This is a genomic window from Nocardiopsis sp. NRRL B-16309 (genome assembly GCF_001279585.1).
In the GTDB taxonomy this organism is placed as follows: domain Bacteria; phylum Actinomycetota; class Actinomycetes; order Streptosporangiales; family Streptosporangiaceae; genus Nocardiopsis.
Genome location: NZ_LGEC01000069.1, coordinates 1 through 56,589 on the forward strand (window position 1 = coordinate 1; position 56,589 = coordinate 56,589).

General features: G+C 74.4%; 48 protein-coding genes and 3 pseudogenes (1 of these 51 only partly in view). 27 read left to right on the forward strand and 24 right to left on the reverse strand.

Going from position 1 to position 56,589, the window contains the following annotated elements; genetic code table 11:
- Nucleotides 1-182: 182 nt before the first annotated feature.
- A complete protein-coding gene (locus ADL05_RS12775; protein WP_053617155.1) occupies nt 183-947 on the reverse strand; it encodes an IclR family transcriptional regulator in 765 nt (254 codons plus the stop codon).
- A gap of 77 nt (nt 948-1,024) precedes the next feature.
- Between ADL05_RS12775 and ADL05_RS12780 the strand changes: the two genes are divergently transcribed.
- The gene (locus ADL05_RS12780) at nt 1,025-2,215 is read left to right on the forward strand and encodes a 4-hydroxybenzoate 3-monooxygenase (protein ID WP_053617156.1); all 1,191 of its coding nucleotides are present in this window, start codon (nt 1,025-1,027) and stop codon (nt 2,213-2,215) included.
- 33 nt (nt 2,216-2,248) lie between these two features.
- Here ADL05_RS12780 and ADL05_RS12785 read toward each other — a convergent pair whose 3' ends face one another.
- A complete protein-coding gene (locus ADL05_RS12785; RefSeq protein ID WP_053617157.1) occupies nt 2,249-2,899 on the reverse strand; it encodes a TetR/AcrR family transcriptional regulator in 651 nt (216 codons plus the stop codon).
- A gap of 482 nt (nt 2,900-3,381) precedes the next feature.
- Between ADL05_RS12785 and ADL05_RS29675 the strand changes: the two are divergent.
- A pseudogene (locus tag ADL05_RS29675) lies at nt 3,382-3,765 on the forward strand (AAA family ATPase); the annotation flags it as partial.
- 167 nt (nt 3,766-3,932) lie between these two features.
- Here the strand turns inward: ADL05_RS29675 and ADL05_RS12795 are convergent.
- The 8 genes from ADL05_RS12795 to ADL05_RS12830 form a co-directional block, all read right to left on the reverse strand.
- Nucleotides 3,933-4,460 carry a DoxX family protein gene (locus tag ADL05_RS12795; RefSeq protein ID WP_053617159.1) on the reverse strand — a complete coding sequence of 176 codons (528 nt, stop codon included), beginning with the start codon at nt 4,458-4,460 and terminating at the stop codon, nt 3,933-3,935.
- 271 nt (nt 4,461-4,731) lie between these two features.
- Nucleotides 4,732-7,995 carry a glycoside hydrolase family 38 C-terminal domain-containing protein gene (locus ADL05_RS12800; protein ID WP_053617160.1) on the reverse strand — a complete coding sequence of 1,088 codons (3,264 nt, stop codon included), beginning with the start codon at nt 7,993-7,995 and terminating at the stop codon, nt 4,732-4,734.
- An 81-nt stretch (nt 7,996-8,076) separates the two neighbouring features.
- Nucleotides 8,077-8,694: a TetR/AcrR family transcriptional regulator gene (locus tag ADL05_RS12805; protein WP_053617161.1), complete on the reverse strand. Its 618-nt coding sequence runs from the start codon at nt 8,692-8,694 to the stop codon at nt 8,077-8,079.
- Nucleotides 8,695-8,813: 119 nt separating this feature from the next.
- Nucleotides 8,814-9,887, reverse strand: a complete 1,074-nt coding sequence (locus ADL05_RS12810) for an alpha/beta fold hydrolase (RefSeq protein WP_082376353.1) — start codon at nt 9,885-9,887, stop codon at nt 8,814-8,816.
- Between the two features lie 257 nt (nt 9,888-10,144).
- Nucleotides 10,145-11,251, reverse strand: a complete 1,107-nt coding sequence (locus ADL05_RS12815; RefSeq protein ID WP_156365831.1) for a hypothetical protein — start codon at nt 11,249-11,251, stop codon at nt 10,145-10,147.
- A gap of 96 nt (nt 11,252-11,347) precedes the next feature.
- Entirely contained in the window at nt 11,348-13,522 is a 2,175-nt protein-coding gene (locus ADL05_RS12820; RefSeq protein ID WP_053617162.1) for a SpoIIE family protein phosphatase, read from the reverse strand.
- Between the two features lie 239 nt (nt 13,523-13,761).
- Nucleotides 13,762-14,937, reverse strand: coding sequence for a glycosyltransferase (locus ADL05_RS12825; protein ID WP_053617163.1), 1,176 nt, complete (start codon nt 14,935-14,937; stop codon nt 13,762-13,764).
- Nucleotides 14,938-15,291: 354 nt separating this feature from the next.
- Entirely contained in the window at nt 15,292-16,194 is a 903-nt protein-coding gene (locus ADL05_RS12830) for a bifunctional 2-polyprenyl-6-hydroxyphenol methylase/3-demethylubiquinol 3-O-methyltransferase UbiG (RefSeq protein WP_197285785.1), read from the reverse strand.
- 353 nt (nt 16,195-16,547) lie between these two features.
- Here ADL05_RS12830 and ADL05_RS32280 point away from each other — a divergent pair.
- Nucleotides 16,548-16,824 (forward strand): annotated as a pseudogene (locus ADL05_RS32280) (AMP-binding protein); the annotation flags it as partial.
- A gap of 6 nt (nt 16,825-16,830) precedes the next feature.
- On the opposite strand, the gene ADL05_RS12835 reads toward ADL05_RS32280, so the two are convergent.
- Both ADL05_RS12835 and ADL05_RS12840 read right to left on the reverse strand, forming a co-directional pair.
- Nucleotides 16,831-19,110, reverse strand: coding sequence for a serine/threonine-protein kinase (locus ADL05_RS12835; RefSeq protein ID WP_053617164.1), 2,280 nt, complete (start codon nt 19,108-19,110; stop codon nt 16,831-16,833).
- A gap of 218 nt (nt 19,111-19,328) precedes the next feature.
- A complete protein-coding gene (locus ADL05_RS12840; protein ID WP_053617165.1) occupies nt 19,329-20,600 on the reverse strand; it encodes an MFS transporter in 1,272 nt (423 codons plus the stop codon).
- Nucleotides 20,601-20,953: 353 nt separating this feature from the next.
- Between ADL05_RS12840 and ADL05_RS12845 the strand changes: the two are divergent.
- The 5 genes and pseudogenes from ADL05_RS12845 to ADL05_RS12865 all read left to right on the forward strand — a co-directional run.
- Nucleotides 20,954-21,229: pseudogene (locus ADL05_RS12845) on the forward strand (methyltransferase); the annotation flags it as partial.
- 29 nt (nt 21,230-21,258) lie between these two features.
- Complete coding sequence (locus ADL05_RS12850; protein ID WP_053617167.1) at nt 21,259-22,065, forward strand: Rossmann-like domain-containing protein; 807 nt, start codon at nt 21,259-21,261, stop codon at nt 22,063-22,065.
- Nucleotides 22,062-23,024, forward strand: coding sequence for a GHMP kinase (locus tag ADL05_RS12855; protein WP_053617168.1), 963 nt, complete (start codon nt 22,062-22,064; stop codon nt 23,022-23,024). The genes ADL05_RS12850 and ADL05_RS12855 overlap by 4 nt, the downstream gene beginning before the upstream one ends.
- Nucleotides 22,982-24,019, forward strand: a complete 1,038-nt coding sequence (locus ADL05_RS12860) for a pyridoxal-phosphate dependent enzyme (RefSeq protein WP_053617169.1) — start codon at nt 22,982-22,984, stop codon at nt 24,017-24,019. The genes ADL05_RS12855 and ADL05_RS12860 overlap by 43 nt, the downstream gene beginning before the upstream one ends.
- Nucleotides 24,020-24,311: 292 nt before the next feature.
- Nucleotides 24,312-25,214, forward strand: coding sequence for a GNAT family N-acetyltransferase (locus ADL05_RS12865; protein ID WP_053617170.1), 903 nt, complete (start codon nt 24,312-24,314; stop codon nt 25,212-25,214).
- Here ADL05_RS12865 and ADL05_RS12870 read toward each other — a convergent pair.
- Together ADL05_RS12870 and ADL05_RS12875 are read right to left on the reverse strand one after the other, a co-directional pair.
- Complete coding sequence (locus ADL05_RS12870; protein WP_053617171.1) at nt 25,207-26,004, reverse strand: siderophore-interacting protein; 798 nt, start codon at nt 26,002-26,004, stop codon at nt 25,207-25,209. The genes ADL05_RS12865 and ADL05_RS12870 overlap by 8 nt on opposite strands.
- 180 nt (nt 26,005-26,184) lie before the next feature.
- Nucleotides 26,185-26,577: a hypothetical protein gene (locus tag ADL05_RS12875; RefSeq protein WP_053617172.1), complete on the reverse strand. Its 393-nt coding sequence runs from the start codon at nt 26,575-26,577 to the stop codon at nt 26,185-26,187.
- A gap of 128 nt (nt 26,578-26,705) precedes the next feature.
- Between ADL05_RS12875 and ADL05_RS32285 the strand changes: the two genes are divergently transcribed.
- The 4 genes from ADL05_RS32285 to ADL05_RS12895 all read left to right on the forward strand — a co-directional run bounded on the left by ADL05_RS32285 (nt 26,706) and on the right by ADL05_RS12895 (nt 29,090).
- Complete coding sequence (locus ADL05_RS32285) at nt 26,706-27,458, forward strand: class I SAM-dependent methyltransferase (RefSeq protein WP_053617173.1); 753 nt, start codon at nt 26,706-26,708, stop codon at nt 27,456-27,458.
- Nucleotides 27,458-27,844 carry a Fur family transcriptional regulator gene (locus ADL05_RS12885; RefSeq protein WP_053617174.1) on the forward strand — a complete coding sequence of 129 codons (387 nt, stop codon included), beginning with the start codon at nt 27,458-27,460 and terminating at the stop codon, nt 27,842-27,844. The genes ADL05_RS32285 and ADL05_RS12885 overlap by 1 nt, the downstream gene beginning before the upstream one ends.
- Before the next feature lie 66 nt (nt 27,845-27,910).
- Nucleotides 27,911-28,297 carry a hypothetical protein gene (locus ADL05_RS12890; protein WP_053617175.1) on the forward strand — a complete coding sequence of 129 codons (387 nt, stop codon included), beginning with the start codon at nt 27,911-27,913 and terminating at the stop codon, nt 28,295-28,297.
- Nucleotides 28,298-28,394: 97 nt separating this feature from the next.
- Nucleotides 28,395-29,090 carry a DUF305 domain-containing protein gene (locus ADL05_RS12895; protein WP_053617176.1) on the forward strand — a complete coding sequence of 232 codons (696 nt, stop codon included), beginning with the start codon at nt 28,395-28,397 and terminating at the stop codon, nt 29,088-29,090.
- 180 nt (nt 29,091-29,270) lie between these two features.
- Here ADL05_RS12895 and ADL05_RS12900 read toward each other — a convergent pair whose 3' ends face one another.
- Nucleotides 29,271-31,004 (reverse strand): SpoIIE family protein phosphatase, encoded by a 1,734-nt coding sequence (locus tag ADL05_RS12900; protein WP_053617177.1) that lies wholly within the window; start codon nt 31,002-31,004, stop codon nt 29,271-29,273.
- A gap of 132 nt (nt 31,005-31,136) precedes the next feature.
- Nucleotides 31,137-31,787, reverse strand: coding sequence for a class I SAM-dependent methyltransferase (locus ADL05_RS12905; protein WP_231640724.1), 651 nt, complete (start codon nt 31,785-31,787; stop codon nt 31,137-31,139).
- A 243-nt stretch (nt 31,788-32,030) separates the two neighbouring features.
- On the opposite strand from ADL05_RS12905, the gene ADL05_RS12910 reads away from it, so the two are divergent.
- Nucleotides 32,031-33,482, forward strand: coding sequence for an FAD-binding protein (locus tag ADL05_RS12910; RefSeq protein ID WP_231640725.1), 1,452 nt, complete (start codon nt 32,031-32,033; stop codon nt 33,480-33,482).
- 199 nt (nt 33,483-33,681) lie between these two features.
- Here the strand turns inward: ADL05_RS12910 and ADL05_RS12915 are convergent, their stop codons facing one another.
- A complete protein-coding gene (locus ADL05_RS12915) occupies nt 33,682-34,599 on the reverse strand; it encodes a ketopantoate reductase family protein (protein ID WP_197285786.1) in 918 nt (305 codons plus the stop codon).
- A 168-nt stretch (nt 34,600-34,767) separates the two neighbouring features.
- Between ADL05_RS12915 and ADL05_RS12920 the strand changes: the two genes are divergently transcribed.
- The gene (locus tag ADL05_RS12920; protein WP_231640726.1) at nt 34,768-35,733 is read left to right on the forward strand and encodes an ATP-dependent DNA ligase; all 966 of its coding nucleotides are present in this window, start codon (nt 34,768-34,770) and stop codon (nt 35,731-35,733) included.
- On the opposite strand, the gene ADL05_RS12925 is transcribed toward ADL05_RS12920, so the two are convergent.
- Together ADL05_RS12925 and ADL05_RS12930 are read right to left on the reverse strand one after the other, a co-directional pair.
- Complete coding sequence (locus ADL05_RS12925) at nt 35,725-36,747, reverse strand: Ku protein (protein ID WP_053617226.1); 1,023 nt, start codon at nt 36,745-36,747, stop codon at nt 35,725-35,727. The genes ADL05_RS12920 and ADL05_RS12925 overlap by 9 nt on opposite strands.
- A gap of 428 nt (nt 36,748-37,175) precedes the next feature.
- Nucleotides 37,176-37,451: a hypothetical protein gene (locus ADL05_RS12930; protein WP_053617181.1), complete on the reverse strand. Its 276-nt coding sequence runs from the start codon at nt 37,449-37,451 to the stop codon at nt 37,176-37,178.
- A gap of 131 nt (nt 37,452-37,582) precedes the next feature.
- On the opposite strand from ADL05_RS12930, the gene ADL05_RS12935 reads away from it, so the two are divergent.
- Nucleotides 37,583-38,461, forward strand: coding sequence for an alpha/beta fold hydrolase (locus ADL05_RS12935; protein WP_053617182.1), 879 nt, complete (start codon nt 37,583-37,585; stop codon nt 38,459-38,461).
- Nucleotides 38,462-38,582: 121 nt separating this feature from the next.
- On the forward strand, nt 38,583-39,824 hold the full coding sequence (locus ADL05_RS12940; RefSeq protein WP_053617183.1) for a CdaR family transcriptional regulator: 1,242 nt from the start codon (nt 38,583-38,585) through the stop codon (nt 39,822-39,824).
- A gap of 124 nt (nt 39,825-39,948) precedes the next feature.
- Here ADL05_RS12940 and ADL05_RS12945 read toward each other — a convergent pair whose 3' ends face one another.
- Nucleotides 39,949-41,097: an undecaprenyl-diphosphate phosphatase gene (locus ADL05_RS12945; protein ID WP_053617184.1), complete on the reverse strand. Its 1,149-nt coding sequence runs from the start codon at nt 41,095-41,097 to the stop codon at nt 39,949-39,951.
- Nucleotides 41,098-41,345: 248 nt separating this feature from the next.
- Nucleotides 41,346-41,804: a DUF3237 domain-containing protein gene (locus tag ADL05_RS12950; protein WP_053617185.1), complete on the reverse strand. Its 459-nt coding sequence runs from the start codon at nt 41,802-41,804 to the stop codon at nt 41,346-41,348.
- A gap of 132 nt (nt 41,805-41,936) precedes the next feature.
- On the opposite strand from ADL05_RS12950, the gene ADL05_RS12955 reads away from it, so the two are divergent.
- From ADL05_RS12955 to ADL05_RS12990, 8 genes are all read left to right on the forward strand, one after another.
- On the forward strand, nt 41,937-42,536 hold the full coding sequence (locus ADL05_RS12955) for a TetR/AcrR family transcriptional regulator (RefSeq protein ID WP_053617186.1): 600 nt from the start codon (nt 41,937-41,939) through the stop codon (nt 42,534-42,536).
- Nucleotides 42,537-42,747: 211 nt separating this feature from the next.
- The gene (locus ADL05_RS12960; protein WP_053617187.1) at nt 42,748-44,205 is read left to right on the forward strand and encodes an amidase; all 1,458 of its coding nucleotides are present in this window, start codon (nt 42,748-42,750) and stop codon (nt 44,203-44,205) included.
- A gap of 534 nt (nt 44,206-44,739) precedes the next feature.
- Nucleotides 44,740-46,362 (forward strand): ABC transporter substrate-binding protein, encoded by a 1,623-nt coding sequence (locus tag ADL05_RS12965; protein WP_053617188.1) that lies wholly within the window; start codon nt 44,740-44,742, stop codon nt 46,360-46,362.
- A gap of 2 nt (nt 46,363-46,364) precedes the next feature.
- Nucleotides 46,365-47,324: an ABC transporter permease gene (locus tag ADL05_RS12970; protein ID WP_156365832.1), complete on the forward strand. Its 960-nt coding sequence runs from the start codon at nt 46,365-46,367 to the stop codon at nt 47,322-47,324.
- Nucleotides 47,321-48,190 (forward strand): ABC transporter permease, encoded by an 870-nt coding sequence (locus tag ADL05_RS12975; protein ID WP_082376354.1) that lies wholly within the window; start codon nt 47,321-47,323, stop codon nt 48,188-48,190. Before ADL05_RS12970 ends, ADL05_RS12975 begins: the two co-directional genes overlap by 4 nt.
- Nucleotides 48,187-49,179 (forward strand): ABC transporter ATP-binding protein, encoded by a 993-nt coding sequence (locus ADL05_RS12980; RefSeq protein WP_053617190.1) that lies wholly within the window; start codon nt 48,187-48,189, stop codon nt 49,177-49,179. The genes ADL05_RS12975 and ADL05_RS12980 overlap by 4 nt, the downstream gene beginning before the upstream one ends.
- The gene (locus ADL05_RS12985) at nt 49,176-49,982 is read left to right on the forward strand and encodes an ABC transporter ATP-binding protein (RefSeq protein WP_053617191.1); all 807 of its coding nucleotides are present in this window, start codon (nt 49,176-49,178) and stop codon (nt 49,980-49,982) included. The genes ADL05_RS12980 and ADL05_RS12985 overlap by 4 nt, the downstream gene beginning before the upstream one ends.
- Before the next feature lie 77 nt (nt 49,983-50,059).
- Nucleotides 50,060-51,727: a CocE/NonD family hydrolase gene (locus ADL05_RS12990; protein ID WP_053617192.1), complete on the forward strand. Its 1,668-nt coding sequence runs from the start codon at nt 50,060-50,062 to the stop codon at nt 51,725-51,727.
- Between the two features lie 61 nt (nt 51,728-51,788).
- On the opposite strand, the gene ADL05_RS12995 is transcribed toward ADL05_RS12990, so the two are convergent.
- Complete coding sequence (locus ADL05_RS12995) at nt 51,789-52,220, reverse strand: PPOX class F420-dependent oxidoreductase (RefSeq protein WP_053617193.1); 432 nt, start codon at nt 52,218-52,220, stop codon at nt 51,789-51,791.
- Nucleotides 52,221-52,483: 263 nt separating this feature from the next.
- Here ADL05_RS12995 and ADL05_RS13000 point away from each other — a divergent pair, with 263 nt between their 5' ends.
- Both ADL05_RS13000 and ADL05_RS13005 read left to right on the forward strand, forming a co-directional pair.
- Nucleotides 52,484-52,867, forward strand: a complete 384-nt coding sequence (locus tag ADL05_RS13000; RefSeq protein ID WP_053617194.1) for a MerR family transcriptional regulator — start codon at nt 52,484-52,486, stop codon at nt 52,865-52,867.
- Nucleotides 52,868-52,975: 108 nt separating this feature from the next.
- Nucleotides 52,976-54,166: a magnesium and cobalt transport protein CorA gene (locus ADL05_RS13005; RefSeq protein ID WP_053617195.1), complete on the forward strand. Its 1,191-nt coding sequence runs from the start codon at nt 52,976-52,978 to the stop codon at nt 54,164-54,166.
- Nucleotides 54,167-54,304: 138 nt separating this feature from the next.
- Here ADL05_RS13005 and ADL05_RS13010 read toward each other — a convergent pair whose 3' ends face one another.
- Together ADL05_RS13010 and ADL05_RS13015 are read right to left on the reverse strand one after the other, a co-directional pair.
- Nucleotides 54,305-54,892, reverse strand: coding sequence for a TetR/AcrR family transcriptional regulator (locus tag ADL05_RS13010; protein WP_053617196.1), 588 nt, complete (start codon nt 54,890-54,892; stop codon nt 54,305-54,307).
- A 157-nt stretch (nt 54,893-55,049) separates the two neighbouring features.
- Nucleotides 55,050-56,249 (reverse strand): damage-control phosphatase ARMT1 family protein, encoded by a 1,200-nt coding sequence (locus ADL05_RS13015; RefSeq protein ID WP_053617197.1) that lies wholly within the window; start codon nt 56,247-56,249, stop codon nt 55,050-55,052.
- A 313-nt stretch (nt 56,250-56,562) separates the two neighbouring features.
- Here ADL05_RS13015 and ADL05_RS13020 point away from each other — a divergent pair, with 313 nt between their 5' ends.
- Nucleotides 56,563-56,589 carry the 5' end (the start) of a DUF5518 domain-containing protein gene (locus ADL05_RS13020; RefSeq protein WP_053617198.1) on the forward strand. Its footprint extends 408 nt past the window's final position, so 27 of the gene's 435 nt are visible here — the first part of the coding sequence; it begins with the start codon at nt 56,563-56,565; its stop codon lies off the right edge, out of view.

Genomic DNA, 56,589 nt, shown 5'->3' on the forward strand with positions numbered 1-56,589 from the left:
CGGTCTTCCGGTCTTCCGGTCTTCCGGTCTTCCGGTCTTCCGGTCTTCCGGTCTTCCGGTCTTCCGGTCTTCCGGTCTTCCGGTCTTCCGGTCTTCCGGCCTTCCGGCCTTCCGGCCTTCCGGCCCATCGCGTCGAAGGCCCCGCCCGGTGCGACCCCGCCCTGCCGTGACGCCCGGACCGGTCAGTCCTCGGTGGCGGCCAGGCGTCGGCCCAGGCCCTCGGCCCCGGTGCGCAGCGCCGGGACCAGCCTGGACAGGTCGGCGCGGACCGTGCGGACCACGATGCCCAGTGCTGCCGCCGGCGGCCCGGACCCGGTCGACACCGGGACCGCCACCGAGCACGAGCCCAGGGACATCTCCTCGCTGGTCGAGGCGTAGCCGCGCTCGACGGCCGTGCGCAGCTCGCGCAGCAGCCGCCCCCGCTCGGTGATCGTGTGCCGGGTCTGCCGGGAGAGCGGGCCGTCGCAGTAGGCGCGCCGGAAGTCCTCGTCGGCCCAGGCGAGCAGCGCCTTGCCGACACCGGTGGCGTGCAGGGGCAGGTGGGCGCCCACCCGGGAGAGCACCGGGACCGAGCGGTGCCCGGACAGCTTCTCGACGTACAGGGCCCGGTCACCGTCCAGAACGGCGAGGTGGATGTTCTCCCGGGTCGCCTCGTACAGGTCCTGCATGAACGGCAGGGCCGTCTCGCGCAGCCGGTCGGACACCGGCGCCAGCAGACCCGTCCGCCACAGCCGCAGCCCGATCCGGTAGCGGCCGTCGTCGTCGCGGTCCAGCGCGCCCCACGCCACCAGGTCGCCCGCCAGCCGGTGCACGGTGGCGGGCGGCAGGCCGGAGCGCCGGGCGAGCTCGGTCAGGGTCGCCTGGGGATGCGCGGCGTCGAAGGCGCCGAGGAGGTCCAGGGCGCGGGCGGTCACCGAGCGACCCGCCGCGGTGCTGTTGCCTGCCATGGATCCATTCTCGCCGATCTTCCACTGGACGGAACGACACGCTGGTGTGTGACCTGACCCACCGATTCAGTGGGGGCATGAACGCACTCACTACCCGTACCCAGGTGGCCATCATCGGGGCGGGCCCCGCCGGTCTGACCCTGTCCCACCTGCTGGCCGCCCGCGGCATCGACTCGGTCGTCCTGGAGACCCGCGACCGCGAGGCGATCGAGAGCACCATCCGCGCCGGAGTCCTCGAACAGGGCACCGTGGACCTGCTGACGGGCACCGGGGTGGACACCCGCGTGCTGACCGAGGGAGCACGGCACGACGGCGTCGAGTTCCGCTTCGACGGCCGGGGCCACCGGATCGACTTCGCGGGGCTCGTGGGCCGCTCGGTGTGGCTCTACCCGCAGCACGAGGTCCTCAAGGACCTGATCGCCACCCGCCTGGCCGCCGGCGCCGACCTCCGCTTCGGCGTGAGCGACGTCGTGCCGACCGGCGTGGAGACCGACGGTCCGGCGGTCCACTTCACCGACGCCCAGGGGCGGCGCGTGGAACTGCGCTGCGACGTGGTGGCGGGCTGCGACGGGTCGGCCGGGGTGAGCCGCGCCGCCCTGCCCGATGACCGCCGCGTCGACCACTTCCGCACCTACCCCTTCGGCTGGTTCGGGATCCTGGCCGAGGCGCCGCCCTCCTCCCCGGAGCTGGTCTACGCCCACTCCGACCGCGGGTTCGCCCTGATCAGCACCCGCACCCCCGAGGTGCAGCGGATGTACTTCCAGTGCGCCCCGGACGAGGACCCCGCGGCCTGGAGCGACGCCCGGATCTGGGACGAGCTCCAGGCGCGGGTGGCAGGTGACGGCTTCGCCCTGAAGGAGGGGGCCATCTTCCAGCGCGGCGTGATCCCGATGCGCAGCTACGTGTGCGACCCGATGCGCTTCGGCCGGCTGATGCTGGCCGGGGACGCCGCGCACACGGTGCCGCCCACCGGGGCCAAGGGCCTGAACCTGGCGGTGGCCGACGTGGTCGTGCTGGCCCGGGTGCTGGAGGAGTTCCTGGCCTCGGGCCAGGAGCGGCACCTGGAGGCCTACGGGCCCACGGCGCTGCGCCGCGTCTGGCGGGCCCAGCACTTCTCGTGGTGGATGACCTCGATGCTGCACACCCCGCCGGATGCCACGCCCTTCGACATCCGGCGCCAGCTCGGCGAACTCGACATGGTGACGAGCAGCCGGGCGGGCGCGGCCTACCTCGCCGAGGCGTACACGGGCTGGCCGATCGACGACTGAGTCCGCCCCTCCGACGGTGCCCGCGCGCCTGGCTCAGCCCTGGTCGGACAGGCGGGCCACCAGGGCGTCGATCACCGTCTCGGTGACCGCGGCCATGTCCACGGCCTCCGGGTCCAGCAGCCACTGGACCTGTAGGCCGTCCATCACCGCGATGATCGCCGCGGCCGCCTCCCCGGCGGGCGTGCGCCCGTCCGGGCCGGGTGTGGCCGCCGCCGCGCGGGCCCCTGGCCCGAGGCGGTCGAGCACGGCGTCCCCGATCTCCTGGCGCAGCACCGTGAAGCGGTGCCGGAACCACTCCTGGGCGGGGTGGCGGTCGGTGGCGCTCTCCGCCGACAGCACCGCGTAGAGCTGCGTGGTGCCCGGGCGTTCGGCGTTGCGCTCGGCGGTGGTCACCAGGTGGTCGAGCATCCGGCCGCCCCCGGGGGCCGGATCGGTGTCGTCGCGCAGTTCCAGGACGGCCGTGAGCAGGGCGGTCTTGGACCCGAAGTGGTGCAGGACCCCGGCCGGGGTGATGTCGAGCATCGCGGCGATGTCGGCGAGCGAGGTGTTGTTGAAGCCCTGGGTGGCGAAGGCCTCGGCGGCGGTGCGCAGGATCTGCTCGCGCCGGTTCACCCGCCTGCGCGGCGCGGGGGCTCCGCCGTCCTCGGCGGGGCGGGTGTCCGCTGCGCGGGTGGTCTCGCTCATGACGGCAGTTCTCCAGTTCGTCGCACCCGGGGGTACTCGGGGCCCAGCGGCGCCCGCGGTCCCCACGGTACCGAGGCTCCCGGACGAACCCTCGCTTCAGGAACATTCAGTCGGTGATGGTCCGCCCTGGAAGGCCCGCGTCTCCCCGGTACGACAGCCTCGTCAACGACGTGGCCCTCACCTCGGACGGCGCCCGGTCCACCGACTCCGCTCGGGGGGAACTCCACCTCAACCGGATCCAGGCCACCGCCGACGGCCGGACGCGGGTCGTCGGTCACTTCGCCGACCAGCGCGTCCACACGATCGGCCCGGAGACCGGGGCCTCCACGGTCGTCGAGGGCGTCGAGGCGCCCAACACCGACGGCCTCGTGCTCCACGGCCCACGGCCGTGGGCGGTGCAGGGTTCGACGACAAGGTCTCCGCCGTCGTCGTGCCCGGGGGCGAGCACAGAAAAGGAAGGGGGCCTTCGGCCACTCCCTTCCACTCTCAACTACCGGACGCCCGCGGAGGTCATGGCCGAGGCCGAGCCGGTCATCCGGGCCGCGCTTCCGGACGCCAACGTGCCCACGTCCGTCCGCGCCAGCGGTGTCCCGGTCGTCCACGGGCCGGTGGCGGACCTCGGCGCCGTCCTGGCGGCCTGGCTGGCCGGGAACGCGGAGGGGACCGCCTGCGTCATCGGCGCCCCGGGGTTCCGATCGACGACGCGGGTACGGTCGCTGACACCGGAGCTGGCGAAGGGGCTGGAGTTCGACCTGGTCGTCCTGGTGGACCCGCAGGACTTCGGCGGGGGGATCGAGGGGGCGGTCGACCGCTACGTCGCGATGACGCGGGCGACGCGCGAGCTCGTGGTCCTCACGGGTTCCTGATCCGGCCGCAGGGGCCGAGAGGAGCCCTGACCTGCGCTGATGATGGTTCGTGTATCCGAACAGTGCCCTGGAGGTGCGTCACTTTCCCCTGGGTTCCCACTGGGGCCGGCGGAGCCGCCGGGCCGGGACCGGCCGTCCGGAGGGGGCCGGTCCCGGAGCCGTCCGGGTCAGGCGCGCAGGAGGAGCACCACGCCGGAGGTCCCGGCGCCCAGCACGACGGCGCCCAGGCCGTAGTACAGGTGGTGCCGGTTCAGCACGGGCCGGAGGCGGTCCACGGCGTAGCGTCCCGGGCCGGTCACGGCGATGGCGACGGCGGCGAGCGCGAGCACCAGCGGGTACTCCATCCCGCCGAAGAAGCCGTCGCCCCAGTGGAAGGCGGCGGCGTTGACCATCACGCCGATGGCGGCGGCGCCGGCCAGCGGGGTGAGCAGCCCCAGGGCCAGGCCGAGGCCGCCCAGGAACTCGCTGAGTCCGGCCACCACGGCCATGAGCTCTCCAGGGCGGTAGCCCGCGGCGGCGAAGAACTCGCCGGTGCCGCTGATGCCGTTGCCGCCGAACCAGCCGAACAGCTTCTGCGCGCCGTGGGCGGCCAGCACCAGGCCGCAGGTGGCGCGCAGGAGCAGCAGACCGAGGTCGAACGCGTGGTCGGTGGAGGCGGGTGAGTGGGGAGGGGAAGACGTGGCGACAGAGGTCATGGGGGGTCCTCGTCTCGTGAGCGGGGGGCGGTCGGGGCCGCGACGGTGCGGCCCACGGCGGGCGACCGCGCTCGGAGGAGAGGGGGAGCGGCCGCCCTCGTGAGACAGCTCTGGGAGCGCTCCCAGGGCTGGGCTGATTATCCGTGCCCCTGTCGCTTCTGTCAACGGTCCCTGGCCGTGCGTGACCATCGGGTTCCGGGCTCCCTGGCGCGCGACCCAGGGGCTTCACGTCGAAACCGCGGTCGGCCAGGGGCTCGACCGCGGGCACCGGTCACGAGGCCGCCGGCCGCAGACGCAGCGTGAGGATCTGGAACGGACGCAGCGTGACGGCGATCGCGCCGTCCTCGGAGCCCGCGCCGTCGGAGCCGACCGTGGTGTCCAGGGCGGGGGCGTCCTCGAACTCCTCCTCCAGGAGGTTCACCGCCCGTACACCGCGCACCGGGAAACCCGGCCGTACGACCACGCGGGCGCGCCCGCCGCGTGCCTCGTACAGCCGCACCACGACGTCGCCGGAGCGGTCGTCGGCGAGCTTGACCGACTCCACGACCACGCCCGGGTCGTCGACCCGCACCAGCGGCTCGACGGCGGCCGCCCCCGGCACCTCGCGCGGGGGCAGGTTGATCCGGTAGCCCTCGCGTACCGCGTCCAGGATCTCGGCCCCGGGAACCAGCGCGAAGTGGAACCGGTGCAGGCCCTGGTCGGTCTCCGGATCGGGGAAGCGCGGCGCGCGCAGCAGGGACAGCCGCACGGTCGTGGTGGTCCCGCCGTCCTCGCGCACGTCACGCGTCACGTCGTGGCCGTAGGTGCAGTCGTTGACCACGGCCACGCCGTAGCCGGGCTCGCCGACGTGCACCCAGCGGTGCGCGCAGACCTCGAACCGCGCCGCGTCCCAGGAGGTGTTGGTGTGCGTGGGACGCCGGACGTGGCCGAACTGGATCTCGCAGGCGGCCTCGTGCGCGCGCACGTCGACGGGGAAGGCCGCCTTGAGGAACTTCTCGCGCTCATGCCAGTCCACGACCGTCGACACGTCCAGACGCCGTTCCCCCGGACCGAGCGAGAGGTGCTGCTCGACCGTGGAGGCCCCGAAGGACCGGGTGACCCGTACCGTGGCCGTACCCGCGACCGCGCCCGCCGGTCCCGCTCCGGGGCCGAGCACGTCCAGGGTGTCCAGGGCGGTGAGGTCCTGCCCGGTGTTGCGGTAGAACGCGTCGACGTCCCACGCGTCCCACTGGTTGGGCACGTCCTGGTGCAGCTGGAGGAGGTTGCCCGGCCGCCCCGGCGCGAGGACCTCGCGGTCGGCCACCCGGTCCAGGACCGAGGTGACCAGGCCCCGCCCGTCCACGGTGACCGTCAGCAGCCCGTTGTCCAGGACCAGGCCGCCGTCCGGGCCGGGGCCGACCGTCGCGGCGGGCTCCGGAGAGGCCGGGGCCGGGGCGGGGCCGGCGCCCATGGCCGGGATCCCGGCGCGGTCGTGCGGCGCGGCGTTGAAGACCACCCGGCCGCCCCACGCCGTGTCGGCCACCTCCGTCCCGAAGGACGTTGCGTTCGCGCCCGCATCGGTCGCGCCGTCATCGGCCGTGCCCGCATCGGCGGAGCCCGTGCCGTCCGTGCGTGCCTCCGCTGAGCCCGCGTCCGTCGTGCCGGCGTCCGCCGCGCCCGTGCCCGCGTTCGGCGTGCTCGCACCGGGGCCCGCGGCCAGGGCCGCCTGGGCGGCTCCGATGATCTCGCCCAGTTCCGCCGCCGCCTCGGCGTAGGCGGCGGCCGCCTCGCGGTGGACCCACGCGATGGAGCTGCCCGGCAGGATGTCGTGGAACTGGTGGAGCAGCACCGTGCGCCAGGCCCGCTCCAGCCGCGCGTAGGGGTAGTCGGCGCCCGTGCGCACCGCGGCGGTGGCCGCCCACAGCTCGGCCTCGCGCAGCAGGTGCTCACAGCGCCGGTTGCCCCGCTTGGTGGCGGCCTGGCTGGTGTAGGTGCCGCGGTGCAGCTCCAGGTACAGCTCACCGAGCCAGACCGGGGCGTCCGGGTACTCCTCGTGCGCCCGTGCGAAGAACGACGCGGGGTGCTCGACCGCCACCCGCGGCGAGCCCTCCAGGTCGCCCAGGCGCGCCGCCCGGGCCAGCATCTCGCGGGTGGGGCCGCCGCCCCCGTCGCCGTGGCCGAACGGCACGAGCGAGCGCGTCGCCCCGCCCTTGTCGCGGAAGGTGCGGGAGGCGTGCGCCAGCTCGGCGCCGGTGAGCTCGGCGTTGTAGGTGTCCACCGGAGGGAAGTGCGTGAAGACCCGGGTGCCGTCCAGGCCCTCCCACCAGAAGGTGTGGTGGGGGAACGGGTTGACCTGGTTCCAGGAGATCTTCTGGGTGAGGAACCAGCGCGACCCCGACAGCCGGACCAGCTGTGGCAGGGCCGCCGAGTAGCCGAAGGAGTCCGGCAGCCACACCTCCTCGGTGTCGATGCCCAGCTCGTCGCGGAAGAACCGCTTGCCGTAGGCGAACTGCCGGGCCAGCGCCTCCGCCCCGGGCATGTTCGTGTCGGACTCCACCCACATCCCGCCGACGGGCACGAACCGCCCCTCCCGCGCCAGCTCCGCCGCCCGGTCGAAGAGCTCGGGCCGGTGCTCCTGGAGCCAGGCCCACTGCTGTGCCTGGGACATCGCGAACACGAACCCGGGGTGGTCCGCCATCAGACCGATCACGTTCGCGCTGGTCCGCACGACCTTGCGCACCGTCTCGCGCAGCGGCCACAGCCAGGCGGAGTCGATGTGGGCGTGCCCGACGGCGGAGACCCGGTGGGCGCCGGCCGCGGCGGGGGAGCGCAGGGCGGGGGCCAGTACCCCGCGCGCCCGCTCGGCGGTGCCGGGGACGTCCTGGGGGTCCAGCGCGTCCAGGGCGCGCTCCAGCCCGCGCAACAGCTCCCAGCGGCGCGGGTCCCCGGTGTCCAGGGCGCGCATCAGCCCGTCCAGGACGTCCAGGTCCATGGCCAGCTCCCACACTGCCGTCTCGAACACGGCCAGGTCGGCGCGCAGCAGCCGGTACAGCGGCCGGTCCGCCGGGCCGGGCCCCTCGCCCAGGTCCGTGGGGCGGAAGGGAGGGTGGCCGAGGATGACGGGGTTGGCGGCGGCCTCGACGTGGAACTCCACCTCCGTGCCCGGGGCCGCCCCGACCGGGACCCAGGCGTTGCGCGGGTTGAGGCCCTTGACGATCGTGCCGTCGGGGCGGTGGACCAGGCCCTCGCACTGGAAGCCGGGCATGCCCTGCTCGAAGCCGAGGTCGACCACCGCCTCCACCCGGCGATCCGCCCAGGTGTCGGGTACCCGGCCGCGTAGCCGGAACCACGTCGTGCCCCAGGCGGGGCCCCACGCGTCGCCCACCGAGGCGGGCTCGTAGGGCGCCGCGATCCCCCGCGCCGCGTCGACCGGCTCCCCAGGCACGTCCCAGCGGGCGACCTCCATCGGGACCGCCTCCGTGTACACCGCGGGCCACACCCGCTCGCGCAGCACCCGTTCGAGTCGTGCCTCGGTCAGCCGGCGGTCGTCGTGCACGGCGGTCTCCGTTCGTCGCGGTCCCGTTCCGGCCACGTTGGCAGCGGGCGTCCCCCGGGTCAACGACCGGGCGTCCGCGCCTCAGGGGGCGGTCGTGCGGTGCAGCATGTCCAGGACGGCGGCGGTCGCGGCGGTGAGGTCGTAGCCGGGGTCGGCCAGGGTCTGCGCCACGACCGCGTCGATCGCGCCGTTGAGGATCACGGCCAGCGTCGCGGCGTCCAGGTCCGCGCGGTACTCGCCGGCGGACACCGCCGCGGTGACCAGGTCGGCGAGCACCCGCCGGCGCTCGGGCGAGGCCGGGCCGTCGTCCACGCCCGTGTCGACGGCGGGCGCGAGCGCCTCGGTGAGCACGCGCACGTGCGTCGGGTTCTCGGCCATGTGCCCGATCATCGACTCCACGTAGGCGTCCACGGCCGCAGCCGGGCCCGGGGCGAGCCCGACCGCCGTCCCGACCCGCTCGGTGAGCGCTTCGATGACCGCGTCGTAGGCGGCGCGGATGACGGCGTTCTTCGACGCGAAGTGGTAGATCACCGCCCCCTTGGTGATACCGGCGGCGTCCGCGATGCGCTGGAGGGAGCAGGCCGCGTAGCCGTGCTCGGCGACCAGGCCGATGGTGACGGCGACGAGCTGTCGACGGCGCGCGCGCTCGGTCAGGGTGGGCTGGCGGGCGCTGTCGGCCCCGCGTGGTCCGGCGGGCACTCTGCTGCTACCTCCTGGCAGTTCCGGGGGCCGGTGGCGGCGGCCGGGGACGGTCCTTCTGTACCACGTGGGGCGTGCGGACCCGGTCCGGGACGGGTCGGCACGGGGCCCGGACCGGGTCAGTGCGCCGTGCCGACGAAGTCCGCGACGTCCGCGGCGATCTCCCGCGGGTACTCGCCGTTGACCGCGTGCGAGGCGTCGGGGTAGGTCACCACCGTGCTCCGTGGCAGCGTCCGCTCCGCCACCCGGGCGGCCTCGGCGGGGTCGTGCATCACGGACTCGCCCGCGAGGATCACCAGCACCGGCGGGCGCACGCCTTCGAGCTGGTCGCCGGTGAACCGGGTCGGCGCGGGGAGCGCGAGGGAGTAGTGCCGCATCCCTGCCTCGATCATGTCCGCCACCGGGACGTCCTCGACCGGCGCGCCACCGGCGGTCCACTGGTTGAACCCGTCGCGCCAGCTCTTCGGGAACCAGGGGACCGAGGCGGGGATGGAGCGCAGCACCACCTCCAGCGGCAGGTCGGCGAAGGTCACCGCCGGATCGAGCAGAATGAGGCCGGCCACGGTCTCCGGGTGCCGGATCGCGAGGTTCATGGCGGTCCACCCGCCGATCGACAACCCGAGCAGCTGCACCTTCGGCTCGGGCAGCTGGGAGAGCGCCTGGTGCAGCCACAGCGCCTGGTCCGCGTCGTCGCGCACAGGGCCGGACTGGATGCTCGCGCCGGGCTCGCCGAGCAGGTCGATCAGGTACACGGTCCGCACCTCGCGCAGGGACGCGAGGTTGTCGGCGAACACCGGCGCGGCCGCGGCCCGGCCGGGGAGCAGGACCAGCGGCTCCTTCGAGGGAGCGGCACCGTCGAACCGGTACATCCGGACCACGCCGTAGTCCGTGCGCAGGTCCAGGACGTCGTCCGGTGCGGGCAGCTCCGCCATCGCCCGCTCGTAGGCGGCGAAGAAGGCGTCGTGGCCCTCCGCGGAGGTGAAGTGGCCGACGGGTGCCCCGCCCCGGGTGACGGCCCAGCCGAGGAGGAGGGCGGCCGTCAGCACGATCGCGCCCGCGCGCAGCAGGCGCCGCCGACGCCGGGGCACCGCCGTCCGTGCGTCCGTGCTCGTGTCCGTGTTCGTCGCCGTGCCCGCGTCCGCGCCGGCGTCCCCGGTCGTGTCCGACTCGGCGGCCGGTCGGTCGTCCCGCATGGCGTCCCTCGTCCCCGCTTGCCTGACCCTACGGTCAATAGTCTGACCACATGGTCAGAAAAAGGCAAGCGGGTGCCCCCGAACGGTCGAACCGGTGCGTTGGGAGGGGCGCCGTCCCAGGAGTCCAGGGGCCGGTCGCGGGCGGACCGGGGTCGGGCGGCCGGCCCAGGGCCGCGAACCAGAAGGGGGCCGAGGGGCCGGAGTCGGGACACGCGGTGACCGACGGCCGGAGCAGGGGCCGACGAAGGAAGGCGCGGTCAGCCGGGGACCAGGACTCCGGCCAGCAGCAGGACCGACAGCAGCCCCGCGACCACCGCGGCCGTGACCGCGTAGTGGCGTGCGGACGCCCGCCCCGGCATCCACCTGACCGCCACCATCGCAGCGGTCAGTGCCGTGATCCCGATCGGCAGCAGCGCCCGCCACACGCGGTCGAAGGAGTCCATCGGCAGGAACGGGGCCGCGCCGTACAGCGACAGGACCAGTGCCGGAAGCGCCACCAGCGCCGCGCCGACCCCGGCCACGAGCGTGAACCGGTCCTGCGACTCCGAGCCCTGGGCGATCGCGAACGTGGACATGCTGTTGAGCAGGGAGTGCAGCCGGGAGGCCTCCTCCGCCAGTTCGGCGTCCATCGCCTCGCAGTGGCGCACGCCCGCCCGGTGGGTGACCGTCCACTCCGGGAGGTCCCCCGCCGGTGCCGACTCCTTCGTGTGCGGGAGGCCGGCCAGGTACACGCCGTCGTGCCAGAGCCAGATCCACAGCCCCTGACGGGCCGCCTCCACCGCCTGGTCGCGCGCCCGCCCCACCGCCGTGGCGAGTTCGACGGCCGCCGCCAGCAGGGGTCGCAGCGCGGTGTCGGACCGTCCGGCGAGCTGGTCGGCGATCGCGCGTTCGAGCTCGTAGCGCAGGCCGCGCAGGCGGAGCACCTGGTTGCGGGAGCCCTCCGCGAACGCCTTGGCCATGGTGACGGCGACACGCGCGGCATCGCCGTCGAACCCGTGCGCCGGTTCGGCGAGGGAGGCGATGAGGTCGTCGTCGGCCGCGGAAACGGGCTCGGTCTCCTCGTGCCAGCCACCGGCCTCCGACCACACCGCCTGGAGCGCGAGCGTGACCCGGGGGCGCTCCTCCCCGGTCGCCGCCACGCGGACCCGGCCCACGAACAGGCGCCGACGCCCGGACCCGCCCACCACACGGAGCAGCGGCGCGACCATGAACACCCCGGACGGGGACGCCTCGAAGGCCTCCTGCTCGCCGTCCTCCCACGGCGCGGCGAGGGGGACCACGGAGATGACGGCCTCCCTGCCGCGGTCGCTTCGGGGCGTCCGTCCCTGCAGGACCCGGTGTCCCTTCTCGGGTGCTTCGTGCATGCGCGGAAGATTACGGGATGTGGTTGTTCACCCGGATATCGCCCAGTTCAGGAGGATGCGTCGGTGGCGCCGGGCGCGTCGGCCGCCCGCGGCGGGTCACCCCGGCGGGAGTGCCTGTTCGGCCCAGATCGTCTTGCCCGCCCCGGTGTGGCGGCTGCCCCAGCGCTCGGTGAGCTGGGCGACGATGAGCAGGCCCCGGCCGCCCTCGTCGTAGACCCGGGCGCGCCGCAGGTGGGGCGCGGCGCTCCCGGCGTCAGAGACCTCGCAGATGAGCGTCTGGTCGCGGATGAGTCGGAGCCGCACCGGCGGACTGCCGTAGCGCAGGGCGTTGGTGACCAGCTCGCTCACGACCATCTCGGTGACGAAGGCCGCGTCCTCCAGCCCCCAGTCGGCCAGCTGGGCACCGGCGAGAGCGCGTGCCCGGGAGACGATCGCCGGGTCGCTGGGCAGGTCCCACGTGGCGACGTGGTCCGCGTCCAGGCCCCGGGTCCGGGCCAGCAGGAGCGCGATGTCGTCCGTGCGGCGGCCCGGCAGCACCGCGCGCAGCACCCTGTCGCAGGCGTCCTCCAGGGCCGGACCGGCGTCGGCCAGGGCGGCGCGCATCAGCTCGTACCCGGCGTTCGGATCACGGTCGGGCGCCTCGACCAGGCCGTCGGTGTACAGGGCCAGAACGCTGCCCTCGGGCACGTCGAACTCGGTGACCTCGAAGGGCAGGCCGCCCAGGCCCAGCGGCGGGCCGACCGGGATGTCCAGGAACTCGACGCGGCCGTCCGGGGTGGCCAGCGCCGGGGGCGGGTGCCCGGCCCTGGCGATGCCGCAGCGCCGCGAGACCGGATCGTAGACGGCGTACAGGCAGGTCGCGCCGAACTCGCCCGCGCCCTCGCCCTGCCCGGACGGTCCCCCGTTCGCGGCCGCCTCCTCGCGGTCCAGGCGCAGCACGAGGTCGTCCAGCTGTGTGAGCAGCTCGTCCGGAGCCAGGTCCACGTCGGCCAGCGTGCGCACCGCCGTGCGCAGCCGCCCCATGGTGGCCGAGGCCTGCAGCCCGTGGCCGACCACGTCGCCCACCACCAGCGCCACCCGCGCCCCCGACAGCGGGATGACGTCGAACCAGTCGCCGCCGACCCCGGCCCGCGAGTGGGCGGGCAGGTAGCGCGAGGCCGACTCCACCGCCGCCTGCCGAGGCGCGCGGTGGGGCAGGAGGCTGTGCTGGAGGGCGAGCGCGTTCGCGCGCTCCCGTGTGTACCGGCGGGCGTTGTCGACGCACAGCGCCGCGCGGGAGGCGAGTTCCTCCGCCAGGAACTGGTCGTCCTCTCCGAAGGGTTCGGGTGTGCGGTGGCGGGCCAGGATCAGCAGCCCCAGGGTCACACCGCGGGCGGTCAGGGGCACCAGCAGCTTCGAGTGCATCCCGTGCCGCGTCATGCTGTGGGCGCGGTCGGGGGCGTCGGCGGCCCACCAGCGCACATGGGCGTCGTCGACCGTGTACCGCGCCGCCTGCCCCGTGCCCAGCGCCCGGCCCGGCGGTGAGTGCGCGGTGTAGGTGTGCAGCCCGCCGAGCGGGATCACGGACTCGGGGCAGCCCTCGATCACCGAGCGCTGGGCGGACCGGCGGAAGACCGCGTCACCGCTCGGAGGGACCGGGTCGGCCTCCTCGCCCCGCACGACCGCGTCCAGCAGGTCCACGACGGCGAAGTCGGCGAAGTGCTCCGTGCTGACCTGGGCCAGTTCGTCGGCGGTCCGGGCCACGTCCAGGGTGGTGCCGATGCGCAGCCCGACCTCGTTGAGCACGCCGAGCCGTCGGCGGGCCCGGTACTGCTCGGTGGTGTCCACTCCCGCCACGGACATCGCCCGGACCCGGCCGTCGGCGTCCTTGACGGGATACAGGTTCAGCAGCCAGGCGTGATCGCGTGACTCGCCGGGAGGCCGCAGGTACGCCTCGTAGGGCACCGACGCGCCGTCGCGCAGGACCCGTTCGACGACCGCGTCGACGTGCTCCAGGCCCTGGACGAGCCGGTCGGGGCCGGACTCGCTCAGACGCAGGCCCAGCAGGTCGCGCTCGGGCCTGCCCATCGCCCGTTCCATGGCCGCGTTCACCGCGATCGCGCGGGCCCGGTGGTCGAAGAGCGCCATCGGCAGCGGGATCTGGTCCAGGGCCCACTGCTTGAGCACGGCCGTGGACGGAGCACTGTTGTCGCCCGCGCGGTCGCGGACGGCGTCGGCCTGCTCGGGTACGGCTGCCGCGGGCACGACCGCCGGGGCGTCCTCGCTGTCCATGCACCGCCTCCCCCCACCGCGGCCCCTGGTTCCAGCTTGCGCCCTCGGCGCGGGATGCACAACTGTGACGAGCCGCTGACCTGGGGTGGAGCGCGCGAGGGCGGGGCGCGGGACCCGGACCCCGGCGAGGCCCGGGCCCCACGTGTGCGCTGGGGCGCGTTCCCCTGTCGACTGATGAGAACGCGGCGAGAGTGCCGCCGGGGCGCCGCGCAGCAGGGCGAGTGTCCGCGGAACACGCGCTAGCCGCGGGCCGCCGACAGGACGACGTCGACCAGGCGCTCGGCGGCGTCGGGGCGGCCGTGCTCGCGGGCGCGCTCGGCGATCCGCTCGCGCCCCCGCGGGTCGGACAGCAGGGAGTCCACCGCCGTCCGCAGGTGCTCGGGCGTGACGTCGTCGAGCAGGGCCACGGCGGCGCCGGAGTCCCGCAGGTGCCGGGCGTTGTGGCGCTGCTCGTCGCCCGCGGACGTGGCGAGCGGGACGAACACGGCCGCCTTGCCCAGGGCGGTCAGCTCGGCGATCGTCCCCGCTCCGCTGCGCGAGATCACCACGTCGGCCAGGGCCAGCACGTCAGGCAGCTCCGGGCCGACGAAGGCCGTCAGGTGGTAGCGCCCGGCCAGATCGGCGGGCAGCTCGGCCGCGTGCCCGCGCAGGGCCTCCAGGTTCGCGGCGCCGCACTGGTGCACCACGTTGGCGCGCGCGAGCAGCCACGGCAGGACGGCGCGTACGGTGTCGTTGATCTGGGCCGAGCCCTGCGCGCCGCCGGTGACGTACACGGTGGGCAGCTCCGGGTCGTGCCCCTCGAACCCCAGACCCTTGGCGCCCAGGTCGGCCTGCCCCGTCAGCACCTCGGGGCGGACGGGGTTGCCGGTCACGGCGGCGCTGTCGCGCGCGCCGTCGGGGAGGAGTCCGAGGGTGGAGGGGGAGGACACCGCGACACGGGCGGCCACCCGGGCCAGGACCTTGTTGGCCAGTCCCAGGCGGACGGTCTGCTCGTGCACGACCAGGGGCCGCCCGCACAGTTTCGCGGCCAGGCCCACCGGAACCGCCACGTAGCCGCCGGTGGCCAGGACCGCGTCGGGCTTGAAGTCCGAGACGAGCGAATGCGCCTGGGCCACACCGATGGGCACGTTGGCCATGTCGCGGATGTTCTCCGGGGAGGCCAGCTTGAGCGGGTTCCTGGACCGGCGGATCTTGCCGGTGGCCACCGGGGCGAAGGCGATGCCGTGGCCGGCCGCGACCCGGGACTCCAGGCTGTCCTCCGTGCCCACCCACAGGACGTCCAGGGTGTGGCCCGCGGCCTCCAGGCGGTCGCGCAGGGCGCGCACGGTGGTGAGCGCGGGGTAGGTGTGGCCACCTGTCCCCCCGCCGGTCACGATCAGACGCAGGTCCCGCAGGGGGAGGTCGTCGCTGTTCACACGATTCCTATCTGGTGGCTCCGGAGCGGTGCGGAGCAGATGGTTCGGGCAGGGCGGGGCGGTGGGCGGCCGGGGCGGTAGCCGCGCGGTGACCCCACAGCACCGTAACGCCCGCCGGGACCGGTCCTCGCACGCGCGTGGGCGGCGCACTGGGCAGTGGGACGCGCACCGGGCGCGCCCGGTTCCGTCGGGCGCCCCGGGCGGTCCCTCGCGGTCCTGTGAACCGCCCTGTGAACGGCCTTCAGGAACCGTGCCGGGTGGTCGCGCGGTCCACGCTCACGAAGGGTCGGACACCGCGGTCGTGTGAGGCGGGACACGACACGCGAGGGGCGCGCGGCGCCGTCCGCGACGGAGTCACGCGGTCACCGCGCGCCCGGTCCACAGGATCGTGGGCTGGACGACGTACGCGTCGGGGTCGGACCCGACCCACTGCGCACTGTCCGGGTCGAGGAGCGCTTCGGCGCGGGCGAGGTCCGCGTCGTCCATCCCGGCGGCGCGTCCGTGCGAGGCGGCGGCGTGGCGCATCTCGGGCCAGGCGATCTGCTCCAGGAAGGTGCGCGCGGCGGGCTCCGAGGAGGGAGCGGCGAGGGGGAGGACCCGCAGCGCGACGTCGGCGAGCCCCGCTCCGCGCATCCACGCACCGAGCCGCTCGTAGTGGGTCGGCCCGTCGACGGGCAGGCCCCAGGTGAGTTCGGACGCGGTGCGGACGAGCCGTTCCAGGCGGGAGTGCCCGGGCAGGAACATCGACTGGTAGTAGTTCGTCGTGAACAGCGCCAGCACTCCGCCGGGCGCGAGGGCTCCCGCGAGCGCGCGGACGATGGCGGCCGGGTCCTCGAAGGTGGCCGGCCACACGACGTCGGAGGACCAGATCAGGTCGAAGCCGCGCTCGGCGGTGGCGGCCTCGCCCGCGACGTCGCGGAGGTCGGCCACGCGCAGATCGAGGTCGGGGGCCGGTGCGCCGTCGACCCGGTCCCTCGCCGCCTCGATCGCCCGGGCGTCGGCATCGACGGCGAGCACCGTGCCGCCGCTCCGGCGGGCCACGGCCAGGAGTTCCGGCAGGGCGCCCCCGCCTCCCGTGCCGGCGTCGAGGATCCGCAGCGCGCGGTCCGGCTCGGGCAGCGGGATCGCCGCGACCGCGGCGGACACGGCCGGGGCCGCGAAGTCACGGTTGGCGACGAGGTAGTCGACGTACCGGCTGGTGTCCGGACCCGCGCCCGTGTCGTCCTTGCGCGCGTCGGTGCCCACGTCCGAGTTCACTGTGTCCTCCTGCGGTTCGGTGGTGACGTTCGCCCCACCCTAGCGTGAATGATTATCATTTCCATGGCTTGGTCCAGCCCCGGAGGCGGGCGCTCCGCTGCCGACCCCGGCGTCGGCCCGGATCCCGATCCCGGCCGGTGCGCCCCCGGCCGCGTCACCCGGTACGGCCGCGCCGACGGATGCGCGAAGGGTCGTCGTTCCGCGATGATGAGAGCTGGGACACCACTGCTTCGGCATGGTGATGGGCAACCTGGCGGCCACCAGCCACGGGGCCTGCGTGGTGATCCCCGCCCCGTCCTTCGAGCCCGGCGCCACCCTGCCAGCGGTGGCCGCGGAGCGGTGCACCCGCGGTCCACCCCGACATCGTCGACGCACAGGTCGTCGGGGCCCCCGACGAGAAGTACGGGGAGGAGCTGATGGCCTGGATCACACCGGCGCAGGGCGCCGGGCGGATCATGGCGGAGTCCCTGCGCGAGTTCTGCGAGGGGCGGCTCGCGCACCACAAGACTCCCCGCCACGTCCACCTGGTCGACGAGTTCCCGATGACCGTGACCGATCCGCAAGGTCGAGATGCGCGAGCGGTCGGTGCGCCTCCTGGGCCCCGCGGCGCCGGAGGGGCCGGGGGAGTGAGGCCGCTCAGAGGGAGTCGATGCGCGAGACGATCGCGGCGACCCGCTCGCTGATCGACGGGGCCAGCGGAGCGTAGCCCTCCTCTTCGGCCGCCTCGGCGGCGTCCTCGCCGAGCGCGTACAACCAGAAGTCGCGCAGGGCGGCACCGTCGCCGCCCTCGTAGCCGCACTCGAAGGCGAACACGTGGTTGACCCGCATGATCGGGTACGCGTCGCCCGTGGCCTGCGGCATCGAGGCGGCGCCGTCCTCCAGCCGCAGCTGCTCCGTGGCCGCCCGGGCGGCGTCGGAGTCGGGTTCGACCATGGTGCCGTCGTCATTGGCCACGGGCACGCGGTCGAGGTCGTGCGCGTCGGCGTAGGAGGCGTTGACGAAGCCCAGGCCACCGGGCTCCTCCATCAGCACCTCGTGCACGCCCTCGTCCCCGACGGCGGCCGTCGCCGTGTCCCCCCAGTCCCCGGCCCACTCCGTCCGGCCGGTGAGGAAGCGGCTGAACGCCCGGGCCGTGGACGCCGTGTCGTCGTGGCGCACCGGCACGATCTCCAGGTCCGGCAGCTCCATGTCCGAGGCGTCGCCCGCCGGCACGATGTCGCCGTAGTCGGTGGTCTGGCCCAGGTAGATCCGCGCCAGTTCGGCGGCGGACAGCTCCAGCTCCTCCAGGTCCTCGTTCGCGTGCACGACGGCGACGGCCCCGGCGACGGCGGGGAACTGCACGACCGGGCAGTCGCGCGCGGCCTCGGCCCGGGCGATCTCGGAGGCGTCGAGGGGGCGTTCGGAGGCGCCGAAGTCGATCTCGCCCAGGAGGAACTGCTCCACCCCGGCGCCCGAACCGACGGCGTTGTAGGAGACCGAGACCCCTGACTGGCGCCCGGAGTACAGGTGCGTCCACAGCTGCACCACGTCGCCGACGTTGGTGGAACCGGCTCCGGTGAGCGTTCCCGACAGGGTCTCCTCCGGCGCCAGGGCCGAGGCCACGTCCACGGTGTCGGTCTCCGGGGTGGCGGGCTCCTCCAGACCCGCGTTCTGACGTAGGACGTAGGCGGTGCCGAGGGCGCCCATGAGCGCGACCGTCAGCGCCCCGGCGGCACCGACGACCAGCGGCGCCCTGCGGCGGAGGCGCCCCGGGGAGCCGGACGCGGGCGGCCCCGCGGTCCCCGAGCCCGCGTGGGCCGGTGGGTTCGGATGGGCGGAGGCGAGAGTCGGGGCCGGGCCGGACACCGGTCGCGCGTGCGCGCCGGGCCCCGTGTTCCCGCGCGGGTCGGGCCCCGCTCCTTGGTGCGGGCCGGGCACCGGTTCCGCGGACGCGCCGGAGGTTCGGTCCGTGCCGGGACCCGCTGCCGGGCTCCCGTCCGCTGCGGCGCCCGGATGCCCGTTCGGCGGCGCGGCCTGATCCCCGGGCCAGTGCGCGCGGATGAGCCCGTCGACGAGCGTGGTGTCGTCGGTCCCGCGCTCGGCGGCCGGATCGGGCCCCACGACCTGGTGCAGGAGCCACGCGGCGGGCGGCCGGAGCGCGGGGTCCTTGTCGAGTGCCGCCGTCACGGGCGCGGACAGCTCCTCCGGCAGGCCCTCCAGATCCGGTTCCTCGTTGAGGATCCGGTACATCAGCGTCTCGGCCCCGCCGGAGCCGAAGGGCACGCGGCCGGTGGCGGCGTAGGCGACCATCGCGCCCCATGCGAAGACGTCGGCCTCGGGGCCGCTGACGCCCCGGTAGCGCTCGGGGCTCAGCCACGCGGGCGAGCCCACCAGGCCGCCGGTTTTGGTCAGCCCGGTCTCGTCCGCCGCCCGCGCGATCCCGAAGTCCAGCACCTTGGGCCCGTCCGGGGCGAGAATGACGTTGTCCGGCTTGAGGTCGCGGTGCACGATCCCCGCCGCGTGGATCGCGGCGATGGCCTCGGCCATCCCGGCCGCGACCACCCTGGCCTGCTCCAGGGGGAGCCGGCCGCCGTCGCGCACACGCAGGCCCAGGGTCGGTCCGGGGAGGTAGGCGGTGGCGTACCAGGGCAGCCCGGCGTCGGTGTCGTAGGCGAGCACGGGAGCGATACAGCGGGCGCGGACCCGGTGCATGAGCGCGATCTCGCTGGCGAAGCGGGTCCGGAACTCCGGGTCGTGCGCGTACTCGGCCCGCACGACCTTGATCGCGACCCACGCCCCGGCGGGGTCGGTGGCCGCCAGGACCACGCCCATGCCGCCCGCGCCGAGCCTGCCGTGGACCTTGAACGGCGGGAGCTGCCGGGGGTCGGTCGGTTGGAGCGGGCTGAGCCCTGGCGGAACGCGGGGCGGCGGAGTCATCGGAGTCCTCGGAGTCGGGGGCCTGTGTCCCGCGGCGCATCCTCGTGCCGGCCCGCGGGGGGAGGTCGGTCACGCCCTTGGATGCCGCCCGGGCGGTGTTCGTTCACCGCGGGAGTGCCCGTATCGGTGCGCCGCGCCCGGCCGCCTCCGCCGAAGGCCGTCGATCCGCCGGGCGCCTGAACGGGGCCGGACCCGTCGGGTGGACGGGCCCGGTCCGTTCACGGCCGGGAGATCGGCGTCCGGCCGAACGCGCGGGTCGGCGCGGCGCGGTCGACCGCGAACCCCCGTGCCCCCGGGGCGAGCGCGGCCAGGCCCGGCGCGGCGAAGCACAGCAGGGCGCAGGCCACCAGGACCGCCTCGGGGCCGAACGCCTGAGCGGCCGGGGCGATCAGCGCCAGCCCCACGGGCGCGAACCCGTAGGAGAACAGGAAGTCCAGCGAGGACACGCGTGCGAGCTTGCCCGGCTCCACCTCGCGCTGGGCGGCGGTGAACCACGGGACGTTGAACAGCTCCACCCCCACGCCCACCACCGCGTAGGCCGCGAACACCACGATCGGCCCAACGGGCAGGATGAGGCTGAGCGGGGCGAGTCCGTACAGCGCGAGTCCGGCCAGCGCCGTCCAGCCCTGGTGGCGCGGCGTCCAGCGGGCCACGATCACCGCGCCGAGCAGGGCGCCGCCGGTGTAGGCGGTCAGGGCACCGGCCAGGACGGCCTCGGTGCCGTAGTGGTCGCGGCTGGCCAGCGGCAACAGCACGCTGGTGGAGGAGTAGCCCGCGGCGATGACGACCGTCAGCGCGCCCAGCCCGGCCAGGAACCAGGGGTGGCGCCGCGCCTCGGCCAGTCCTTCGAGGAACTCGGTGTGGAAGGGCGCGCGGGAGGCGCGCGGGGCCGCGGTGTGCGAGCCCGGGCCCGGCAGGAGCCCGGCGGCGAGCCAGAACAGCGCCGTGACCATGAGGAGGGGAGCGGTGCCGAGCACCGTGGACAGCAGGGCGGTCACACCCGGGGCCAGCAGGGTGGTCACGCGCACGGAGAGGGTGATGGCGGCGTTGGCCCGCTGGCGGTCGTCGGGCTCGACGACCTCGGCGGTCAGGGCCTGGAAGGCGGGGCGGCAGGCGCCCTGGCCCGCGCCCACGACCAGTGCGGCGGCGGCCATCAGCGCGGGGGGTGTGCCCAGGCCGGCGACCATGACCGGTGTCGCGGCGGCGGCGAGCAGGCCGGACCAGAGGACGACCGCGCGGCGCGAGTGGCGGTCGGCGAGGAGCCCGCCGACCGGGACCGCGACGAGGAAGCCGGCGGTGCGGGCGGCCAGGACGAGGCCGAGGTGGACGGCGGTGAGCGTTCCGTCCAGGACGGCGAGTCCCAGGATGAAGGGCATGGCCCAGGTCGCCATCCCGGAGGCGGTGGTCGCGCACCACAGCCGGACGAACCGGGGGTGGCGCAGCAGCGCGGGCCGGGGCCTGGTCGCGTTCGGCGGCGTCGGCGAAGGCACGAGTCGTCTCTCATTCTCTGTGCGTGTACGGGTGGTCACCCCACCCTAGTGAAAACGATTATCAGTAGCGAATTGCCCGGCGGTGTACCGCGGTTCTTGCGCGAAATCCCCTTTGGCTGCCTCCGTGTCGCCATGGCCGCACTGGCCAGTGCAGACGTGCGGGACTCGAAGTGACAACGATTTTCATTTCCCCTATAGTGGCCGCGAGTGAGGGGCCTGTGACCGGGCCCTCACCGCCGCATGGTCCGGTGTTCGACGGGGAAGGGCAGGCGTGTCCGGTTCGGGCAACGCCGCCCCGCTCCCACCCCGCCCGCCCCGAGCCCGCCGACCACTCCATCCCCGAAAGGACACGCGTGGATCGCTCCCTGATCGCACGACTCCCCCTACCGCTGCCCGCCGAGCAGGTCATCGCCGTCGACCGGCCCGAGGCCGACCCGCACACGCACCGACGCTACGACCGGAACGGGTGGGAGTTCGACGTTCCCCCCGGCGTGTTCCTCCCCGGAGTCACCAGCCGCATGATCCGCCGGCGCCTCCTGGACGACGGCATCGACGTCCGCGGGCGCCACGACGGCGCCATGGGGTCGGGACGGGGTGTCGAGGCGGCCGTGGCCGGACCCCGCGGGGCGCTGTTCCGCCTCACCCGGGAGGACGCCCGGTGAGGAACCTCGACTCCCTGTTCGCGTCCGTGCTCGCCACCCCGGACCTGCCCGCCGCCACCAGCGTCTTCTGGGTCCACCACGGCACCCGCCTGCCCGGGGGCGACGTCACCTACCTCAACCAGTACGTCCTGGTCCGGGTCGGCCGCGCCTTCGGTGCCTGCGCCTTCGAGGCCGGGCAGATCGACCCCGCGGTGTGCGCCGACCTCTCCGGGCGCCCCCTCGCCGACCTCCTGCGCGACGGCGACGACGCCCTGCCGCCGCCGCTGCGCGTGGCCGCCCTGGACGCCTACCTCGCCCAGGCCGCGCCGCACGCCCTGGACGACCGCGCCGAGACGGTCACCCTGCCCCTGGGCACGCCCCTGGAGCGCGCGCTGGCCCGTGACGCCGCCATCGCCGGACTGCTCCCCGCCCCCGAGGGCCGCAAGATCGCCCTCATCGGCGTCGTCAACCCGCTCGTGGCCGCCATCCGCGAACGCGGCGGCGAGTGCCTGCCCTGCGACCTCAACCTGCGCGCCACCCAGTGGGGCGACACCGTCACCACCGACATGGACGAGGTCCTGGACACCGCCGACGCCGTCGTGGCCACCGGCATGACCCTGGGCAACGGCAGTTTCGACCACATCCTCTCCCGCTGCCGCGCACGCGGCCTGCCCCTGGTCGTCTACGCGCAGAGCGGCAGCGCCGTCGCCCGCGCCTTCCTCGGCCACGGGGTCACCGCGGTCTCCGCCGAGCCCTTCCCCTTCTCCCAGTTCAGCGCGGACCCGACCGCCCTCTACCGGTACCGGACGGAGAACGACCAGTGACGACCGGCCTGGGGCAGGCCACCTGCCACCACGGCGAACTCCTCCAGGGCGTCTTCCTCGACGGCGACGGCCGCCCCGTCCGGGGCCTGGTCACGCTGCCGATGGCCGACCCCCTCACCCGCGCGGAGTTCACCCCCCGGCCCGGCACGGGGCCGCACCGCATCGCGGTCGACCCGCCGGGCCGGGACAAGGCGGTCCGCGCCGCGGCCCTGGCCGCGATCGAGTGCGCCCGCGCCACGGGCCGGTACCCCTCCGGCGGCGACCTGCGCCTCACCGGCGGCCTGCCCGCCGGCCTGGGCCTGGGCTCCTCCACCAGCGACGTCACCGCCACCATCCGCGCGGTGGCCGACGCCTACGGGGCCCTGCTGCCCCCGGCCTCGGTGGCGCGGACGGCCGTGGCCGCCGAGGGCGCCTCCGACCCCGTCATGCTGGGCGAGCGCCCCGTGCTGTTCGCCCAGCGCGAGGGGCGCGTCCTGGAAGAGCTGGGTGCGGCCCTGCCCGAGCTGGCCGTGGTCGGCTGCCTGACCGGCCACGGGCGCCCGGTCGACACGATGGGCCTGCCCGGCACCGTGCGGAGCCGGGACGCCGCCGTCTACGAACGGCTGCGCGCTGCCCTGCGCGCGGCCGTGGCCGACGGCGACCCGGCGGAGGTCGGCCGGGTGAGCACCGAGAGCGCCATCCTCAACCAACGGGTTCTACCGAAGGAGGAGTTGGGGAAGATCAGGGGCGTCGCCCGCCACTGCGCGGCGGTCGGCATCCAGGTCGCGCACAGCGGCAACGTCGCCGGTGTGCTGTTCGACGCCACCGTTCCCGATCTGAGCGCCCGGATCGACGCCGCGGTCTCCGGACTGCGGAGCGAAGGGCTCGTGCCCACCCGGGTCTTCTCCACCCCCTCCAGGACCCACGGAGAACGAACTTGGACAACCACGTATGCGACGCTCTCGGCCGACCTGACCTGATCGACCTGGGCGAGGGCCTGGTCTGCCTGCGATTCGAGTCGATGAAGGCGGTGTCCGCGCTGGCGGCCGTCCGCCACCTGCTCGACACCGGCGCCGTCCGCCCCGGCGACACCCTGATGGACAGCTCCAGCGGTATCTACGCCTACGGCCTCGCCCTGGCCTGCCACCGCTACGGGCTGCGCTGCCACATCATCGGCTCCACGACCATCGACCACGTGACCCGCGTCCAGCTCGACGTCCTGGGGGCGACCCTGGAGCAGATGCCGCCCTCGGACGACCTGCGCCTGGACCAGAGCCGACGGGTCGCGCGGGTCCGGGAGGTGCTGCGCGAGCACCCCGACTACCACTGGATGCGCCAGTACCACGACTCGGTCCACTACCTGGGCTACCGGGAGGTCGCCGACCGCGTGGCCGCGGAGACCGGATCCGGCCCCCTCACCGTCGTGGGCGGGGTGGGCTCGGGGGCCTCCACCGGGGCTCTGGCGACCTACCTGCGCGAGCGCGATCCCGACACGCGGCTCGTGGGCGTCCAACCCTTCGGCAGCGTCACCTTCGGCAGTGACGAGGTCGAGGACCGCGGCATGATCATCGCGGGCATCGGCAGCTCCATCCCCTTCGGCAACGTCGACCACACCCTCTACGACACCGTGCACTGGACCGGCTTCGAGCCCGCTCTGGCGGGAAGCGTCGACCTGCTGCGCCGCCACGCGGTGTTCGCGGGCCTGTCCACCGGCGCCGCCTACCTCATCGCCCGGTGGGAGCGGATGCGCGCCCCCGCGCGCCGGGTGGTGTTCGTGGCAGCCGACACCGGCCACCGCTACGTCGAACCCGTCTTCGCCCGCCACGCCGAGGCGCGGGCGGTGGAGGACCTGGCGCCCACGGCCGTCCACGACCTCGCCGACCTGGTTCCGCCGTGGTCGCGGATGGAGTGGGGGCGCGCCAAGCCCCCGGCCCAGGGCGTGTACACCGACGACTGGTCGGCCGCTCGCGGCTGAGGCGGCGGGATCCGACGGGCGGCCCGGCCGACCGGCTCCGGGCCGCCCGTGTCGGCGCTCCGGAGCCGACCGGCGGGCGCCACCGGGCCGGGGCGGAGCCGGGGCGGGCACAGGCCACACACGCTGGCAGGCGCGGCTTCGCGCGGGCTTCGGTCCCACTTCGCTCCCGCTTCGTGCGGGGGAGAACCGGGTGGCTCCGGCGGTCGGGGCTCGGCTAGGGTGCGCTGGTCCCGCCCACGGCGCGGCCTCCGAACGCCGTGTCCGCCCCCCGCCCTCCCGAGGAGAGGTCCCGATGCTCAGACTGCGCCCCTGGCGGCGCCAGGACACGATCGGCGCGCAGCGCCTGGCCCGGGAGCTGTGGCCGTCGGGGCCGCACCCGGGCGGACTGGGCTGGGAGGCCGCCACCGACCAGCTGCCCCGGCGCACGGTCGTTGCCCTGCGCGGGCGCCGGGTCGTGGGCTGGGCCGGGGTCGCGCGCGGCGGGATCCGCGTCCGGGGCGCTTCGGCCGACGCCGCCGCCGGCCGCCGACTCCTGGAGTGGGCCCTGCGGGCGGCAGGGGAGCGGGACCTGCGGATCCCCGTGGCGTCCGGCGACCACGCCCTGGCCGCGCTCGTGGCCCGGGCCGGGTTCGTGCCCGAGGCCGGCGACCCCGTGACGGGCATGGTCCGCGACGCACGCGGCGACGGCCCGGTGTGGCCGGAGGGGTACCGGGTGCGGCCCGTGCGCCGGGGCGAGGACGCGGCCCGGATCGCCGTGCACCGGGCGGCCTGGCGGCCCGCCGACATGCCGTGGGCTCCGCACGTCCGCGACCGCGTCGACCCGGCGGCCACCAGCGGCTTCGCCGCCGCGCACCTGGAACGCGTGCGTGGGGCGCTGCTCTTCGACCCGGACCTGGACCTGGTCGTCGAGGCCCCCGACGGGTCACTGGCGGCCTGCGCCACCGTGTGGTGGGACCCGCGCGCCGGGTACGCCGAACTCGAACCCGTGGGAGTGGTCCCCGCGCACCGGCGCCGCGGCCTGGCCGCCGCGCTGGCCCGGCAGGCGTGTGTGGAGGTGGCGCGCCGCGGCGGCCGGGGTGTCTTCGTCGACTCCCGGCCCATGGACGAGTACCCGGCCCCCTGCGCCGCCTACCTGAAGGCCGGGTTCACACTGGTCGAGCGCGGTCGGCACCACGTGCGCCGAGCGACTACCTGAGCGAGGCGGCCCCGTGGCGCCAGTAGCCGACGAAGGTGATGTGCGCCTTGGGCATGCCGCGCTCGCGGACCAGGCTGCGCCGCAGGCCGGTCGGCAGGGTCTTCTCCCCGGCGACGAAGCAGTAGGGCGTGCCCTGGGGCGGTTCGGCCGAGCGGACGGTCTCCAGAGCGAGCCGCCCCGGCAGGGCCTCCTCGTCCTGGCGGGCGAGCCAGTGCACGCGCACGCCCTCGGGCGCCGTGACGTCGCGGACGTCGTCGGCGGAGGGCACCTCCAGGTACACGTGGGCGCGCAGGTCCTCGGGGGCCCGCTCGATGATCGACAGCAGGGCCGGGACCGCGCTCTCGTCGCCCACCAGCAGCTGGGAGTCGGTGCCCTCGGGCGGCAGGTAGTAGCAGCCCTCGGGGAACAGTCCGACCTCGTCACCCGGCTCGGCCCTGGGCGCCCAGGCCGAGGCCGGGCCGCCGTCGCCGTGGGCGACGAACTCGATGTCCAGTTCCCGGCGGTCGGGGTCGAAGCGCCGAGCGGTGTAGTTGCGCACGACCGGGCGCTCGGCGGCGGGCATCAGGTAGTACTGGGCGATCCACCCGTTGTGCGAGGCCGTGGGCATGCGCAGGGCGCTCTGCCCGGGGCGGGGGAGGAAGACCCGGACGCACTGGTCGAAACCGAGGAAGGGGAAGCCGGCGAGTTCGTCGCCCCCGAGCGTGACCGTGACGAAGTGAGGACTGGTGCGCTCGGTGCGCACGACGCGGGCGCGCACCATGGCGCGGTGTTCGGGCTGCTGGACGCGCAAGGCGTGACCTCGTTCCTCGACGGGGGCATCGACGGGGGCGTCGATGGGGGAGTGGATGAGGTAAGCCTAGCCTAAGTTGAGTGTGCGGTGCGTGCCGTGCGCTCGCTCGGGTGGAGCGCCGCCCGGTCGGCGTGGCCGGCGGCAGGTCCGCTCGCAGGCGGGGTGCCGGGCCGGGGCGGGTCAGCGGGCGGCGTCGGGCGCGTCGTCCAGGTCCTCGGTGTCGGCCCGGCGCAGCACGCGGGTGAGGTCGCCGAAGTCGATCAGCCCCGCCAGGACCCGTGTCATGTCGCCCACGCCCGGGTCGCGGACGATGAGGGAGTCGACGCACCAGAAGTAGCGCCCCTCCAGGTGTTCCCCGGTCGCGGCGTCCTCGGCCATCAGCCGCTCGACCTCGGCGAGCGTGAACAGGGTTCCGCTCCAGCGCGTCCCGTCCGCGAGCTCGACCACGACGTCGACGTTGTCGACGAGCGTCAGGTCCTCGTCGGGGTCGGGCAGGAACAGGGCCGTGAAGCCGTCCCCCTCCACCCTGTACCACGGGCCGTCCCAGTGCCCGGTCAGTTCACTGTGGCTCATGCCCACAGTCTGCCCGCACGCCCCGAGGGGCCTCATCCGGCGCGCCGACGGGGGTTGGGGACACGGCACCGGCACGATACGATCATGATAATCATTCTCACTCGTGACCCCTCAGGAAGGGACTCCCCATGCCCGCACACCATGACGACTACGCGCAGTCGGCCGAGTTCATCGACGTCATGATCGCCGGCTGGTGGGAGGCCTTCGGCGGGCACGTGGCCGAGGCGGTGGCGTCGATGAAGGGCGCCGAGGGGCCCGTCGTCGACGTCGGCGCGGGCGGCGGCGCCGGCACCCGGGTCCTCCTGGACACCCTGCCCGAGGCCGAGGTCATCGCCGTCGAGCCCTCGGCCGGCCTGCGCGCGGTCCTGCTCTCCCGCGCGGCCGACCCCGTCTGGGGCGGCGGCCGGGTGACCGTCCACAACGATGACCTGCTCTCCGCGCGCCTGCCCGAGCGCCTCGGCGGACTCCTGGCCATGAACGTCCTCGGCCACTTCACCCCGCACCAGCGCGCCCGGATCTGGACGATGCTCGCCGAGCGCCTCGCCCCGGGCTCGGCCGCGCTCGTCAACCTGCTCCCGCCCCACGAACCGGTCACCATCGAGCGCGTGGTCATGAGCGAGCTCACCGTGGGCCGCCGCGACTACCGGGGGTGGAGCGCCGCCGTGCCCACCGGGCCGGAGAGCGTGCGCTGGAGCATGACCTACGAGGTGCTCGAGGCCGGTGAGCGGGTCTGGTCCACCGACGTGCACTACGACTGGTGGGTCATGACCGGGGAGGCCCTGCGCGCCGAGGCCGCCCGCCACGGGCTCGATGCCACCCCGACCGGCCCCGACGAGGCCGGCCTCTTCCTTCTGCGGCACGGCGCGGGCGCCCGGGCCTGATGGGGCGCTACGACCACGCGGTCCTGCGTGTGCTGGGGCGCGACCCCAGGTTCCGCGGCGCGCAGGAGGTCCACGCCGTCATCGCCACGCCCCGTACCCAGGAACGGCCGCCGAGCCTGTCCACCATCTACCGCACCCTGCGCCGCCTGGCCGCCGAGGGCGTCCTGGACACCGTCCACTCCGCCGACGGCGAGCGCCTGTACCGCCTGTGCGGCAGCACCTCGCAGCACCACCACCTGCTGTGCCGGATCTGCGGCGAGGTGGAGGAGGTCCCCGAGATGGCCGAACTCCCACCGCTGGTGGAGCGGATCGGCGGCACCAGCGGGTTCGGTTCGCTCGACTACTCCTTCGAGCTGTCCGGCGTGTGCCCGGAGTGCGCGCCCTGAGACGGACCGCGGCCGCGAACGCAGGGGCGGCCACGGTCCGTGTCCGAGTCGTACTAGGCTGTCGCCGTGACTTCGACAGCACCGCGCCCCCAGCGCACGCGCCCGGCCCCGGCCTGGGCGCGTCTGCTGCTGTGCGCGGCGCTGCTGCTGGGCGTGGGCGCCATGCACACGCTGGGCCATGTCCAGGAGGGCGGCCACGGCGGCGGCCACGCGGTGACCGAACTCCCGCCGGCCGACCACGCCGTTCCCGACCTGCCCGACACCGACCCCGCGTCGGTGTGCCTGGCGATCGCGGCCCTGGCCGTGGCACTGCTCGGTGTCGCTCCGGCGGCGTTCTCCCCCTGGCCCGGTACCCCGCCGCGCGCGACGCGCGCGCTGCGCGGGCCGCCGCGGAGCCGGGCCTTCCTCCCGCCCGCGCCCTCGCTGGCCCGGCTGCAGGTGTTGCGCGTCTAGAGGCCCCGGGGCGCCGGAGACGGCGCCCGTGCCCGACGCCCGACACCCCCGCCGCGCCCGCCCGCGGCGCAGTGACCACACACGAAAGACGTACGCCATGACCTTCCTTCAGCGCGCCCTGGTGCCCGCGGCCGCCGCGGCGGCCACCGCCTTCGCCCTCACAGCCTGCGGCACCGCCGCGGACGCGACCGAACCCGCCGCCTCCGCGTCCGAGGGGACCGCGGACGGGTTCAACGACGCCGACGTCGCGTTCGCCCAGGAGATGATCCCCCACCACGAACAGGCCGTGGAGATGGCCGACCTGGCCGAGTCGCGGGCCGGGGACGGGGTCCGCGACCTCGCCGAGGAGATCGCCGAGGCCCAGGGACCCGAGATCGAGCGGATGACCGGCCTCCTGGAGTCCTGGGGCGAGTCCCCGGCGCCGGACATGGAGGGCGCCGGCCACAGCGACATGCCCGGCATGATGTCGGACGAGGAGATGGCCGAGTTGGAGGCGGCCGAGGGCGAGGAGTTCGACACCCTCTTCCTGGAGATGATGATCCTCCACCACGAGGGCGCCGTCACCATGGCCGAGACCGAGATCGCGGAGGGCGTCGATCCCCAGGCCCAGGACCTGGCCGAGGACATCTTCCAGGTCCAGCACGCCGAGATCGAGCGGATGAGCACGATGCTGGGCGAGAGCGGCGGCGCGGACGACGAGGACGACGCCGACCAGGACACCGACGACGGCGACTCCGAGGACACCGACGAGGACGCCGACGACGGCGACTCCGAGGACCACGACGGCCACTGACGCCACGGGGGGGTGCCGGGCCCACCGTCCGGCACCCCGCCTCCCGGACCGACGACGAGCCCGGCGCCTACCGACGCGCCGGTCCGCGACGAGGGCGGACCGGCTCCAGCCGACCTCAGTCCCGGGCGACCTCAGTCCCGGTCGGGTAGGGCCGCGGATCACGGACGGCGGGCGCGGCCCTCACCCGCCGTCCAGGTCGAGCTCGAACCACACCACCTTGCCCGGCGTCTTGCCCGAGGCGCCCCATCTCTTGGCCAGCCGGCTGACGAGTTGCAGACCGCGGCCGCCCTCGTCGGTGTCGGCGGCCCGGCGCAGCACCGGGCGGTGCTGGTCCTCGTCGGAGACCTCGAACAGCAGCGCGTCGGTCCGCAGCAACCGCACCCCGATCGGGCCGCTGGCGTAGCGGACCGCGTTGGTGACCAGCTCGGTGGCCAGCAGCTCGGCGACGTCGGTGAGCTCCTCCAGCTCCCATGACGCGAGCGTGGCGCGGATGAGCCTGCGCACGCGCGAGGGCGTGGTGGGCCGCGGTTCCATCAGCCAGTGGGCGACATGGCGTGAGGGCACGCCGCGCAGCCGGGCCAGCAGCAGCGCCACGTCGTCCTCCTGGTCGTCCGTGTGCAGGTCCGCCAGGATCGTGTCGCCCAGCTCCTCCAGCGGCAGCGGGCGCTCGGCGGCCGCGCACAGCGCCGCCATGCCCTTCTCGATGTCGCGCCCGCGCGCCTCCACCAGACCGTCGGTGCACAGCAGCAGCACGTCGCCGTCGTGCACGCGCACGTCGGCCGACTCGAAGGCGACCCCGCCCAGACCGATCGGCGCCCCCGTGGGCAGCCGGACCGGCTCGGCGCCGCGCCCCTGCCGTACCAGCACGGGCGGGATGTGCCCGGCGTTGGCCATCGTGCACAGCCGGGCCACCGGGTCGTACACGCAGTACAGGCACGTGGCCAGGTAGTCCTCGCCCAGGCGCAGGGCAAGGTCGTCCAGGTGGCGCAGGACCTGTTCGGGCGGCAGGTCCAGGGCGGCCAGGGTCTGCACGGCCGTGCGGAACTGGCCCATGGCCGCAGCCGAGTGCAGCCCGTGGCCCATGACGTCGCCGACGACGAACACCACCCGGCTGCCCGAGAGCGGGATGGCGTCGAACCAGTCCCCGCCGACCTGGGCGATGTGGCTGCTGCTGCGGTAGCGGTGGGCGATGTCGGCGCAGGAGAGCCGCGGCGGCAGGGCGGGCAGCATGGCGCGCTGCAGGGCGTCGGTGGCGTCGGCCTCGGACCGGTACATGTGGGCGTTGTCCAGCGCCAGCCCCGTCTGGATCGCCAGCTGCTCGGCCATCAGGGTGTCGACCTCGTCGAAGAGCGCACGGTCGGGGTCGCGCAGCAGGACGACCGCGCCCAGCACCCGGCCGCGCACGGTCAGCGGCAGGGCGAGCAGGGACCGGCCGAGGATGAGGGGCGTGAGGTCGCCGGTGGTGTGGGTGCGGTCGAGCATGGCGGCGATCTCGTCGTCGATGCGCGGCACGACGACCGGGGCCGCCTCCGCCATCGCCCGGTGGACCGGGTTGGACGGCGGCATGACGTGGACCTGGTCCTCCGGCACGACCGTGCGCCACAGATCGGACTGGTACCCGCTGTGCACGACCGCGACCCGGCGCAGCGGCGCGGTCAGCGACCCCACGGCGTCGGGCAGCTCCACGTCCAGGTGCGGCCCGGGCAGCAGGGCGTCGAGCAGGTGCACGGTCGCGGCGTCGGCCAGGTGCGGAACCACGGCTCCGACCAGCTCACGGACGATCTTGCGCATGTCCATGCTGGCCCCGATGCGGGTGGCGGCCTCGTTGAGGAACCGCACGCGCTCCAACACGGCGGTGCGTTCCCGGACGGACTCGCGTGCCGCGTCGAAGAGGTCCGAGGTCTTGGGATCCATCGCTCCGGCTTTCTGCGCTCGACGGGAATTCCGGCGGCTTGACAATCCTTTTCCACCCGCTGTGGGCGATTTTTGGCTGGGTTTCGGGCACACCGATGCCCAGAGTGGTCATCAGGTCCGTGGGACCGGGTGTCAGGCGGTCCTGCGACAGGTGAAGAACAGTTGGATCTCGGGGTCGGCCTGGGCGCTGGAGGGGGCGTAGGACGCCGTCTCCTCCTCCTCGATGACGAATCCCGCCTCGGTGAGGAGTGCGCGCAGATCCTCACGGAAGTAACCGGTCACCCGCACGTGGTGGCCGAGGAAGGGAATGGGGAGGTCGTCGACGTCGGCCTCCACCATGGAGAGCGTGAACCAGCCGCCGGGCACGATCACCGAGCGCAGGACCGCCAGCGCGCGCGGGACGATCGCGCGCGGCAGGTGCAGCAGCGCGAAGTAGGCCACCACGGCGTCGTAGGTGCCCTCCGCGGGGTCGAGGTCGACGATGTCCCGGTGGAGGAACGCGGCCTCGGGCACGTTGCGGCGGGCGATGTCGAGCATGACGGGGGAGATGTCCACGCCCGTCACCGACAGCCCGGCGTCGGTCAGCCGCCGCGCGGTGGGCAGCCCCGTGCCGCAGCCCACGTCGAGCACCCGGGCGCCGGCCGGCAAGCGGTCGATGAGTCCCAGAGTGCTCTTGACCTGTACGTCCTTGTGGGGAAAGGCTTCGTCGTAATGCTCGCCGATGTGATCGTAGGCGGTGGCCTGCCCGCGTTCTCGCGCGTCCCAGCCATCGTCGGACGACATGACATCCGGCGCCATGGTGATCGCCTTTCCCCTCACGCGGTGCGGTGGAACGCACCGCTGACCGAACCGATTCCCGGCACAGAAGCCGAACTTACAGGCCTGATCGCGTTAAGTCACCACTTGTTCCCGAACTCCATCTTCGCACATCGGCGATGATCCGCCCGTCGGCCCACAGGTGACGTTTAGGATTTCTCCGCTGACCGCAAACCCCGACGGCACGGACAGGACGCAATGGAATACAACGTGAGCCGCAGGACCCTTCTGGCGGGTTTGGGAGCGGGAGTGGCCGCCACCGGATTCGACCCCCTCACCCGCGCCTGGGCCGACGACGGCTCCCTGGCGGAGGAGGACCGCGCGCCCGGCCTCGACGGGGAGCTGGTGTTCGACGAGGAGTCCCTGGCCGCCGCCGCGGACGACTTCGGGCACGCCGTCTCGCGCTACCCCCGCGCCGTGCTGCGGCCCGGCTCGGTGCGCGACGTCGAGCGGATGGTCCGGTACTGCCGGGCCCGCCGCATCCCGGTCGCCGCGCGCGGCCAGGCGCACTCCACCCGCGGCCAGGCCCAGGTCGAGGAGGGCCTGGTCATCGAGACGGCCACGCTCGACCACCTGGTGGTGAGCGACGACCGGGCCGAGGTCGGCGCCGGGGTGCGGTGGAGCCAGGTGCTCTCCGCCGCCCTGCCCTACGGGCTCACCCCGCCCGTGCTCACCGACTACCTGGAGCTGTCGGTGGGCGGAACCCTGGCGGTGGGCGGGGTCGGCGGCACGACCCAGCACCACGGGCTGCAGGTGGACACCGTCGTGGAACTGGACGTGGTCACGGGGGAGGGGCGGCGGCGGCGCTGCTCGCCGGAGACCCGCGCCGACCTGTTCCACATGGTCCTGGGCGGCCTGGGGCAGTGCGCGGTCATCGTCGGCGCCACCGTGCGCCTGGCCCCCGCCCCGGAGACCGTGCGCCAGTACCACCTGTACTACGACACCGTCGAGGCGCTCACCGCCGACCAGCGGCTGGTGCTGGCCGACGGCCGGTTCGACTACCTGGAGGGCCAGGCCCAGTCGCTGCCGGAGGGCGGATCCGGCTGGCGCTTCATGCTGGAGGGGGTCGCCTTCCATGAGGGATCGGCGCCGCCGGACGACGACGCCCTGCTCGCGGGACTGTCCGACGACCGCGCCGACGCCGAGATCGTGGACCTGCCCTACCTCGACTTCGCCGACCGGCTCGCCCCGGCGGTGGAGTTCCTGAAGTCGATCGGCGCCTGGTACGACCCGCACCCCTGGTGGAACGTGTTCGTGCCCGGTGACGAGTTCGACGCGCTGGCCGCGTCGGCCCTGGCGGACCTGACGCAGGAGGACATCGGCCCCACGGGCGTCGTCCTGATGTACCCGCTGCGCCGGGAGCTGCTGGGCACGACGCTGCCGCGGGTGCCCGACGAGCCGGTGGTCTTCCTCTTCGCGCTGCTCAAGACGGCCACCCCCGCTCCCGGGGTGCCCGACAACGCGGCCATGGTCGACGCCAACCGCGTCCTGTACGAGCGGGTCCGCGACGTCGGCGGGTTCCAGTACCCGGTCGGCAGCATCCCGATGGACCGGGCCGACTGGCGGGCGCACTTCGGGCCGGTGTGGGACGACTTCGCCGCGGCCAGGGCCGAGTACGACCCCGCGGGCATCCTCGCCCCCGGCCAGGGGATCTTCGACTAGGGAGTTGAAGGCTTTCGGGTGAGCGCGCCCGGATCGCCGCAAAAAGCAGGACCCAGCGGGCCGTCCGGTGCCGCCGCCGGACGGCGCCGCGGCACGGCGGGCGCGGCGGACCCCCGCCGCGCCCGCCCTCGGAGGCGCGCGGTCCGGCACCGGGTCCACTCGGTCCGGTGCCCGGGCCCGGTGCCGCGTGCCGCGGGCGCTAGCGCCCGGCGGAGTAGACGCACAAGTGGGTGTAGGCGAGGGAGAACAGCGGTGTGGGCACGCCCAGCTCACGACCGCGCGCCACCAGGTCGCCGATGATGTGGTCGGCCTCGACGGCGTTGCCCCGGGTCAGGTCCCAGTACATCGAGGTGGTCGTCGTGGCCGCGGTGTCGGAGGCGATGGTCCGCGTGCGCTCCAGCATCGCCTCACCGGGTGCGAACCCCGAGGCGGTGGCCACGGCCACGGCCTCGGCGACCACGCCCGCGGTGAACTCCGGCCCGCCGGGGACGGAGTTGATCCGGCCGACCGGGGCGCGCATCAGGCAGTTGCAGGCGCCCAGGCTGGCCAGGAAGACCCACTTGTCCCACATGCGCCGGCGGATGTGCTCGCTCGCGCGCGCGGTGTAGCCGCCGCAGTCCAGCGCGGCGTGCACCTCGTCCGGCCCGACGACGGGCCGCTCGGACAGGGGCCCGTAGGCCAGCTCGGCCAGCGGGCCGACCTGGACGATGCCGCCGTCCTCGTCCAGGCGGGTCTGCACGAGGCTCACCCCGCCGTAGACCCGGTCGGCGCCGAACCGCTCGACGAGGGCGTCCAGGTGGCGCATGCCGTTGAGGAAGGGCACCACCACCGTGCGCGGCCCCACCGCGGGGGCCAGGTCCTGGATCGCCTCGTCCAGGCCGTAGGACTTCACGGCCAGGACGACCAGGTCGTAGTCGGGGGTGAGCCGGTCGGCGGTGACGGTGGACACCGGCACGGTCTCGGTCCCACCGTCCTGCGTCGTCAGCCGCAGCCCCGTGTCGGCCAGCAGTCGGGCGCGCGGGGGACGGACGAGGAAGTCCACGTCGCGTCCCGCCCGCACCAGGCGGGCGCCGAAGTACCCGCCGACCGCGCCCGCACCCACGACAAGGATCCGCATGACCGTCCCACTCTCGTTCCGCACCACTCGATCACCGCAAAACGTATGACCATGGGACATCGGCAGGCAAGGCCGGGGCGCCTGTCCCGACCGCGTCGCCGACCGGGAACGGCCGCCTCACCCGGGGCGCGCGTGGTTGTGCCCGGGCGGCGCGGGCATGACCCAGGTGTGGATCCGCAGCCGATGCTCGCCCGGGCCACGGCCGAGCTGCCGACGGGTCCGGGTCTGGTGTACGAGCCCAAGTGGGACGGTTTCCGGACCCGGGCCGGCACCGCGCCGACCCGGATCGTCTCGCGGTCGGACGAGGTGACCGACCGGCGCTGGCCCGAGCTGGTGGCCGCGCTGGAGACCCTGCCCGGCGGCCTGCTGATGGACGGCGAGATCGTGTGCTGGCTGGACGGCGGACTCAGCTTCGACGCCCTGCTGCGGCGCAACTCGGTCGGCGCGCGCCGGGCCCGGGAACTGGCCCTCGCCGAGCCCGCCCACTTCGTCGCCTTCGACCTGCTGCGCGTGGACGGCCGGGACATCCGGGGCCGGCCGCTGTCCTACCGGCGGGGGCGCCTGGAACGGCTCTTCGCCGAGGGGCTCGACCCGCACCTGGACCTGACCTGGCAGACCGACGACCCCGCGACCGCGCGGGAGTGGTACGAGGGGCTGAGCGGGGTGGGGATCGAGGGGATCGTCGCCAAGTCCGCCGACGGGGTCTACGAGTCCGGCCGCCGGGGCTGGCGCAAGTACAAGCACACGGTGACCACGGAGGCCGTCGTCGTGGGGGTCGTGGGCTCGGTGGAGCGCCCCGAGGCGCTCGTCCTCGGCCGCCGCGACCCTGGGACCGGGGAACTGCGGGTGGTCGGCCGCACGCGCGACCTCACCCCCCGGCAGCGGGCCGAGACGGCTCCGCTGCTGACACCCTCGGGCGAGCGGCTGGCGTCCGCCCCGTCCCGGTGGCGCGGCGGCGAGGCCGCGCCGCACGTGGGCGTGCTCCCCGAGACCGTGGTCGAGATCGTGCCCGACACCGGGACCGCGTCGGGCAAGTGGCGGCACGTGGTGCGGTTCGTGCGGCCCCGGCCGGACCTGGGGCCCGCGGAGGTCCCCGAGGGGCTCGACGTCGAGCGCCGGGCCCCCTCAGGCTGAGATCCGCTCCCGCACGGCCGACTCCAGGTCCTCCCGGGACATCTTCGACCGCCCCGGCACGTCCAGTTCCTGGGCCCGGCGCAGCAGCTCCTTCTTGGTCATGCCCTCCAGGTCGGGCGCGGGCGGCTCGGCCTTCTTCTTCGACCGGCGCGACTTCCCGGCCCCGCCGCCCTTGCCCGCGGAGCTTCCGGCCGACTCCTCCGACCGGCGCGGTTCGGGCGCCCGCGCGCGTCCGCCCTTGCGTTCCTTGAGCGTCTTGCGCAGGGCGTCGGTGAGTTCGACGACCGTGCCCTCCTGGGCGGGGCGCTCCTCGGCGTAGCGCACCTTGCGACCGGCGCTCTTGGCCTCGATCAGCTCCTGGAGCCGCTTCTGGTAGACGTCCTCGTGCTGGTCGGGGTCCCAGTCCTCGGCCATCGCCTCCACCAGCTGCTCGGCCAGGCCGAGGTCGCGCTCGGAGATCGTGGCGTCGGCGACCGGCGGCATCACGTCCGAGGGGGTGCGGATCTCGTCCGGCCAGAACAGGGTGTTGGCGGTCAGCACCCCCTGTTGGGGGCCGATCAGCACCAGGTGTTCGCGGTCGCGCATCACCATCGTCGCCAGAGCGGCCCGGCCGGTGCGCTCCAGGACCGCGCACAGCAGCCGGTAGGGCTTGGCCGCGGACTGGTCCTGCGGGGACAGGAAGTAGGCGTTGGAGTACCACACCGGTTCGACGGAGTCCGCCGGGACGAATCCGGTGATCTCCATCGTCTTGGACTTGCCGGGTGTGAGTTCGGCGAGGTCCTCGGGCTCCAGGATCACGTACTCGTCGCTGTCGACCTTGGCGCCCTTGACGATGTCGCCAGAGCCGACGTCCTTGCCGGTCTCCTCGTCCACCTTCCGGTAGCGGACCCGGTGGTCCGTGCCCCGGACGAACTGGTGCATCGTCGGACCGTGCCGCTCCCGCGCGCTGTACAGACTGACCCCCAGCGACAGCAGCCCCACCGTGAGGGTGCCGCGCCACACCGTACTGACCATGCCGACCACCTCTCCTCCATGATGTCCGCTACCAGGCAAAACGTGTGGATCATCAGGTAAAGGACGGCGTCGGGGGGACGACACCGGAACAGGACGGCCCCGGTCCTGCCCGCCGACCGCCCGCCGACGCCGGACCGGGCGCGCACGTCGAGCACCAGACCGGTGAAAACGTTGCTCTGACCTGCGTTTCTGGCCAGTTGTGGCCGTGGTGTGGACGCTCCCCGCGGCGCGTGCTCGGATGGATGTGCGAGCAACCACGGGCGGACCCGCCGGTCGAACGGCGGCCGTCCCGGTGGAAGGGAGGCGACCTGGCATCGAACCGCACAGTTCCACCGGGAGCGATCCCGGAGAACGAACAGTGACACGGCGCCGCGTCCCGATCCGGGGCGCGGCGCTCGTGCGCTCCGCGCCGTGCCGGAGCCCCCCGCTCAGAGCCGGGCGCGGCGGTGGCGGCCGAGCAGGCCGGGGGCGAGCAGCGCCCCCAGGCCCGCCCGCCGCAGGCGGTCGAGCAGGTCGGGTTCGGACGTGTGCAGGCCGCGCGCCGCCGACCCCGCGGACCACTCGTACTCCTCCAGCGTCCGCAGCAGGCGGCCCCGCCGAACCTGGGCGGGGGAGAGCCGGAGGGTCTGGAGCAGCGCGGTGCGGCCGCCGGGGCACTGGAGTGCTTTCCAACGGATCCGGGGGATCGTTGGGAATCCGTACATGGGCAAGGGGGACGCGCCGTGGCCACACTGGCGAGGAGGTGACCGGCGGGTGTCCGGTCCCCGTGCCGGCCGAACCGGAGGCGCCCTCCTCCCGGCCCTCCCTGGCCATCCCACGACGTACGGAGTCCCCCATGTTCACCTTCACCAGCGGCGACGGCCTGACGGTCCACGTGCACGCCTGGGTGCCGGACGGGCCCCTGCGCGGTGTCGTCCAGATCTCGCACGGCATGGGCGAGCACGCCCTGCGCTACGCCCCGCTCGCGGCGGACCTCAACGCGCGCGGGTACGCCGTGTACGCCAACGACCACCGGGGCCACGGCGCGACCATGCACGCGGGCCCGGGTGTCCTGGGCGAGGACGGCTGGAACCTGCTGGTGGCCGACGTCGCCGCGCTCTCGCGCCTGCTGCGCGAGCGCCACGCCGGGCTGCCCCTGATCCTGCTCGGCCACAGCCTGGGCTCGTTCGCCGCCCAGCAGTACCTGCTCGACCACCCCGCCCTGGCCGACGGCGTCGCACTGAGCGGCACCACCGCCGTCGACCTGCTCCTGGTGGACCTGGCCCGGCAGGGCACCGATCCGCTCACCGCCCTGAACGCCCCCTTCCAGCCGGCGCGGACCCCGGCGGACTGGCTCAGCCGTGACGAGGCCCAGGTGGACGCCTACGTGGCCGACCCGCTGTGCGGCTTCGCCCTGGACGCCGAGGGCATGGACGGGCTCACCGCGGCCGCGATGGGGCGGCTGGCCAATCCCTTCGGCGTCCCCCAGGACGTCCCTGTCTACGTGCTCGTCGGCGACCGCGATCCCCTCAACCAGGGGCTGGCGTTCAGCGACCAGCTCGTCGGGCGCTACCGAGAGGCCGGTGTCGCCGACCTGGTCTACCGGGTCTACGACGGCGCGCGCCACGAGCTGTTCAACGAGACCGACCGCGATCGCGACCTCGTCGTGGCCGACCTGCTGGACTGGATCCACCGGGTCGCCGCGCGGCACCCCTACCCCTACGGCGCCCGGTAGGCCGGTGCGCCCCGTGCCGGTCCGCCCGCAGACGCAGGCCGTCCCCGTAGAGTGACCCGGAATACCTGGAGGCGGTGACGGTGGCGGCGCACGGACGGCGGCGAGTGGTGGGGCACACGTGATGGAAGCGGATCTGCGGCGGGTCGTCGAGGCGCTCGAACCGTCCATGGAGCAGATCACGCTCGACGCGGTCGACCGCATCTGGGAGCAGGTTCCCGCCTACCGCGCCAGCGCCGATCCGCGTCTGCGCGCTGAACTCGCCCACCATGTCGGTCAGGTGTTCCACGCGCTGGTCACCAGCGTCAAGGAGGACCGCTTCGTCCAGCCCGCCGACTTCCCCTCCACCGCGGAGCACGCGCGGAGCAGGGTCCGGCAGGGGGTGTCGCTCTCGGACTTCCTCCAGGCCTTCCGTGTCGGCCAGCTCACCCTGTGGGAGGGCGTCAGCGCGGTCGCGCGCCGGGACCCGGGTGTGCGGGACGCGGCGATGGCACTGGTCAGCCGGGTCATGCACCTGATCGAGGTGGGCAGCTCCGTGGCGGCCGAGGCCTACCTCGACGCCCAGCAGCACGAGGTGGCCGAACTCGACCGGCTGCGCCGCGACGTGTTCGAGGACCTCCTGGCCGGCCACGAGATCCTGCCGGGACCCAAGCGGTCGCTGCTGTCCTCGGCGGGGCTGGACCCGGGCGTGGGCCTGGTCGTCGCGACCGCGCTGCCGGTCGCCCCGCTGCCCGACCAGCACACCCTGCCGGACGTCGCCGCCGCCCTGCGCGGCGCCTTCGCGCAGCGCGCTCCCGGGCTCACCGTCGTCCGCCAGCAGGAGGTGACCACCCTGGCACCGGCCGACGCCCGTGCCGCCGGGGCGGTGGTCGAGCGGCTGCGCCGCGCACTGGACGAGCTCTCGCACGCCGGTGTCCACCTGGCCGTGGGCCTGAGCGCCGTCCACGCGGACGTGGCCGCCGTTCCGGAGGCCTACACCGAGGCGTGCACGGCCAGGGACGGCCTGGGCGGTGCGGCGGGGCTCGTACCGCTGCCCCTGATGTCGACCTTCGACTACCTCGTGCTCCGGGACGACGCCACGGCCCGGCGGCTCGTCCGCCCGGAGCTGCGCAGGTTCGTCGAGGAGGACCTGTCCCGCGGCGGGACCCTGGTGGAGACGGTGCTGGCCTACGCCGCGCACGATCTGCGGGCCAGGGCCATGGCCCAGGCGATGCACCTGCACGTCAACACGGCCTACTACCGGCTCGACCGGATCGCCGAGCGGACCGGCTGCGACCTGCGCGCCTTCGCCGACCTGCTGGAACTCGTCATCGCCATCCGGCTGCTGAGCGACGGCCACCGCGTGGTGGGGCCCGGCGGAACGTGAGCCTTCGTCGCCCGGAGCGGGGCCGCGGCCACGGGGGAGTGGGAACGTGGAGCCCCTCCGCGTGTCGTAACGCCGTCGGCCCCGGTCCGGGGCGGACCGGGGCCGACGGCGGCACGGATTCGGCTCACTCGGCCGGCGCGGGGTCGTACTGCTCGCCCGTCACCGGGTTGGTGGCCAAGCCCGTGGCCGGGTCGTAGTCGACGTCCATGCCCAGCTGCGGGTCGTGGTAGAGCCCGGTCTCGGGGTTGCGGGGCAGCCCCGCCTCCGGATCGATCTCCCAGCCGGTCGTCGGGTCGATCCGGGGCGTGGGGTCGGCCGAGGGCTCCTCGCTGGGCTCGGCGGACGGCTCGTCCCGCGACGCCGCCCCGTCCGTGCCCGGGTCCTCGTCAGCGTCCTCGTCGACGGTCTCCTCGGCGACCACCTCGCCGCGGGCGTTCTGCGACTCGGCACCGCCCTGGGGGTCGAGCACACCGAAGCTGATCAGGGTCAGGACGAGGATGCCCAGGCCGATGCGGTAGTAGACGAACGGCATGAAGCTGTGCGTGGAGATGAACTTCATCAGCCACGCGATGACGATGAATCCGACCACACCGGCGATGAGCGTGCCCACGATCGTGGCGCCCCACCCGGCGTACTCGTTCTCACCGATGTCGGTGAGCTTGTAGAAGCCCGACCCGAACACCGCGGGCAGGGCGAGCAGGAACGCGTACTCCGCGGCCTCCTTGCGCTTGAACCCGAGGATCATCCCGCCGGTGATGGTGCCGCCGGAACGGGAGACGCCCGGGATCAGCGCGAGCGCCTGGAAGAGGCCGAAGGTCAGGCCGCGGGGGACGTTGAGCTCGTCCAGGCCGCGGACCTTGCTGCCGTAGCGGTCGGCCAGGCCGAGGAAGACGCCGAAGACGATCAGCGTCAGGGCGGTCAGCCGCAGGTCGCGGAAGACGCTCTCGATCTGGTCCTCCAGCAGCAGGCCCAGGACGACGATCGGGACGGAGCCGATGATGACGTACCAGCCCATGCGGGCGTTGATGTCGCCGCGCAGCTCCCGCCGGAACAGCGAGAGCGTCCAGGTGGAGATGATCTTCATGATCCGTTGCCGGAAGTAGATCAGAACGGCGAGCTCGGTACCGAGCTGGCTGACGGCGGTGAAGGCCGCTCCGGGGTCGGGCCAGCCGAAGAACGCGGAGACCACCCGTAGGTGCCCGCTGGAGGAGACGGGGAGGAACTCGGTCAGCCCCTGGACCAAGCCGAGGATGACTGCTTCGATGAGGGACACGGAGGGTTCTGCTCCTGGCTGTGTTCAGCTCCGGTCGGGGGAGCCGGTGTCGGCTCGGGCGTGCCGGACGTGCTCGTACGGAATGAGGGGACTCCGGCAGCTTAGTCAACTTCTCGACCGTGAACGACCGGGCCTGCGGGTGGGGCCCGGCCGGCTCGCCGGGGCGGCCCCGCGTCCGAACGGTTCCGGGCCCTCGCGCGCGAGCCCCGGGGACGGGTGAGCGCCTTCCGCCGCCCGTGCCGGTCGCGTCAGTCCAGGGCGTAGCAGCGGATGACGATGTGGTCCTCCTCCGCCCGTGCCAGGCCGACGAAGACCGTCTCGGCCAGCCAGCGGTGCGCGGGGGAGTCGGTGCGAAACACCGGGCTGGTCCGGAAGTACACCCCGGACTCGGCGACCTTGAGGCCGCCGTCGAACTGGTCGGGGCACGCGCGGCCCTCGTGGTAGTAGCCGCGGTTGACGATGTCGATGACGGCGCCGTCGTCGGCCCGCAGGAGGTAGCGCGCCTCCAGGGCGCACACGTCGCCGCGGGTGTCGGACCAGTCGCCGCCGCCCGCCAGGACGGTGCCGGTCAGGCGCGGGCCGTCCACGGTGCCGCCGGTGATGGGGGTGAACTCGGTGCGCTCGCCGTCGCCGTGGCCGACGTGCAGGGGCTCGGCGACCCGGGCCCGGATCTCGAAGGCGAAGGTCAGTGAGGGTGCGAAGGTCATCGGATCGTTCCGTTCCCAGGGGGTGGCCGCCGCTCGCGGCGCGGGGCGACGAGCGCGCAGGTTTATATAACGTTGTTGTATGACAACATTGCAGGACCGTACCCCACACGTCAACCCAGCAGAGGTCCGAACATGCCGATCGAGGTGGACGAGGCCCGGCGTCTCGACGAGATCGCCGCCGCCACCATCGACGTCGCCCGCGAACGCGGCGTCCGCTCCGTCACCATCCGCGCCGTCGCCGAACGGCTCGGCGGGTCGACGGCCATGATCACCAACTACGTCTCCAACCGTTCCGAGCTCATGCTCAACGCCCTGCGCCGGGCCGAGGAGGACTGGACGCGCGACCTGGAGGGCGAACTCGACGGCGTTCCCGCGAAGGACCGGCTGCGCGTGGCCGCGCGGTGGATGTGCACCACCGAACGAGACGACGAGGTCCTCAGGCGGCTGCGGATGGAGATCGCCAGCGCGGGCCCCAGTGCCGGCTCGGCCATCGAGGAGGACCGGCGCACCACGTCGCGCCGCAGCCACGAGGAGCTGGCCGCGCTCGCCGGCGAGGCGGGCGCGGACGACCCCGCGCTGAGCGCGGACGTCCTCCACCTGCTCTTTCGCGGCTACTGGCTCTCCACGCTGGAGGACCCCGAGACCTGGTCGGCCGAACGCGGAGCCCGTGCCGCGCTGGCCGTCATCGACCTGCTGCGCCAGGGGTCGGCGCGGGCCGCCGGAGGGGTCTGAGCGGTTCTCGGGGGCTCATGGGGGTTGACAACCGGCGGGAGTCCGGCGCAAGCTCTCCATGAGATACAACGCTGTTGTATGACAGTGTCCTATATCGGTGTGCCGTACCGGAACGGTGCGGCACACCGCCATCCCCCGGCCTCCGACCGTTCCGGACGCGCCCCGACGAGGGCGCGGCGGCGGTCGGGACGTCCTTCGAAGAGGTGCGCCCATGCGACCAGCAGACCGACCGGAACCGTGGTGGCGGCACAGCGCCACCGAAATCGCCGCGGCCATCCGCGGCCGCGAGGTCTCCGCCGTCGAGGTGGTGCGCTCCCACCTCGACCGCGTCGAGGAGGCCAACACCGACCTGGCGGCGCTGGCCGACGTCCGGCCGGAGGAGGCCCTGGACCAGGCCCGGCGTGCCGACCGCGCGGTCGCCGCGGGCGCGGACCTGGGCCCGCTGCACGGCGTCCCCGTCTCCACCAAGATCAACACCGACCAGCGCGGATACGCGACCAGCAACGGCGTCCGCGCCTTCGCCGGCCGGCCCGCGGAGCAGGACGCCGCCTGCGTCGCCGCCCTGCGCGGGGCGGGCGCGATCCTGCTCGGACGCAGCAACGCCCCGGCCTTCTCCCTGCGCTGGTTCTCCACCAACGACCTGCACGGCCGCACGCTCAACCCCTGGGACCACGACCGCACGCCCGGCGGGTCCAGCGGGGGCGCGGCCAGCGCCCTGGCCGCCGGGATGACCGCCCTGGCCCAGGGCAACGACATCGGCGGATCCATCCGCTTCCCGGCGGCCTGCTGCGGCGTCGTGGGGGTCCGGCCCACGGTCGGCCGGGTCTCGGACTGGGCCCCGCCCGTCCACACCGACACGCCCCGGGGCCCGGTCGAGATGGACCTGCCGCCCACGGTCCAGGCATGGGCCGTCCAGGGGCCCCTGGCCCGCACGGTGGCCGACGCCCGCCTGGCCCTGGACGTGATGAGCGTGCCCGACCTGCGCCACCCGTTCGGCGTCCCCGCGATCCCGGCCCGCCGTCCCCGCGCCGCGCGCCCGGTCGAGGTGCACGTCGTCCGGGGCATCGGCACCGCGGACAACCACCCGGCCGTGGACGGGGCGCTGACCGACGCCGCCGCCCGGCTCTCCGCGGCCGGGTACGCGGTGGAGGAGGTGGACGACGCCCCGCTGCTGCGGGAGGCCGCCCGGCTGTGGTCGCTGCTGCTCACCGAGGACACCAGGGCCCTGCTCCCGGTGGTCGAGCGGTTCGGCGACGACGCGATCCGCACCGCGCTGGAGATGCACTTCGCGGTCGCCGCCACGGTCTGGGGCGAGCCGTCCCTGCAGACCTACATCGACGGCTGGGCCCGGCGCGCGACGCTCATCACCCGCCTGCAGGAACTCCTGGGCTCGGACCGGCTCGTGCTCACCCCGGTGTGCGCGGAGCCGCCCTTCGAGCAGGACGCCGACCAGCGCGGAACGGAGCGCGCGGCGCAACTGTTCGCCGCGATGTGGCCGATGACCAGCGTCCCCGTCCTCGGCTTCCCGGCCGTCACGGTCCCCGTGACCGTCACCGACGGCCTGCCCGTGGCAGTCCAGCTCATCGGCGGACGGTTCGAGGAACACCTCGTCCTCGACGCGGCCGAAGCCGTCGAGGCCCGCGGCGACCACCCGCGTCCCTGGTCCTGACCGGTCGGGGCCCACCGGCCCCTGCCGCTCCCCGCGCCGGGACACCCGTGACCACCGACCGCGGTGCGTCGCCGGCCCACACGTACAGGCGCACACCTGCGGCCGAGCGACGCCGAGACGGTCCGCGCCCCGCGCCCTCCACGCCCGACGGCGACCGCCCGGTCCCCATGAGCCACCAGCTCCCGGACCGGCCCGGACCCGCCGAGTGACCACCTCCGGGTTCCGCCGAGCGACCGGCTCCTGATCCCGGCCGCACACGCCCGCCATCCGCGACCCCTCCGGATCCGCCGAGCGACCACCGCCCGGTTCCGGCGACCCAACAGCTCCCGGTCCTGGGCACGGCCTGACGAACCACCAGTTCACGGGCCCTCCCGGGCCCGCCGAGCCACCACCGCCACGCGCGCCCGGCACCACTCCCGCTCCGGCCCCGCGGTACCGCCACCGCACATCCCGTCGCCCCGCGCCGCGCCCGGCGGACGCCGCCCGTCCCCTCGCGCCGCGCGCAACCGACCAACCACCGTAAGGACCCGTCCCATGCCACGTCCACGCCCGGCCGCGCTCGCCGCGGCCCTCCTCACCACCTGCGCCCTCGCCGGGTGCTCCAGCGGCGGCGAGCAGGCCGCCGAGCAGGCGGACGCCCCGCGGCCGACCACCTCCGTGCCCGCCGCCACCCAGGACGTCGACACCGTCACCTGGAACGTCCCCAGCGGGGAACCGCCCGTCCTGGACCCGGCCCACGCCGCCATCGACTCGGTCAGCACGATCACCGCCAACATGTGCGAGAGCCTGTTCACGTTCGGCCCCGACTACGAGCGCGAACCCGCCCTGGCCACCGGGCTCCACCAGCCCGACCCGCTCACCTACGTCTTCGACCTGCGCGAGGACGCCGTCTTCTGGAACGGCGACCCTGTCACCGCCGAGGACGTCGTCTACAGCGTCGAACGCGTCCTGGACCCCGGACTCGGCTCACCCTGGGCCGGCTGGTCCGCCCGGCTGGACGGCGTCGAGGCCACCGGCGACCACGAGGTCACCGTCACCATGGCCGAGCCGGACGTGCTCGTGCCCAACTTCTTCGCCACCCCCGCCTTCCAGGTCGTGCAGCGCGACTTCGCCGAGTCGGCCGGAGCCGGCTTCGGCACCGCGTCGGGCGGCCTGATGTGCACCGGCCCCTACCGGTTCGACCACTGGTCGCAGGGCGAGGAGATCACGCTGGTCCGCCACGACGAGTGGTGGAACACCGAGGACCGGGCCCGGGTGCGGAACCTGCGCTTCACGTTCGTCACCGACCCCTACGCCCAGGCCGCCGCCCTGTCCAGCGGCGACGCCGACGGCCAGTTCGGGGTGCCGCGCGCGGCCCACGCCCAGCTCGCCGCCGAGGGCAGCATGCTCTACGGCGAGAGCCTGGCACCCACGTTCCTGGCGGTCATCGACCAGGACGGCGCGCTCGCCGACACCGCCACCCGGCGGGCCCTGCAGGCGGTCGTCGACTACGAGGGCATCGTCGACTCCGTCTACCAGGGGGCCGCGGAGCCCCTGCGGGCCCTGGTGCCCCCGGCGGCCTGGGGCTACGCCGAGGACGAGTACCAGCAGGCCTACGACGCGCTGCCCGCGCCCGTCCAGGACATCGACGAGGCGCTGGACCAGGCCGGCCGGTCGACCACGGCCGAGGAGACGATCGTCCTGGCCTACACCACGGCCGTCGAGGAGGAGACGCAGATCGCCACCGCGCTCGCCGACGCGGCCGCCCAGGCCGGCCTGCACGTGGAACTCAAGCCCCTGACCGCCGAGCAGTTCGGCGCGGTCTTCTCCTCCGAGCAGGCCCGCGAGGGCATCGACGCCTTCCTGACCACCGGCTACCTCGACTTCCCCGAGCCGCTGGCGTACTACCAGTACTTCACCACCGGGAGCTTCTACAACTTCTCCGGCTACAGCGACGAGGAGTACGACGCCGCCATCGCCACCGCGCTGGCCCTGGAGGACCCCGGCGCCCGCGCCCAGGAGGTGGTCCGGGCCCAGTCGATCATGGCCGAGGACCTGGTCACCATCCCCATCGCCACCCAGTACGTCAACGTCTACTACGGCCCCGGCCTGGCCGGCCTCGTCCCGCGCCAGAACCACCTGTACACCCCGTGGGCCGTCGAACTGGGCGGTCGGTGACCATGGCACGCGCACTCTCGGCCTGGATCGCCCGCCGCGCCCTGGGCGCCCTGGCCACGGTCCTGGCCGCCTCCGTCCTCATCCACCTCTCCCTGCGCCTGGTGCCCGGCGACCCGGTCCTGGCACTGACGGCCGGCCGACGCCTGACGCCCGAACAGCTGGCGGCCGTGCGCGAGGCCTACGGGCTGGACCAGGGCCCGGTCCAGAGCTACCTGGGATGGATCGGCGGCGCCCTGCGCCTGGACCTGGGGGCCTCGCTGCACTACCAGACCGGGGTCAGCACCCTCATCGCCGACCGGCTCGACGTGTCCGTCCCGCTCATCCTGTACGCGGCGGCCCTGTCCGTGCTGTTCGGCACGGCGGTGGCCCTGGTGTCGGCGGTCAGGGGCGGCGCGGTCGACCGGATCGCGGGCCTGCTGGCCGCCACCACCACCGCCACACCGCCTTTCGTGGCCGCCATCCTGCTGCTGGCGACCTTCTCCGTCGGACTGGGCTGGTTCCCCGCCACCGGCGCCGGAACGGGGTTCGCCGACCGGCTGTGGCACCTGACGCTGCCCGCCACCGCCATGGCGATCGCCGTGTTCGGCGTGCTCGCCCGGGTCGGCAACGCCGCCTTCGCCGCCGAACTGCGCCGGGAGCACGTGGAGGTCGCCCGCAGCCGCGGGGTGGGCGGCGCCGCGGTCGTGCGCAGGCACGTCGTGCGGGGCGCCCTGCCGCCCCTGCTCACGGTCATCGGCGTGCTGCTGGCCGGGCTGTTCGTCGGCACCGCCGTGGTGGAGACCGCGTTCGGGCTGGACGGGGTCGGCTCCCTGCTGGTCAGCTCCGTCACCCGGCGCGACATCCCCGTCGTCCAGGGCGTCGCCCTCATCGCGGTCGTCCTGTTCGTCCTGGTCAACACGCTCGTCGACCTCGCACTGACCTTCATCGACCCCCGCGTCACGGTGGGAGGGATCACCCGATGACACTGACCGTCCCCGCGCTGCGGGCCCGCGCCGCCCGCCGGCGCCGGCACCGCCCGCTCAGCGTCCGACTCGCCGCCGCGTTCCTGCTCGTGGTCGCCGGAACCGGGCTGCTGGCCCCCCTTCTGGCGCCGCACTCCCCGGACACCACGAGCCTGGTGAACGCCCTGGCGCCGCCGGGCACGCCCGGCCACTGGCTGGGCACCGACTCCACCGGCCGCGACGTCCTCACCCGGGTCATGTACGGTGCCCGGCTGTCCCTGCTGGCTCCGCTGGGCGTGGTCCTGCTCTCGGCCGCCCTGGGCATCACGACCGGCCTGGTCGCCGCCCGCGCCGGAGGACGCGTCGACGCCGTGCTCTCCCGCTGCATGGACATCGTCTTCGCCTTCCCCAGCCTGCTGCTGGCCATGATCGCCGTGGCGGTCTTCGGGCCGGGCCTGGCCGCGCCCGTGTGCGCCCTGGCCGTCAGCTACGCGCCCTTCCTCGGCCGCATCGTGCGCAGCGTGGCGCTCCAGGAGGGCGCGCGCCCCTACATGGAGGCCTACCGGGTGATGGGCTTCGGAGAGCTGTGGGTGACCCTGCGCCACCTGCTGCCCAACGTCGCCCCGGTGCTCATCGCCCAGGGGACGCTCTCCTTCGGCTACGCGCTGGTGGACCTGGCGTCGCTGTCCTACCTCGGACTCGGCGTCCGGCCGCCCGACGCCGACTGGGGATCCATGATCAGCCAGGCCCAGAGCGCCATCCTCCAGGGGGCGCCGTGGAGCGGCATCGTGCCCGGCCTGGCCGTTCTCCTGACCGTCGTCAGCGTCAACGTCATCGGCGAGCACGTGGGCGGATCCATCTCCGGCCGCGGGAAAGAGGAGACATGAGCGTGCTCGTACGGGAAACGACCACCCGGGACGCCCTCGCCGTCGAGGGGCTGGGCCTGACCATCGGCACCCGCGAGGGGGCACTGCCCCTGCTCGCCGACGTCACCGTGCGCGTGGGCCGGGGCGAGACCGTCGGCCTGGTCGGCGAGTCCGGCTCGGGCAAGACCCTCACGGCCCGCACCGCGCTGGGCATGCTGCCCCGGGGCGCCCGCGCGACCGGGCGGGTCACCGCCGCAGGGCTCGACGTGCTCGCCGCGGGGCGCACGGACCTGCGCGACCTGCGTCGCACCCGGGTGTCCATGGTCTTCCAGGACCCGCGCGCCGCCATCAACCCGCTGCGCCGCGTCGGCGACCACCTCACCGAGGGCCTGCGCGCCGCGGGCACCCCCCGGCGCGAGGCCGCGCGGCGGGCCGTCGACCTGCTCGACCAGGTCGGCATCGACGACCCGGCGGGCGCGATGCGGCGCCACCCGCACCAGTTCTCCGGCGGGATGCTCCAGCGGATCATGATCGCCGGCGCCCTGGCCACCGAACCCGAACTCCTCCTGGCCGACGAGCCCACGACCGCCCTGGACGTCACCACCCAGGCCGAGGTGGTCGGGGTCCTGCGCGCGCTCCAGCGCTCCCACGGCACCGGGCTGCTGTTCGTCACCCACGACCTCGACCTGGCCGCCGCCGTGTGCGACCGGATCTACGTCATGTACGCCGGGCGCATCGTCGAGGAGGCCGACAGCGCCTCGTTCGCCGTCGCGCCCGCCCACCCCTACACCCGGGCCCTGCTCGACGCCAGCCCGTCCGTGCACGGCGACCAGGGCCCGCTGCGCGCGATCGGCGGGCGCCCCCGGTCGCTCGCCGAGGCCCCCTCGGGGTGCTCCTTCCGCGACCGCTGCCCGCGCGCCGACCACGACTGCGCACTTGGCGTGCCCGCCACACGACCGCACGGGACCTCGCACGTCGCGTGCCTGCGACCGGAACAGGTGAAGCCATGACCGAGCCCGTCCTCACGGTGACGTCCCTGGTCAAGAAGTTCGGCCGGGTCACCGCCGTCGACGGCGTCAGCTTCGAGCTGGCGCCCGGCGCCTCCCTCGGCATCGTCGGGGAGTCCGGCTCCGGCAAGACGACCACCGCCCGCGTCCTGGCCGGGCTGGAGGAACCGACCTCGGGCGAGGTCGCGGTCGCCGGCGAGCACGTGCGCGGGCGCTCGCGCCGCGCACGGCTGCGGCGGGCCCGCCGGCTCCAGATGATCTTCCAGGACCCCTACGGCTCCTTCGACCCGCGCCTGACCGTCGCCGAGTCCGTCGCCGAGCCCTTGCGGCTGCACGCGCCGGGACCGGCCGCGGACGTGCGCGCCCGCGTCGACGCGCTGCTGGACCAGGTCGGGCTCAGCCGCCGGGCGGGGGACTCCCGTCCAGGCGAGCTGTCCGGGGGGCAGCGCCAGCGGGCCGCGATCGCCCGGGCGATCGCCGTGGCGCCCCGCGTTCTGGTCCTGGACGAGGCCGTGGCCGCCCTGGACGTGTCCGTCCAGGCCCAGATCCTCGCCCTGCTCGACGACCTGCGACGCGAGACCGGCATCTCCTACGTGTTCGTCAGCCACGACCTGGCGGTCGTGCGCCACGCCACCGAGACCGCCGTGGTCATGCGCCACGGCCGCATCGTCGAACGGGGACCGACCGAGCGCCTCCTGCGCGAGCCCGCGCATCCCTACACCCGCCTGCTCATCGACTCGGTGCCCCGGCCGGGCTGGGACCTCGAACGCCTGGCCCGCGACCGCCGCGCCCTCGACGCGCTCTGACCACCCGCGCCCCTCGCGCCACCCCCGCCCTGCCCACACCAGCAATTCACACCCCACGCGAACCACGGAGGCACCACGTGCTGACCATCGAGCGGACGGGTCCGGCCGCCGTGCCGCCGGACGCCACCGAGATCACGATCCCCATGCGGGACGGCGTCCTGCTGGCGGCCGACCTCTACCGGGCCGGGACCGGCGCGCCCGGCCCCGTCGTCCTGGTCCGACTGCCCTACGACAAGGACGGCGCCTACTGCTTCATGCCCGACATCGCCCGCCGCTTCCGCGCCCGCGGCTACACCGTCGTCGTCCAGGACGTGCGCGGCAAGTTCCGCTCCCAGGGCGCCACCGAGTTCGCCGTCCACGAGGCCGACGACGGACACGACACCATCGAGTGGATCACCCGGCGGCCCTGGTGCGACGGCGACGTCCTGATGTGGGGCGACTCCTACTACGGGTACACGGCCATCGCGGCGGCCATGAGCGGGCACCCCGCGCTCCGGGCGATCGCGCCGCGCGTGACCGGCTCCCAGCTCTCGACCGTCCTGGACCACGGCGACGGCACGCGCGACGTCGAACAGACCAGCCGCAAGCTCTACTTCGCCACCCACTACGTCGACGCCGACCGCTACGAATGGGAGCCCGACTGGAGCCGGCGCCCGCTCGCGGCGGGGTTCGAGGCGTTCTTCGACCGGCTCGGGAAGCGCTCGCCCGCCTTCGACGACGAGTTCGGCGGCGACCCGCGGTTCGTACCGCCGCCGCTGAAGAGCCTCCTGGCGAGCCCCCCGGTCCCGGCGCTCTACACCATCGGATGGTTCGACAACTGCGCCGTCTGGTCCTGGCACGACGTGCGCGCCCTCTCCCGCGACCCCGGCTGGGCACCGCACCTGTACCTGCGCCTGGAGGCCATCGACCACGAGAACCACTGGCTGGGCGACGCGCCCATCGCCCCCGGCGACGACCACGCCACCGACCCCGGCGCCCGGGAGCGCCTGCTGCCCAGGTACATCGACCCCGCCATCGCGTTCTTCGACGCGGTCCTCGGCCGCTCCGGCGACCTGGCGGCGCTGCCGCGGGTGCGGTACGAGGTCTGCCACGGCGCGTGGCACGAGAGCGACGCCTGGCCGCCCGCGCACGCCTCGGACCTGGAGTACCACCTGTGCGCCGGCCCCGTCCGCCGGCTGGCCGCCGAGCCGGACCCCGAGCCGCGCCGGCTGCGGTGGGTCGGCGACCCCGCCGACCCCGTCCCCTCCCCGGGCGCGAACCCCTTCGCGGCCCTGGCCGACCGGGCCGACCTGAGCGCGGTCGCCGAGCGCCCGGACGTACTCCGCTTCACCGGGCCCGCCGCCGAGCGCGACACCGACCTCGTCGGCACCGCCACCGTGCACCTGCCCCTGCGGGCCGGGGCCGGAGCCACCGTCCACGCGCGGCTGCTGGACACCGCGCCGGACGGCGGCGCCGAGCTCATCGCCCGGGGACAGCTGCGGCTCGACGTGCCGTTCGACCGGGAACCGGTCGTCGTGGACCTGCTGGAGGTCGCCTACCGGCTCCGGTCCGGGCACCGCCTGGCCCTGGACCTCATGGGCGGCGACTTCCCCGACTTCGTTCCCGAGGGCCGCGCGGACGAGCCGTGGACGGCCCCGGCCGGACCGCCGACCGCCAGGGAGATCACCGTGGGCGGCCCGTCCGGCGCCCGCCTGCGCATCGGCCGCCGCCAGCCCGAGGACCTGCGCCGGTCCGGGCCCCGCTGAGCCCGGGGCGCGCGGGCGACGCCGACCGGCCACGCGGCCCCGGACGGGCGGGGACCGCCGGTCAGCGCAGGCGGGCGCCGTAGACGTGCTCGACCGGCATCGTCATCAGCACCCGGCGGTCGGAGACCATCACCGACCGGTACTCCGACCAGTCCGGGTGCTCCCCGGCGGCCGCCCGGTAGTAGTCGACCAGGGCGTCGACCTCGGGGCCGTCCGGGTCGGTCCCCGGCCCGGTGAGCGTCACCGTGCCCTCGGCGGTGGCCCACGAGCCCCCGTCGGCGCTGGTGACCTCCAGCGCGGCGCGCGGGTCGCGGCGCAGGTTGGCGGTCTTGGCCCGTCCCTCGGTCATCGACACGTAGAGGACCTCGGCCCCGCGGTCGTAGAACGGCATGACGGGCGAGAGCTGAGGGCGGCCGTCGGACTTGATCGTCGCCAGGACACCGAGCCTGCTCCCCGCGAGCAGGGCGCGGGGATCGAACGGGGTGGTGGTCATGTCAGGGTCCTCTTCCAGTGCGTCTTCCGACAGGTCACGACCGTACTCCCGGAGGGGCCCGCGCCAGTGGGATCGACACTGCCGTGCGATCGGCACCGCGCGGCCCCACCGCCGTGCCCCGGGGCCACCGGCCGGTCGGCGGCTGCCCACGGGGCAGGGGAGGCCGGCCGGCACCGCGAGCCCGTTCCCGTGGCGGTCCGTCGGGGTTCTGGCAGAATCCTGAACGTTCATACCGGTGTGAAGGTCAAGCGGAGGGCAGCGGTGTGCTGATCGGAGAACTCAGCAGGCGGACCGGCGTCCACGCCCACCAGTTGCGCTACTACGAGTCCCAGGGCCTGCTCGAACCCGGCCGCGGCTTCAACGGCTACCGCGAGTACGCCGACGACGCCGTCCTGACGGTCACCCAGATCCGCAGGCTCCTCGGCGCCGGGCTCTCCACCCAGGAGATCGCCGACCTGCTCCCGTGCGCCACCGGCGACGCCCCCGACCTCGAACCCTGCTCCGAACTCCTGGACACCCTGCGCGCCCGGCTGGAGGACCTGGACGAGCGCATCGACACGCTCGACCGCTCCCGCCGGGCCCTGCGCGCCTACATCGGCGCCGCCGAGCGGCGCGTGGCCCCTGGCCACGGCGCCGGAGCGTCCTAAGCTGGCACCGACGAGCAGTTCGACCTGGGAACAGGACCGCCGCCACCCGCCCCCGCCAGCGTTGGGCGACCCGGCGCCGTGGCACGCGTCCACCCGTGGGGGCCCGAGATGTCCGACTGGCGAGCACGCGCGGTGCGCAGGGGCAGGATTCCGTTCACGCGGTCTCCGCGGCGGTCCGGCGGCCCCGACCCGGGGCCGGGGCAGGACCCCGCTCCGGAGTGGTCGATGGACCCCCGGGCGACCGACGAGTCCGCGGTCTCCGAGGCGCCGCTGGAGCACAGCGTCGTGGACGCCGCGCTCTACCGCGACGGGGAGCGGGTCCGCACACCGGACAGCCTGGAGGAGATCTACCGGCGGTTGCCCGACGCACGCGGGTCCACCATGGCCTGGATCGGCCTGTACCGCCCGGCCGAGGCCCAGCTACAGGCCGCAGCCGAGCAGTTCAACCTGCACGAGCTCGCCGTGGAGGACGCCATCGTCGCCCACCAGCGCCCCAAGCTGGAACGGTACGGCGAGACCCTCTTCGTGGTCCTGCGCGCGGCCCGCTACGTCGACGAGACCGAGGAGGTCGAGTTCGGGGAGATCCACCTCTTCGTCGGCCGCGACTTCGTGCTCACCGTGCGGCACGCCGACGTCCCCGACCTGGCGTCGGTCCGCCGGCGGCTGGAGGAGGACCCCGCACTGCTGGCCCTGGGGCCTGAGTCCGTCCTGTACGCGGTCCTGGACGCCGTCGTCGACGGGTACGCCCCGGTGATCGCCGGACTCCAGCACGACGTCGACGAGATCGAGACCGAGGTCTTCAGCGGCGACCCGCGGGTCTCGCGCCGCATCTACGAGCTCTCCCGCGAGGTGATCGAGTTCCAGCGCGCCACCCGGCCGCTGCTGCGCATCACCGACGACCTCACCGCCGGGTTCGAGAAGTACGGCACCGACGAGGAGCTGCGGCGCAGGCTGCGCGACGTCGCCGACCACGCGACCACCGCCGCCGAGCGGGTCGACGGCTTCCGGCAGATGCTGCAGAACATCCTGGCCGTCAACGCCACCCTCGTCTCCCAGGCCCAGAACGAGGAGATGAAGCTCCTGGCCGAGGCCGGGCACTCCCAGAACAACGAACTCAAGCGGATCTCGTCGTGGGCGGCCATCCTCTTCGCCCCCACCCTGATCGGCACCGTCTACGGGATGAACTTCGACCGGATGCCCGAACTGGACTGGGCCTTCGGCTACCCGTTCTCGCTCGGACTGATGGCCCTGGTGTGCGTGGGGCTGTACGTGGCGTTCAAACGCCGCGACTGGCTCTGAGCGGGGGCCGGTCCGCAGTACCGGTCACGCGAAGCGATCCGGCGGCACCGGCCCGCCGGCACCGGATCGTCGGCGCTCAACCGTCCGCGATCGTTCGGTGGCGCTCAGGCGTCCGCGTCCGCGACCGGTCGGTCGCGCTCAGGCGTCCGCGACCGCGGACCGCATCAGGGACTCCAGCTCCAGGGTGACGTCGTCCAGCGGGCCGATGTCGCGCTGCGCGCGGCACAGCGCCACCGTCCCCTCCACCGACGCCACGACCAGGGCGGCCAGGCGCGCCGCGCGGGCGGGTTCGGCCCCGTGCTCGCACAGGGACGCGGCCAGCAGCTCCTGCCAGCCCGTGAGTACTTCGGCCGCCGCGGCCAGTGCCTCCGAGGACCCGTCCCGTGGCGGCTCCTCCACCGCCACGGCCAGCACCGGGCAGCCCGCACGGAAGTCGCTGTCGATCACCGTGCGCCTCCACTCCCGCAGGAACGCCCGCAGCCCCGCCACCGGCCCCGCCCGCAGCTCCTCGGCCAGGCCGTGGCCCACGACCACTCCGGCGAAGCGCACGGCCTCGGCGGCCAACTGCTGCTTGCCGCGAGGAAAGTAGTGGTAGGTCGAGCCCAGGGGTGTGCCGCTGTGCGCGGCCAGCTCCCGCACCGAGGTGGCGGCCAGCCCGCGCCGCCGGATCATGTCGGCCGCCCCGGCGACCATGCGCCCGCGGGCGTCCGCGCCCTCCTTCACCATGGGCGCTCCCTCCCCGGTCGGCGACCCTTCGCATCCGCCCCAGATTATCGCGATACCGCCGACGCCCGGAGGCCGTACTTCTTCGATCCGTGGGCGGGTGATGCGGCGCGGGGACCGGACCGGGATCGGGGTCAGGCTCGGGGGCGCCCGGCCGCGGTCAGGTCCCGGCGAGCTGGACCAGGGCGTGCGTGCCGCTGGTCCGCCACGCCGGTTCGCCGGCCTCCAGTTCGTCCACCGTGGTCCTGTCCACCCCGGTCACCACGTCGGACTTGAGCGTGCGCAGCGCCGCCACCGGGCCGGGGAAGTAGGCGGTGACCGCGGCGAAGGGGGTCGTGGCGGGCCAGTGGCGGTCGCCGACCAGGCGCCGGTAGTTGAGGTCCCCCTTCATCAGGGTCACCGACGCCGAGGCGAACTCCTCGGCCAGGTCCCCGGGCATGTCCCGGTAGGGGAGCGGTGCGCAGGAGAAGGCGTGCGCCCGCACCCGCAGCCGCCCGTGGACCATCGCCCGCCACAGCCGGGTGCCGATGTGCTCGGCCGCGCCGCCCGCCGCGCACAGGTGGCGCAGACCGTCCAGGACGTCCGCCGTGGTGGCGTCGGAGACGTAGTACGGGCCCGGCTTGACGTGCAGCACGACCTCACGGGCACGGTCGGTGGTCAACAGCGTGTCGATGAGGACGAGATCCGGCAGGAGTTCGCGGCCCGCGTTGTCGGCCACCAGGCAGACCCGTCCGCCCGCGCGGTCCTCCAGCAGTTCCCACAGCCGGGCCGAGTCGTCGGCCACCAGGCCCGAGGCCGCGGCACCCGTGTCGCCGCCGCCCACCTGGAAGCCGAGGTCGGCCCGGTTGCCCCACAGCGACGACCGCAGCAGGGCCTGGTCCCGGTCGCGCGGCGCGAGGTCGGCGAGGGAGTCGAGGGCCGCGGTCTCGGCCGCGGCCTCCGGGCCGGTCAGCTCCGCGCGCTTGAAGGGGGCGAACGGGTCCACGCCCTGCCACGGGCCGGGTACGAAGTAGTCCAGTGCCCCGAGCAGGCGGCGGTAGAAGTAGCTCTCCGCCCACAGGAAGGGCGCCCGCGTCCAGGGTGTGCCGACGTGGTCGGCCAGGCCCCACTCCCGCCACGCGCGGTGGTCGTGCGCGTCCTCGTCCAAGGGCGCGATGACCCCTTCGGTGGCCTCCTCCCGCAGGTCCGACAGCCGCGCGCGCAGCTCCGGCGGGTAGGGGAGTGCGTCGGCGACCCTGCGGATCAGCGCAGGGTGGCGCTCGCACATCACGCTCCGGGGGAAGGAACCGGGCACGGCGCCGGTGATCACGTCGGCGTCGGGCAGCGCGGTCGGGACGGCTCGGCGTGACTCTTCGGGCATGGTGCGGCTCCTGCGTCGGTCGTGTCGTGCTCGTCGGGCGGGCTCGGCGGTCGGGCGTGCCGGACGGGTCGGGCGCGTTGGTCCGGTCGGGCGGGCCCGATGTGTCCGGTGCTCCGCACCGGCCCAGGGGGCCGAGCGGGGCGCCGAGGGCGGCCACCTCCATCCTCCCCCGAGGGCGACGGGACCATTGGTCGAATCGCAATCATCACGACTGCACAATCGGCCGTCGAATGGGCAGAATGACAGGTAGGACCGGCGGAGATCCGCGGTTCGAAGGGTCCACGGGCACCGCTGGTCGTGGGAGGTGAGATTCATGTCCACGATCGCTCACGCGCGTTCC

What these genes read in the sequence shown, in the direction of transcription:
- ADL05_RS12795 (WP_053617159.1), bottom strand. Translation starts at nt 4,460, where the DNA reads ATGACCTCTGTCGCCACGTCTTCCCCTCCCCACTCACCCGCCTCCACC.
- ADL05_RS12975 (WP_082376354.1), top strand. Translation starts at nt 47,321, where the DNA reads ATGACACTGACCGTCCCCGCGCTGCGGGCCCGCGCCGCCCGCCGGCGC.
- ADL05_RS12835 (WP_053617164.1), bottom strand. Translation starts at nt 19,110, where the DNA reads ATGACTCCGCCGCCCCGCGTTCCGCCAGGGCTCAGCCCGCTCCAACCG.
- ADL05_RS12980 (WP_053617190.1), top strand. Translation starts at nt 48,187, where the DNA reads ATGAGCGTGCTCGTACGGGAAACGACCACCCGGGACGCCCTCGCCGTC.
- ADL05_RS12935 (WP_053617182.1), top strand. Translation starts at nt 37,583, where the DNA reads ATGTTCACCTTCACCAGCGGCGACGGCCTGACGGTCCACGTGCACGCC.
- ADL05_RS12775 (WP_053617155.1), bottom strand. Translation starts at nt 947, where the DNA reads ATGGCAGGCAACAGCACCGCGGCGGGTCGCTCGGTGACCGCCCGCGCC.
- ADL05_RS12930 (WP_053617181.1), bottom strand. Translation starts at nt 37,451, where the DNA reads ATGTACGGATTCCCAACGATCCCCCGGATCCGTTGGAAAGCACTCCAG.
- ADL05_RS12925 (WP_053617226.1), bottom strand. Translation starts at nt 36,747, where the DNA reads ATGGTCAGTACGGTGTGGCGCGGCACCCTCACGGTGGGGCTGCTGTCG.
- ADL05_RS13010 (WP_053617196.1), bottom strand. Translation starts at nt 54,892, where the DNA reads ATGGTGAAGGAGGGCGCGGACGCCCGCGGGCGCATGGTCGCCGGGGCG.
- ADL05_RS32285 (WP_053617173.1), top strand. Translation starts at nt 26,706, where the DNA reads ATGCCCGCACACCATGACGACTACGCGCAGTCGGCCGAGTTCATCGAC.
- ADL05_RS12820 (WP_053617162.1), bottom strand. Translation starts at nt 13,522, where the DNA reads ATGGACAGCGAGGACGCCCCGGCGGTCGTGCCCGCGGCAGCCGTACCC.
- ADL05_RS12965 (WP_053617188.1), top strand. Translation starts at nt 44,740, where the DNA reads ATGCCACGTCCACGCCCGGCCGCGCTCGCCGCGGCCCTCCTCACCACC.
- ADL05_RS12970 (WP_156365832.1), top strand. Translation starts at nt 46,365, where the DNA reads ATGGCACGCGCACTCTCGGCCTGGATCGCCCGCCGCGCCCTGGGCGCC.
- ADL05_RS12940 (WP_053617183.1), top strand. Translation starts at nt 38,583, where the DNA reads ATGGAAGCGGATCTGCGGCGGGTCGTCGAGGCGCTCGAACCGTCCATG.
- ADL05_RS12895 (WP_053617176.1), top strand. Translation starts at nt 28,395, where the DNA reads ATGACCTTCCTTCAGCGCGCCCTGGTGCCCGCGGCCGCCGCGGCGGCC.
- ADL05_RS12905 (WP_231640724.1), bottom strand. Translation starts at nt 31,787, where the DNA reads ATGTCGTCCGACGATGGCTGGGACGCGCGAGAACGCGGGCAGGCCACC.
- ADL05_RS12960 (WP_053617187.1), top strand. Translation starts at nt 42,748, where the DNA reads ATGCGACCAGCAGACCGACCGGAACCGTGGTGGCGGCACAGCGCCACC.
- ADL05_RS12955 (WP_053617186.1), top strand. Translation starts at nt 41,937, where the DNA reads ATGCCGATCGAGGTGGACGAGGCCCGGCGTCTCGACGAGATCGCCGCC.
- ADL05_RS12875 (WP_053617172.1), bottom strand. Translation starts at nt 26,577, where the DNA reads ATGAGCCACAGTGAACTGACCGGGCACTGGGACGGCCCGTGGTACAGG.
- ADL05_RS12900 (WP_053617177.1), bottom strand. Translation starts at nt 31,004, where the DNA reads ATGGATCCCAAGACCTCGGACCTCTTCGACGCGGCACGCGAGTCCGTC.
- ADL05_RS12810 (WP_082376353.1), bottom strand. Translation starts at nt 9,887, where the DNA reads ATGCGGGACGACCGACCGGCCGCCGAGTCGGACACGACCGGGGACGCC.
- ADL05_RS12995 (WP_053617193.1), bottom strand. Translation starts at nt 52,220, where the DNA reads ATGACCACCACCCCGTTCGATCCCCGCGCCCTGCTCGCGGGGAGCAGG.
- ADL05_RS12985 (WP_053617191.1), top strand. Translation starts at nt 49,176, where the DNA reads ATGACCGAGCCCGTCCTCACGGTGACGTCCCTGGTCAAGAAGTTCGGC.
- ADL05_RS12915 (WP_197285786.1), bottom strand. Translation starts at nt 34,599, where the DNA reads ATGCGGATCCTTGTCGTGGGTGCGGGCGCGGTCGGCGGGTACTTCGGC.
- ADL05_RS12780 (WP_053617156.1), top strand. Translation starts at nt 1,025, where the DNA reads ATGAACGCACTCACTACCCGTACCCAGGTGGCCATCATCGGGGCGGGC.
- ADL05_RS12885 (WP_053617174.1), top strand. Translation starts at nt 27,458, where the DNA reads ATGGGGCGCTACGACCACGCGGTCCTGCGTGTGCTGGGGCGCGACCCC.
- ADL05_RS12865 (WP_053617170.1), top strand. Translation starts at nt 24,312, where the DNA reads ATGCTCAGACTGCGCCCCTGGCGGCGCCAGGACACGATCGGCGCGCAG.
- ADL05_RS12950 (WP_053617185.1), bottom strand. Translation starts at nt 41,804, where the DNA reads ATGACCTTCGCACCCTCACTGACCTTCGCCTTCGAGATCCGGGCCCGG.
- ADL05_RS13015 (WP_053617197.1), bottom strand. Translation starts at nt 56,249, where the DNA reads ATGCCCGAAGAGTCACGCCGAGCCGTCCCGACCGCGCTGCCCGACGCC.
- ADL05_RS13005 (WP_053617195.1), top strand. Translation starts at nt 52,976, where the DNA reads ATGTCCGACTGGCGAGCACGCGCGGTGCGCAGGGGCAGGATTCCGTTC.
- ADL05_RS12815 (WP_156365831.1), bottom strand. Translation starts at nt 11,251, where the DNA reads ATGCACGAAGCACCCGAGAAGGGACACCGGGTCCTGCAGGGACGGACG.
- ADL05_RS12785 (WP_053617157.1), bottom strand. Translation starts at nt 2,899, where the DNA reads ATGAGCGAGACCACCCGCGCAGCGGACACCCGCCCCGCCGAGGACGGC.